Below are 57671 nucleotides of genomic sequence, written 5' to 3'. Positions count from 1 at the left end.
CGCAATCTGATCGAACTGCATACCCATTTCCTGCAGGGCTTTTATGACCCCCAGATGGGCAATACCACGAGCCCCTCCCCCTGATAATACCAACCCTATTTTCATATATTTCAGACTATGGGTTAAATAACGGTCTGTACCTTTTTTAGTTTTTGCCGTAGCGTGATGATGCGGCATTCCGCCCTCTGGTCGGCGCTATATCAATGCCGCCAGCGTCCCTGTCTCCTTAGCCCGGACGCCCTTTTCGGTGCGCTCCAGGGTGGCGGCTTCAACGGTTGGATCATGATCGAAGACAAGTAGCCAGTCTTCGGCAACCGCCCGGTTAAGAAACTCCGTTTTTTCATCGAGGGTAAGCAGCGGTCGTACGTCGTATCCCATTACATACGGCACGGGTATGTGGGCTACCGACGGTATAAGATCAGCGCAAAAAGCTACTGTACGCGGTTGCCCATGGCTACCCGTGATTTGAAACGTGGGCAACGTCATTTTCTCCGTGTGGCCATCCACATATAGCAAGTCGACGCCGGGTATGGCCAGGTCTTCGTGATCAATAAACCGAAGCTGGCCATTCTCATGTAGGGGCATAAAATTTTCACGCAGGTACGTAGCCCGTTCACGGGGATTAGGGTTCGTAGCCCAGTCCCACTGACCACTATGAATCCAGTAGCTTGCCTGCGGAAAGGTTGCGTCGAGCGCTGTCCGATGGGCATCCTGGTAACGCACGGCCCCGCCAGCATGATCGAAGTGCAGGTGAGTCAGCAGTACGTCGGTGACATCGTTGATGGAGTAACCCGCCTGTTCAACCGCGCCAACCAGTGTTTTACCATTGGGCAGGTCGTAATAGGCAAAGAACTTGGCATCCTGTTTATCGCCCGCCCCGGTATCGACCAGCATCAGCCGATTGCCTTCTTCGACAAGCAGGCAGCGCATGGCCCAGTTGCACAGGTTTCGCTCATCGGCGGGACTTTGTTTCTGCCAGATCGACTTCGGAACCACGCCGAACATAGCGCCACCGTCGAGTTTAAAAAGGCCGGTATCCAGGGGTTTAATGTGCATACGAACGAAATAAAGTTACCGGACAAATATAAATGCATTCCCTGATAACCCAGGCGGTGCTACCTGCTGGCCATTGGCTGGACTAAGGTAATCTTTACGAAGAAGCCACCTCCCTTCCCCGCGTTTTTTTCCTCAATCAACGGAGATTTGTGAAATTTGACTCATTAACCCCAACTTTAACGAACGGATGTCAGGCAAATCCGTAAAAGCCGCTATCGACGCGGCCATCTATCCAATCTTTTGCCGGTTGAACGTTGTTATAAAGCTGACCACCGATGAACTCTGGCAAACCCATTCTCTTAATTACTCCTACCGTATGAAACGCATCATTCACAAACACCCGCTGGCGATCCGGTGGTTTCACTGGATCAACTTCCCGGTTCTGTTCGTCATGATCTGGAGTGGGTTGCTGATTTACTGGGCGTATGATCCGTATAAGATCACAATCGGCGGTTACACCCTTCTTTCCTTTTTTCCGGATGGATTTTATGCATTCCTGAACGTTCCGCGTCGGCTGGCCGAGGGCATGGCCTGGCATTGGGTATTTATGTGGGTGTTCATACTGAACGGACTGGCCTATGTCGTCTACACGTTTGCTTCGGGCGAATGGCGGCATCTGGTACCCGACCGGCGTTCGTTCCGTGAAGCCATTCAGGTAACGTTGTATGATCTGGGGCTTCGCAAAACGCAACCGCCGTTTATTAAATACAATGGAGCCCAGAAAATAGCCTACTTCGCCATTATGCTTATGGGCGTGGGGTCGGTCCTGACCGGCTTTGCCATCTACAAACCCACTCAGTTTTCGTGGCTGACCCGGTTGCTGGGTGGCTATGAGGCCGCCCGACTGGAACATTTCATACTGACGGTTGGCTATGTGTTGTTTTTCTTCGTTCATATCGGACAGGTGATTCGCGCAGGCTGGCAAAATTTCCAGTCAATGGTTACGGGATTCGAAGTTGTCGAGCCCGTTTCTGCGTCCGGCAAACCCGTAATACCCGAGCCGCCCGCAACGCCAGTCCAACCAACGCCCGAACCAAATGGATCGCCAGCCGTTGTCCCATCGGAATCATCATTAACCACTAAACCAGCCCTGCCGTGAGCCTCTCAAACGAACCTAACTTACCCGAAAGCGATGTGCCGGAATCGGCCGTTCGTCGGCGGATGCTGAAAGCATTTGGCTGGTTTGCGCTGGCCGCTGCCGTGCCCGTTGGTCTATACGAATGGATTTCCCACAGCCCTAAACTACTGGGGGCCAGGAAGCCGTTTCGGCGGGTGCTCGACGCTAATGAACAGGTTGCCCGAACGTATTTCAGCAATACACATCTGGTTCGCACCTACCCCGTAAATCAGGCGGCAAAAAAAGCGCGGGTCAATGGCTATGATGGCATTAAGACGCCGGTTCCCGACGACTGGACATTACAGATCGACCGAAAAGCGGGCGTTCCGGTCGAGCAAAATCAGCCGCTCATGCTGACCATCGACGACGTCAAGGCCTTGCCAAAGCATGACATGGCGTATGAGTTCAAGTGCATCGAAGGCTGGAGCCAGATACAACACTGGGGTGGGGCACGCCTGTCCGATTTTCTGGTGGCCCACAAACTCGGCACGAAAAGTGGCAATGCCCCCAGCCCGGACAACCCAGCGGATTTGTACAAATACATCGGCATGGAAACGCCTGACAAAGGCTATTATGTCGGAATCGATATGGAGAGCGCCATGCATCCGCAAACGTTGCTGGCTTATGAGCTAAACGGTGAACCGATTACAGCGCCCCACGGTGCCCCGCTACGGCTGATTATTCCGGTGAAATACGGCGTCAAAAATCTCAAGCGTATTGGCCGGATATTTTTCTCCGATGAACGCCCCCGCGATTTCTGGGCCGAACGGGGCTACGACTATTATGTAGGGCTTTAGGTTTACCCAGTTGAACAACGTACAGACCATTACCTGATGCCGCGTGGCACAGTGCTTATCGGCATAGGACACATTCCGTATGGGCAGTCTATGGATGCGTACCAGAAAGCGGTTTCAGGCTTTCTGGTACGCATAAATTTCTGGCAAAGCAAACTTCCTCATAAGTTTACGGTTTGCTTTCCTGCCTTGAGCGGCAACGATTTTCCTTTCCAGCGCAGCGTGCCGGTCAGGCTGTCGGGTAGGGTTACGGTGCCGGTTAAGCCACCCGTCGGCGTTTTCTGAAACTGCACGGCTATATCGCCCGATGGATGCGGCATTCGCCCGTCAACCGTTGTCAAATCGCCCAGATACGGCTCGATACGTACCGATCGGAACCCTGGCTCAGCGGGTCGGATACCACAGGTGGTTGACATAAATTCGTACAGCGGTGATGCACTCCAGGCGTGACAATCAGACCTGGTTGGCTCCGGGTTTTCCGCGAATGTAGTCAAACCCATGCTCAGCATATCGCGCCAGGGCTTTAGCTGGGCAACGAACTGATCGCCAAGGCCGGTTTTCTTGAGGGCTTCGAACAGATAAAATTTAAAGTAAAATGTCGCCTGCGTCAGCGACGTATCCGCCATGGTTTTCTGAACCAAAGCCGCTTGTTGGGCTGCCGGTACAGCATCGGTCAGAACAGCCAGAATATTGGCATGCTGACTAAAGGACGTTTTGTCGGGGGTATCGGCAAATAACCCACGACCGGCATCCCAGCATTGTGCCAATACGGCTTTATTTAACCGACGCCCTAGTTCACGGTAATGTTCGGCGAGCTGATTCTGGCCGTAGTACGCCAGCAAATCCCCCGCCCGGAAATAAGTATAGGCCTGCTGCAGGGACAAAATACTTGAACCGCCCTTGCGCGCACCGGCCGGAACGCCACCCGCAATTTCGTCTTTCGCGTTTTTCCAGGCCGACCAGTCCACAAAATTCCACCATTCGAGCGGTCCGTTCAGCCCTGTTTTGGCGATTCGTTGCTCATGCCAGGTCAAGACGCTCAGAATTCCCGGCAACATCGACTTCACGAAGGCATCGTCCTGCCGATGCATCCAGTAATCATGGACCATGCAAACCCAGAACAGCGAAAAGGTCGGAATCACCTGAAAATCGGCCGACGGGTAACGACTCTGCGTCAGACCATCATTGAACCGGCTATGATCGTAATCGAGAATGGCTTTGCGCATCAGTCGGTCATCGCCCGCCACGTAGAGCGAAATCAGCGATTGAATGCGGGTGTCGCCGGTGTATTGCAATTGCTCATAGTAGGGACAATCGTAATACGTTTCGCCCGCACACAACCGGGCCGTTCGCCAGCCCACATTCCAGATGGCTTTCAACGTGGTATCGTTCGTAGCAAACTGCCCCTTTTGCTGGAAAGGATAGCCCGTAAACTGCCCGGCTAAATCCTCCAGAACAAGCGGCTCTCCCTTGGTCTCGACCGTTAGCTGCAGGTAGCGATACGTACGGAACCAGAGCGGCCGGAACGTTCGCTTACTGCTCCCGTCGGGAATAAATTGATCCTCAAATCCAAGTAATGTTCTACCGTCTACTTCGTTCCGGTTGCCCTTTTTGTTTTTGGCATCCACCAGCGCTTCGGCATACGCTACCGTGACGGTAGCGTCTTTTCCCTGGCTCACCGTTAATTCGGGATAGGCATTGGTCAACTGGCCCTGATCGAGCAAAAACACAGCTTTTGTATTGGCCGGAACCGTGACGGGTGATTTACCCTGCAGGAAAGCGGCATCCATTTTCCCGTTTTCGCTCCGCCGAACACTCGCCAGCCGAACACTACTTTCCTCCATCATGGGAATGGTTCGTGGCACGAGCCCCCAGTTACCATCGGTACCCAGGCCGCGGGGTTTAGTCGGAAAGCCCAGCGGTTTGGCGGCTACCCAGGCTTTGTCGTCAAAAGTCGGCAGCTCCCAGCCCCAGGGATATTGAGCGGCATTGACCCGGTCACCATCACCCGCAACGATGTACGTCTTCAGTTTCGGAATATCGTTCTTAACGGGTGAATAGGCCGGATTATGGAAAATTTTCCAACTGGCATCGGTATTAACAATTTTTTCGGCGTCACTGGCGCCCTGTAGCAGAAACCCGAGCTGATAGCTCATCTGGGCAAAAGGTGCCCCCTCCCCCATATACCACACCTGAGCGGCCAGCACATTGCGACCCGCCTGCAGGTAAGGAGCCAGATCAATCGTTTCGTAATTCCAGTTCTGGGTGTCGCTGCGAGCGGGTCCCATCGCGACGGCTTTTCCATTCACAAACAGCCGATACCGATTGTCGGCCGAGACATGCACCACGAAACGAGCCGGTTTTTGCGGCAATTCAACCGCCTTACGAAAATGATAGATACCATACTGGCGAGCGGGCGCCGTCGGATGCAAAATCCAGCGGGCGGGCCAATATTGATTCGTCCAGTCGGGCGTGGTTGTTTGGGCAACGATCGTTGCGGGTAGCGTTAGCAGACAAAGGACAATGAGCAGAAGCCGTTTCATAGGGGCATAATAATAGGCAAAATAAGGTACATTTTTTCTGTACTTACTGATTATCCTCTTCTGGTTGTACTTTCGCAGTAGATTTCCTAACTCCGGTAACCACATGTATCTTCTTGGATTTGACCTCGGCAGTTCGTCCGTCAAAGCGTGCTTAGTTGATGCCGATAGCGGCAAGGCTGTTGCATCGGCCTTTTTTCCGGAAACGGAAATGATTATTGAATCTCCCCAAACCGGTTTTGCGGAACAACAACCGGAGAACTGGTGGAAAAATGCCTGTCTGGCCAGCAAAGCCGTCATGCACAAAGCGAATGTGCAACCAGCCGATGTAAAGGCGATCGGTATATCGTACCAAATGCATGGCCTGGTCGTTGTCGATAAAGCCTTCAATGTGTTACGGCCTTCCATCATCTGGTGCGACAGCCGGGCGGTGCCGTATGGCAACCGGGCATTCGATGACCTTGGTCACGACCGTACTCTGCATCATCTTCTTAATTCGCCGGGTAATTTCACCGCGGCCAAACTTGCCTGGGTAAAAGCCAATGAGCCGGATGTGTATGCCCAGGTAGACAAGTTCATGCTCCCCGGCGACTACCTGGCGGCTCGCATGACGGGCGATATCGTCACCACAGCATCAGGCTTATCGGAAGGTGCTTTCTGGGACTTTCAAACCAACCAGCCTGCCCAATTCCTGCTCGATTACTTTGGCTTCGATGCATCCTTGATTCCAACCATCAAACCAACGTTTGCTCCCCAGGGCGAATTAACGGATTCGGCAGCCAACGAACTAGGCCTTGCCGCCGGAACGCCCGTTACCTACCGGGCGGGTGATCAACCCAATAACGCGCTATCCCTCAATGTGTTGGAACCCGGCCAGATTGCGGCTACGGCGGGCACATCGGGAGTCGTATATGGCGTTAGCGACCAGGCCAGCTACGACCCGAAATCACGGGTAAATACCTTCCTGCACGTAAGCCACACCGACGAAGCACCCCGCTACGGGGTTCTGTTGTGCGTAAACGGGACCGGTATTTTAAATAGCTGGTTGCGAAATCAGATGCTGCAACGGTCGATTAGCTACCCCGACATGAATACGCTGGCGCACGAAGCTCCGGTTGGGGCCGATGGGTTAATCTGCCTTCCGTTCGGCAATGGTGCCGAGCGCATGCTCGAAAACGCCGATTTGGGTGCCTCATTCCACGGATTACAATTAACCCGTCATGGCCTGCCACACATGATTCGGGCGGCTCAGGAAGGCATCGTTTTTGCGTTGTATTACGGTATTCAGATTATGGAACGTGTGGGCGTAGGCCTGCAAACGATCCGTGCTGGCGAGGCTAACATGTTCCTTAGTCCGCTCTTCCGCGATACGCTGGCCAACCTGACAGGTGCCACCATCGAGCTGTATAACACCGATGGGGCTCAGGGAGCGGCTCGCGGTGCCGGTCTGGGATTAGGCCATTATAAGAATGCCCAGGAAGCCTTCAGCGGATTACACGTTACGAAAACCATCGAACCCGACATGCGAGCACAGGAAGGCTACCGTGACGCGTACGAACGGTGGCTAACGATGTTACAATCCGGTAACACGAGTAAATAAAGGCCGTAGACGTCCCTTTAAAAGCGAGGCTACGAACTGAAAATTTTCGGTTTGTAGCCTCGCTTTTTTTTAAGTAATAAATAAAATAGGTAGCCCTCATGAATTCAGTACAATACGTAAAAATACGCATCCCCTATAAACATTTCGCTTACTCATTTATAGTAAATTTCGTCTTTAATAAATTTCCAAGCGCCAGCAATTATACATCATAACTAATTGCAAACCAACACCTTGAAAAAAGTTTTGATTAAATTAAATCCAAGTGACACCGTAGTACCGTAAGTCTTCCCGTTGTCGACAAACAGAGTAATAACAGTCAGTACACATTCCAACTTTTTAAAAAGAATAACAACATGAAGACGCTTAAATTATTATTTTCTATAGTCGCCTTGTCGGCAATTAGTCAGGTTTCGTTTGCGCAGGAAAAGACAGTAACGGTTGGCGGTGCGCCCATGTACCCATCGAAAAATATCATCGAGAATGCCGTGAACTCGAAAGATCATACCACCCTGGTTACGGCTGTTAAAGCGGCTGGTCTGGTTGAGACACTATCAGGTCCTGGCCCGTTTACGGTGTTTGCTCCAACAAACAAAGCCTTCGACAAACTGCCAAAAGGCACCGTTGAAACGCTGGTAAAACCAGAAAATAAATCAACACTGACAGGTATTCTTACCTACCATGTTGTACCCGGTAAAATGAGTTCGGCTGATCTGGCGAAAGCCATTGCCGATGGTGGTGGAAAAGCCAATCTGAAAACAGCTTCGGGGGGTACATTGACCGCCAAAATGAAGGGCAAGAAAATTGAACTGGTGGACGAAAAGGGGGGCACAGCCACGGTTACGATTGCCGATGTCAACCAGTCGAACGGTGTTATTCACGTTATCGACTCGGTATTGATGCCTTAAACAGACATTACTCTTTATCCAACTGAATAGAAAATGCCCGGCCAACTGGTCGGGCATTTCGCGTTTATACTTGCCTTCGTATCAGAAACCTACGCGTCATAACTCAGCACGGGACTGAGCCATTTTTCGATTTCCTCGACGGGTTTATTTTTCCGTTGCGCGTAGTCCAGCACCTGGTCTTTATTGATTTTACCAACGGCGAAATACTTCGATTCGGGATTCGAGAAGTAGAAGCCGCTCACCGATGAAGCCGGATACATAGCATAGCTTTCCGTTAACTCAATGTCAATTTTGTTGGCATCCAGCAAGTCAAATAACGTCTGTTTCTCCGTATGATCCGGACAAGCCGGGTAGCCCGGTGCGGGCCGGATTCCCTGATACGCTTCTTTGATCAATTGCTCGTTAACCAGATTTTCGTCCGTCGCATACGGCCAGAACTCTTTCCGAACGCGCTCGTGCATCCGTTCGGCAAAGGCCTCGGCCAGCCGGTCGGCAATGGCTTTCACCATGATGCTGTTGTAATCGTCATGATCTTGCTCGTATTTATCGAGCAGCGCTTCGATACCAATCCCCGCCGTTACGGCAAAGCCACCGATGTAATCTTCCCGACCACTCTCCAGCGGAGCAATAAAGTCCGACAGGCAGAAGTTTGGTAAGCCCGGTGCTTTTTGATTCTGCTGACGCAGGAAATGGAGTACCGTTTTTGTATCGTAAATCAGCTCGCCAGCCGGGGTCACCGCCGTTTGCGACTGCGCCTTGCTGATTTTATATTCGATATGCTGGTGGGAACCATGCCGTTCACAGGGAATATCACGTACGTATTCTTCGAAGTCGTGCAAGAGCACGTCGTCGTCGGCGGAGTTAGCGGGATAGAACCCGACTACGGCTTTCGCTTTCAGCAATTTCTTATCGACAATTTCCTGTAAAAGCTGATTGGCATCGTCGAATAACTGTTTGGCTTCTTTACCAACGATAGCATCGTCGAAAATAGCGGGGTATTTTCCGTGCAACTGCCATGTTTGGAAAAACGGGGTCCAGTCGATGTAGTCGACTAATTCGGCAATGTCGTAATCCTCAAAATACCGGTTACCCAGGAACGTTGGCTTGGTTGGCTCGAAAGTAGTCCAGTCGATTTGCGTACGGTTCTCGCGCGCCTTGGAAATAGTCAGACTAGCTTTTTCCTTTTGCCGCTTGGCATGGTCTGCACGCAGTTTGACGTACTCGGCCTTAATCTCAGTAAAGATTTTTTCCTTCGTACCATCCGTTTCACTAACGAGCTTCCCGGCAACGGGTACGCTCCGGCTGGCATCCAGTACGTGAACAACGGGACCCGAGTAGTGTGGGTCAATTTTAACGGCCGTGTGAATACGAGACGTAGTAGCGCCACCAATCAGTAACGGCATCGTAAAGCCCTGCCGCTCCATTTCCTTGGCAACGCCGACCATCTCGTCCAGAGAGGGTGTAATCAGCCCACTCAGACCAATAATATCGACATTGTGCTCGCGGGCCGCATCCAGAATTTTCTGGGTAGGCACCATGACGCCAAGGTCAATAATTTCGTAATTGTTACACCCCAGCACCACACCGACGATGTTTTTACCGATGTCATGTACATCGCCCTTGACGGTGGCCAGCAGGATTTTCCCGGCCGAAGATGACCCCTCTCCCGACTTCTCCGCTTCGATGAATGGGGTCAGGTACGCTACGGCTTTTTTCATAACCCGTGCGGATTTAACAACCTGCGGCAGGAACATTTTACCCGCCCCAAACAGATCACCAACGATGCTCATGCCATCCATGAGCGGGCCCTCAATGACATGCAGCGGCCGCTCGACCTGCAGGCGAACCTCTTCCACATCCTGATCGATGTAGTCCGTAATACCTTTGATGAGCGCGTGTTTCAGGCGTTCCCGGACGGGTTCGAGCCGCCAGCTTTCGTCCTGTACAATAGCTTTTCCTTTGGCTTTTACCGTTTCGGCAAAATCAACCAGGCGTTCGGTGGCATCGTCCCGACGATTGAGCAGGACATCTTCACAACGCTCCAGCAGTTCTTTTGGAATGCTGTCGTACACTTCCAGTTGACCGGCGTTCACGATACCCATATCCATACCCGCCCGGATGGCGTGGTACAAAAAGGCCGAGTGCATGGCTTCCCGAACGACATCGTTGCCCCGGAAACTAAACGAAATATTGGATACGCCACCGCTTACTTTGGCCAGCGGCAGGTTCTGCTTGATCCAGCGGGTGGCGTTAATAAAATCGACCGCGTAGTTATTGTGTTCTTCGATACCCGTGGCAACGGTCAGAATGTTCGGATCGAAAATAATGTCCTGCGGGGCAAAATGAACCTTATCGACCAGAATCCGGTAAGCGCGTTCGCAAATCTGGATACGCCGTTCGTAGGAGTCGGCCTGGCCACTCTCATCGAAGGCCATCACCACGGCAGCCGCACCGTAGCGTTTTACCAGTTGGGCGCGTTCGATGAAGGCGTCTTCGCCTTCTTTAAGCGAGATCGAATTGACAATCGCCTTGCCCTGCACGCACTTTAGACCAGCCTCAATGACTTCCCACTTCGACGAATCGACCATGATGGGAACCCGGGCAATATCCGGTTCGGCAGCAATCAGGTTCAGAAACGTAGTCATGGCTTCTACCGAATCCAACATGCCTTCGTCCATGTTGATGTCGATCACCTGGGCGCCCCCTTCTACCTGTCCGCGAGCAATGCTGAGGGCTTCATCGAAGTTTCCTTCTTTGATAAGCCGGGCAAACTTTTTGGAACCCGTTACGTTAGTCCGTTCACCAACGTTCAGAAAGTTGGTTTGCTCTGTAATCTTGAGCGGCTCCAACCCGCTCAATTTCTGGTAGGGTTCCGGCTCCGGTAACTGCCGGGGTGGGTATTTGGCGGCTACATCGGCAATGGCCCGGATGTGATCGGGTGTTGAGCCGCAGCAACCGCCAACGATATTGACAAAGCTGCTTTTGATGAAATCCTCCATCTGCAACGCCATCATATCCGGCGTTTCGTCGTATTCCCCAAATTCATTGGGTAAACCCGCGTTCGGATAGGCCGACGTGAAGAAAGGCGCTTCCTGCGAGAGTGTTTGTATATATGGCCGCATCAGGGCAGCTCCCAGCGCACAGTTAAGCCCCACACTCAGTAAAGGCAAGTGCGAAACAGAATACAAGAACGCTTCCGTTGTCTGCCCCGATAAGGTTCGACCACTGGCATCCGTAATAGTGCCCGAAATCATGATCGGCAGGGCGGTCTTCTGAGGATTTAAATTAAAATACTTGTCGATGGCGAACATAGCTGCTTTCGCGTTGAGCGTATCGAAGATGGTTTCGACGAGCAGCAGATCCGATCCGCCATCCACCAAACCGCTTACTTGCTCATAATACGCATTAACCAGATCATCGAACGTAACCGCCCGGTAAGCCGGGTTATTTACATCGGGCGAGAGCGAAGCCGTCCGGTTGGTCGGTCCCATCGCTCCGGCCACAAATCTTGGTTTGTCGGGTTGCTGGCGAGTCATCTCAACCGCCACTTCCTTAGCAATCCGGGCCGACTCATAGTTGAGTTCGTACGCCAGTTCCTCCATGTGGTAATCGGCCATGGCAATGGACGTAGCACTGAAGGTGTTGGTTTCAATAATATCAGCCCCAGCTTCGAGATATTGCTTGTGAATGGCCTGAATAATGTCGGGCCGGGTCAGCGACAGCAAATCGTTGTTTCCTTTCAGGTCATGCGGCCATTCCTGGAATCGCTCGCCCCGATAGTCCCCATCCGTCAGGTTATACCGTTGAATCATCGTTCCCATGGCCCCATCGAGGACCAGGATACGTTCGTGAAGAAGTTCGTGTATCGTTTTCAAAGGCAGTAATAGAAGGCGTGATCAGTAGTGTACCAACAACGGGTCCACTAAAAAAAATCCAATAAATAGAACCGCTTGGATACAGAAAGACAGATAGCTCGGGGCTAACTTATCTATCCCGCCATAAGACGGGAGGAAATTGGCACCATTTCCGGGGAGTGGTTGGTTGCCAAGACATCATCGGGTCCGTTCCCTCCGTCTTTCTGGATAAGCGTTTACAAAACTAAGCAAAAAAATCGGGCGCCCCGACAATCGAGACGCCCGAAATCAACATGCGTTTTTCGGCGCCTACCAGGCGTCTTCCATGTCCTGTTTCGTATACAGGTGATTTCGCTCGGTATAGAACGATGCGTTATCGGTACGCTTGATGGCCAGCGGATTCTTGGCCGTCATGCGATACAGCAGCGCGATGGGAAACAGGAAAACAAAGAACAGAATAGACAGAATGACTTTGCCGTTGATGTTCCCCAACACCTCAGCCAGTTTGAACCACGCCTTTACAATAAGATCACCGACGGCCGGAATGGCCAGACTCAGCACCCCTACAGCCACGGCTCCGTACAGAAACCAGGGCGATTTGGTGATAAAATACAGGACGACCAGCCCCGTTACGATAACAAGCTGGGCTTTTACTTTTTCGGTAATATCCATGTGTTTAGAACAGTGTGTAGATAAACGGAGCTACCGCCGAACCACCGCCAATGACGATCAGAACCCCAATGAGCAGCAATAGAATGATCATGGGGGCCAACCACCACTTTTTGCGCTGCTTCATGAATTTGAAAATATCCTCTAAGAATTCCATACTTTGATTTGAGTTTACTTATTTACTGTTAGATATCATCTGACCATTTCCCGGATTCGTCTGTACCAGCTTAAACAGTGCATCACCTACCCGTTGATTCACAATCGAACTGGCATGTCCATCGTTCCGGCCCACCACCCGATCCTTGGGCTCAATGTCGACCATTAGTTTTCCTGCGTCCAGAATCGGTACGTTGTTGATCTGGAAAAGAGTCACAACCGGCTTCACATACTCAGCTGTCTTCTCGATGTTGTGCGAAAATGGAAACATTACCACGTAGAAGCGGCAGTTGTGTTCTTTGGCGTAGGTGATAAACTTGGTAAGGTCGCTCAGGTGATCGTTGATGATAGCCGGTGTTCCGTAAGCCGTCCGCGCATAGACATCGAAGGGCGAGAAGTTGCCGTGCGGAAACTGCCAGTACAGGTAGTTGAGCAGGTACGACCGCTGAAACAACGATTGAATGGGGCGGGGCAGATCGGAGTAAGGCCGGAATCCCTGTGGAACCAGGCCATGCTCCAGCGCCACTTTTTCAATATCATTGGGAAAGTACTGTAGAATCAGAATGTCGGGCGTCTTGCCAAACTTCAACAGCCGGGCATACTCATCACGGGTATCCGAACCAGATATGCCAAGGTTGTAGGTCACGTATTGGCTGGTCCCCAGTTTCTCACCCAGAATATTGCCGTAACGTTCCTCGGCGGTTTTCAGGCCGTGGCCCGCGCTAAACGAATCGCCAACGATAAATACTTTCTTTTTACCCAGCGTATCGGTTTTGGGTGCATCGCGGTAATCGCCCGTCATGGGTGGCCAGTAGCGTTCAAACCAAATGTGTGACGCCAGCGTGAGTCCGCCTTCCTGGCTTTGCGCGATAAACATAAATGCCATCTCGACAAAAAACATCAAGACAATCAGGGGCACCAACAAAGTAGCCACGTTACCGAGCAGTTTGGGCGGATTCGGGTTTTTAACGACGCCGTAGTAATACACACGCAAAAGCTCAATAGTGAGCAACAGGAACAGACAACACTTGATCAGCCGGACGTATATGTTGTCGAACAGACCTTTGTGAGGATAGTCGAAACTAACCCCGAAATGGTCGCCGTAAAAAACGAATAAGGTTAAAAATCCCAGCAGCAACAGGCGAACAACACTGGAAACAAGTTTTGATTGCATTAAAACAGATCGTTCGTTAGTCTAAAACAAATTCTTCTTTCCAGTTATCTTTTTCCTGCCATTCGGGCTGTTTGCGCTTGTCAAAGAGGTAATTACCAACGGCCAGGTAGTCCATTTCGGTACGCATGAAGCAACGATACGCATCGTCGGGGGTGCAGACGATCGGTTCTCCACGGACGTTGAAGCTGGTATTGACGATGACGCCGAAACCCGTTAGTTTCTTAAACGATTCGATCAGCTCGTAATACCGGGGGTTGGTATCTTTATGGACCGTCTGGATACGCGCCGAATAGTCAATGTGCGTGATTGAGGGTAGATCCGACCGCTGGTAGTAGAGCTTTTCACGCAGGGGGAAACTGGCATAATCGGCCGGAACCGGCGTCCGGCGCTTCTGCGCAACCGGATGAACAAGCAGCATATACGGCGATATACCATCATAGTCGAAATACTCAGCGCAATCCTCAGCTAATACCGACGGCGCAAACGGCCGGAACGATTCGCGGTACTTGATCTTGAGGTTCAGCTTCTTCTGCATCTCAGCGTTGCGCGGATCGCCCAGGATACTGCGTCCGCCCAGAGCGCGTGGCCCAAACTCCATCTGTCCCTGAACCCAGCCCAGCACATTCCCATCGGCCAGCAGTTTGGCCGCATCCTGGGTCAAGTCCGAGAAGTTGGTGTAGTGCGTAGCAACGGCTTTATATTTTTTGGCCATCAACTCCACATCCAGATCCGAGAAGGTTGGCCCCAGATAAGAGCCCCGCATGGCATCGCGTTCGGTCGTAACAATCCGTTCCTTTCCAAAGTAGATATGATACGCAGCCAGTGCGGCTCCTAACGCCCCCCCGGCATCGCCCGCGGCTGGCTGAATGAATATATCCTTGAACAGACCCGATGCCTGAAGCTTTCCGTTCGATACGCAGTTGAGGGCAACCCCACCCGCCAGTACCAGGGCATCGGCATTGGTCAGGCGCTTGGCCTCTTTTCCCATGTTCAGCACCACCTCTTCGGTCAGATACTGAATAGCCAGTCCAAGGTTACAGTGCTGGGGCAATAGCTCGTCTTCTGGCTGCCGCTTGGGGAAACCAAACAGTTCGGCCCATTTAGCCTCGTTCACCATTTTCAGGCCGGTAGCGTAATCGAAGTATTCCTGATTCAGCCAGACGGAGCCGTCGGGTTTAAGGTCGGCCAGTTTGTCTTTAATAATGGCCATGTACCGAGCGACATCGGGCGAATTGGGATCGCCGTAAGGGGCGAGCCCCATCAGCTTATATTCGCCGGAGTTGACCCGGAAGCCCAGGAAATATGTAAAAGCGGAGTACAAAAGGCCCAGGGAATGCGGGAACCGCATTTCTTTGAGAATGGAAATGTTTTTCCCCTCTCCCAGACCAATTGAAGCCGTTGCCCACTCGCCTACGCCGTCGATGGTCAGGATAGCCGCCCGCTCAAAAGGCGACGGGTAAAAGGCACTGGCTCCGTGCGAGAGATGGTGTTCGGGGAATAGCAGTTTTATTTTACGCGATGGGTCATAGCCCAGCTTCTCCAATTCCTGCCGGATGAGCCGTTTGAGGAACAGCTTTTCTTTAAGCCAGACCGGAATCGACATCAGAAAGGAGCGTAATCCCTGAGGAGCAAACGCGTAATACGTTTCCAGTAGCCGCTCGAATTTGAGCAATGGCTTGTCGTAAAAGACAATGGCATCTAACTTGTTGAGGTCGGCCCCACTATACTGAAGACAGTATTTGATGGCTTCAGCCGGGAAACCGGGATCGTGCTTTTTACGGGTAAACCGCTCCTCCTGAGCAGCGGCAATGATACGTCCGTCTTCAATTATTGCGGCTGCTGAATCGTGGTAAAAAGCAGAAATGCCTAATATGGTCATGAACTATGTTACTGGTCAAACAAGGCCAAAAGTAAAGGTTTTTTTTCGCAAACGAACCATCTAACTCAGTACCAATTACTTTCCGGCCCACTAACAAAATATATTGAATTGGCGCTTTAGTAACTTAATAGAAACTAAATCAATTCATCAATACCTAGTTCTACGGGTAAGTAAAATAAGGTGAAATCCTTAAATGGACTTGATATGAAGGTCATTGGCTAGCTTTTCGGCTAGGCGTTTATAGGCATCACCATCGGGATGCATCCCGTCATACGCTGTTTTCCAGGAAAACAGAGCCGAATAATCGATTACCTTCAGGTGAGCACGCTCAAAAAGCTGACGCAGCTCGGGGGCCATAGGGTAGGCCGGAAAAATAACCACGTAGAACTTGTCATTCCCGAACTGGTTGCGATACAGTTGCTCCGATTTTTTCACAATCGTAACAAATTGTTCATACTGCTCCGTACTGTACCGGCGGGGAAAGTTGATATTGAACAGATTGACGATATTGCTTTTGTACATTCCATTAATCAGTTGCAGACTGATGGGATGTTTTTGGCCGTACGTCCCCTCTACCGTTACCGTTTTTGGGTTGACATACGGCCAATAGCCGTTCGAATTATAAATCCATTTGGTACTGGGCGCAACTCGGGCCAGATGATCTTCGATATACGTATAAATGGCGATTCCATCGGTTTCGGCAATCTGGTTTCGCATATTGACCGATTGCTGAAGAGCAATCATGTGGGCAGGTGAGTAGCCCGATACTCCGTAATTATAAGGTCGGAAACCGGTGGCCTGACCAAAATAATAAGGCAGCGTACTCGAATCGGAGACCGACTCCCCATAGGTAAACGAGCACCCAAGGAATAAAGCGTACTTACCAACGGCCCGTCGATTGTCGAACGGCGTAATCCGGCGAGACAAGCTGTCTATATGGTAGGTGATGGAAGCTTGTTTCTGCGCCTGAGGCAACTGGGCACCGCCTGTCGTCGGCTGCTTTATAACATAACTCACCTCATACGGACCGGGCGCTGGCCGGACGATACCCAGCGCGTCGTTTCGGATTAACACGAGTGAGTTTTTTAATGGCTCAGTCTTACCCGTTTTTGTCTCACACTGGCCCGCTGGCCTGTGGTATCCTTGTTTCCAGTGCAGCAAAAGACTGGATATTCCTTCCAGAGCTAACCAACTAAAGATGAACGTTAGAAATGATACTGCAATTCCCTTAACCCATACTTTACCGTAGCGCATAACAGATTACCAACGGAGCCTCCTATATCAATATTTTGGGACACACCCTGTGCCTTACCACTGTGCTAACGCTATTTTGTACCGTCTATCGGCAAAGCCCAACACAAATCAGTCGGTGTTTGCCCACAGCCAGTCGAATAGTGAGGCAATGACCCCGTTAGTAGACTAATGGTTTAAAGGTTTGCCTGAAATAGGCCGATAAGTAGCTTGTCTAAGCTATTCATCGACCCAAATATACTCATACAGGCTACCGTTTAAATTAAAAAGAAACATCAGGCAGTCCGGTATAACGTCGAAAATAAAGGATAGCGTTTCGCTCATACACGCAAAAAAATTACCTTTGGCCCATTCACAAAGCTCTATAGATATTGAAACTAGCAGCTATTGATATCGGCTCAAACGCAGCCCGTCTGCAAATCTCGACGGTATTGCACAATGATGACCTGGTTAGCTTTAAACGCGTCGAATACGTGCGATTTCCGCTTCGGCTTGGTCACGACGTATTTAATTACGGGGCCCTGACACCCGAAAGCGAAGCCCGGACAACCAAGCTCATGCAGGCTTATAAACTTCTGATGGAACTGCACGAGGTGGACGGCTACATGGCCTGTGCTACCTCAGCCATGCGGGAATCCTCTAACGGTCAGGAGGTCGCCAAACGAATTGAAGACGTAACGGGCATCAAAATCCATATAATTGACGGCCGTAAAGAGGCCGAGTTGATCAATGACGTCGTTGTGCATGCGCTGGACGACCGGCAGTACTTACACATTGATGTTGGTGGCGGCAGCACTGAGTTGAACGTGTACGTAAACCGGGAAAAAATCAATTCAAAATCCTTCAAAATTGGGTCCGTGCGTTTACTGGAGGGTAAAGAACACAAAGGAGCCTGGCGAAAAATAGAGGACTGGGTTGAAGACAATGTGGACTCCTTTCAGGAAGTAACAGCCGTTGGTACGGGCGGCAACATCAGCAAACTGTTTAACCTGGCCTCTAAAATTTCGGAGACCGAGACCACCCGATCTGAAATCGAGCGCATTCGGGATTTCATTGCGGGATTCAGCCAGGAGGATCGGATCAACAAACTTCGCCTGAATGCCGACCGGGCCGATGTAATCGTGCCAGCCGCCGACATCTATATTTCAGTAATGAAGTGGGCGGGAGCCAACAAAATTATCGTTCCCGATCTGGGTCTGAAAGACGGCATTATTCAGCAGGTCTACGCTCAGGTGAAGAAACGTAAGTAAGGGCATTGCCCCTCAAAATAAACCCCAGCCTGCGTTCGTCAGGCTGGGGTTTTCAATAAAAAATAAGCGTTTATTTCGACGTTCGACCGGTTTTCACTTTCACAATGACCAGGGGCACACAATGGGTAGTGTCGCATGTACACACCGCGTTTGTCATGGTTATAGAACGATCGGAAAAGCAGCCCAATGAATTGTAGATCCGAACGCTATACGTTTTCGGTATTCCCGTCCGGCTAATACCGCCGACGATTACGCCATCGGCGGGTATGGCGCTCCCCCGTCCCGAAAAACGGCCATCGACGGCCATTTCATACGTATCCGTTGGTTGATAGCCGGTTATTGACACCTGCCCGTCGCGTTGCGTTTCTGTATTGTAACAGGTTGCCTCTCTCACCACGACCGAAGCCATCGGATTTGCCCGGATGAATACAGTGATCGGGGCAAAGGGTATGCAATTGAGATCCTTAGATGCCGTTTTCAGACGGGCGTATACGTAATAAATCCGGTCGGGCAGGTCGAAGTGGGCGGGAAAAATCACATTTGATAACGTAGCCTTCCCCTGGCTGGGCCTGACTTCGCCTATCGGCACACCGCCCCGTTCAGCATAGGGGTTTGTCTGGTATGTATCGAACCGCACAAACTCAATCGTATCCGATGGCAGAACGGTTGTGCTGACCTCTAGTTTTTCGATCGTAGCCCCGGTACACACCGTCAGGGATGCAGGGCTTGCGTTGGTAATAGTGGGGCAATAACTACCCTGCGCCTTTATTCCCGACGCCATCAACAAAGCGGGTAGGCCCAGGCAACCAATCCGAAGCCACATCGGCCAGAACCTTTGCCGATATTTCTGTACTACAAGTGCTATTCCCATATAATTTTTTACAGAATACTCATTTTATGTAGCCGATTGATACGAACAATAACTGTCGAGTTATCCTGTACTGGCGTGTATATATACGTTGTTTCGACTTCATAACAAATAGTATGTCACGTTGGCGGAAAATATCCCCGTTACTTTTAGTCTATTGGGATCGTCTGTACACACCTAACCCCTGTGTGGTATGGCAGAATACATCTTTTTACATCAACAGAACCCGGACTTTTCTAGTACCCCACCGTTTTGCCAGCCAGGGTTTTTCTTTAATGATTACGCCCATATAAAGCAGCAGGGTAAAAATTTCATTTTGTTGTCAGCCGTAAATCAGGAAACCCAGCAAGCCGAAGCTCGTTGCGCTTTTTTTATTTGTTCGAACAAAGCTTACAGTCCCGTCGCTGCTCCCTTTGGCTCCATTGAGTTTTCGGAAACATTGCCCGATTCGATTCTGGACAAATTTCTCCTCCAACTAACGGCAGCCGCCCGTAGCGGAGGAGCCAAAAAGCTACGAATCGTCAGTTATCCACATTGTTATGCACAACAACAGGCCGAACGCCTTACAAACCGACTCTTCGCCCACAACTTCGATCAACAATCCGTTCATCCTACGTACTACTTACCCGTTAGTGACCGTTCGTTTGCCGATCAGATTGTGCCAGCCGAGCGCCGACGACTGCGAAAATGCCGGAGCGTGGGTCTCCAATTTAACCAATGGACATCGCTGGACCTGACTGAACTTATTTACTTCATCCAGGACACCCGGCAACAGAAAAACTATCCATTGTCCGTAAGCAGTAGTCACCTGACGGAGTTATGTCAGCAGTTTCCCAATCAATTCGTGGCCTTTACGGTGACGGATGGATTACGCCTGGCAGCGGTGACGATAACCGTACGCGTCCGGCACGACATTTTATACAATTTTCTGCCTGCATCGCATCCCGACTACCAAACGTTAAGCCCAATGGTTATGCTCACCGACGGGCTTTTCACGTACTGCCAGAAACAGGCGATCCGGCTGCTCGATTTAGGCGTATCGCTCGATGCTACTAAGCAGCCAAAACCAGGCCTGATGCGGTTTAAACGCAATCTGGGCGCGCAGGAATCACCAAAGTCCACCTTCGAAAAAGTACTGTGAGCGAGTCAACAGGATTTTACCGGCAATCCGGGACGTCTGTCCCGTAGTCCAGATCTGCTGATTTTTTCGTTGTTTTGTAGAAAAAAGGCACGCGGGTAAGTGCTGACGGCATGGTCGAAGCTGGTTTTAATCGCATTAGTCAATTTCTGAGCGACTTGTTCGCATCGTTGGTATCATTGCTAAAAGTGGCAATTCGTGGCCGACATGCTACTCGCTTACCGGATCGACAACTTCCCACTTGTTCCGTCTTGGGCAATGGCCCATCGCTCAACGAGTCGTTGGCCGATCAGTTCGATTTTATCCGACAAACCGAAATCGTGTGCGTCAATAACTTTGCTCACGCGGAGGTTTTCCTGCGGCTTCGGCCCCAGGATTATGTTATCTCGGATCCTAACTATTTCGTTTTCACCGAACAGACCACCGACCGCGACGACATCCGGAAAACCCTGTCTATTTTTCAGGAACAGGTTACCTGGCCCATGTTCCTCTACGTGCCTCATTTTGCCAAAGGTTCTTACTTGCTGAACGTTATTGAGCAAAGCAATCCTCAAATCAAGGTCGTCTACTTTAATTACACAGTTGTTCGCGGCTTTAAAAAGTTAACTTACTGGCTCTATTCGAAGGGCTTAGGCATGCCACAGGCGCAAACGGTTATTATTGCCGCCCTGACGCTGATGATCAACCGAAAGTTCGACACCATTTACCTCTTCGGGGCCGATACATCCTGGCATGAGCAAATCCGCCTGAACGATCAGAATCAGCTATTGATCAAGCAGATTCATTTTTACGATAAACCTAAAGATTTAACGCACCAGCCGGTCTATTCGGATGCGCAGCGGCAGCGCACGTTTTCAATGGCCTCGCAGTTTTTATCCCTGCACAAAGTCTTCCGGGGCTACGAAGTGTTGCGCAACTATGCCGACTATCGGGGTGTTCACGTTATAAATGCCAGCGCCAAGAGCTATATCGATGCGTTTGAGCGAACAACTGTAAACCAACCGATTAGCCACTAAAAAGCTGACGATTTGGCGTTTAAGTCCATGTAATTATTGACGCCGAACCATCCAACTTGACTTACTCATTATCAACTCATGCTTGACCTGACCAATAAATCCATTTTAATCACCGGTGGTACCGGCTCTTTCGGCAAGAAGTTCGTGGAGATGGTGTACCAGCGTCACCCGAACCTCAAACGCCTGGTTATCTACTCCCGCGATGAACTGAAGCAGTTTGAGATGTCGCAGCACTATCCTCAGGCGAAATACAAATCCATTCGGTTTTTTATCGGTGATGTTCGGGATGGCGAGCGACTTAAGCGTGCCTGCGAAGGCGTCGACATTATTGTTCATGCAGCCGCACTGAAACAGGTCCCTGCCGCCGAGTACAACCCGATGGAGTGCATCAAAACCAACGTTTTTGGGGCAGAAAACGTCATTAACGCAGCCCTGGATAATGGCGTCCAGCGCGTAGTGGCTCTTTCGACGGACAAAGCCGCAGCACCGATCAATTTATACGGCGCGACCAAACTTTGCTCCGACAAGCTATTTGTCGCGGCCAATAACATGAAAGGCAGCCGCGATTTACGGTTCTCAGTCGTTCGCTACGGCAACGTAATCGGGTCGCGGGGGTCGGTCGTACCTTTCTTTCTCGAGAAACGTAAGGACGGTGTCTTACCCATTACACACCCCGACATGACACGTTTCAACATTTCGCTCGAAGAAGGCGTTGAAATGGTTTTTCATGCACTCGAACACGCCTGGGGTGGCGAGATTTTTGTTCCGAAGATTCCTTCCTACCGCATTACCGATGTGGCTACGGCTATCGGCCCTGACTGCGAACAAAAACTGGTTGGCATTCGCCCAGGCGAGAAACTTCATGAGGAAATGATCACCGAAACGGACTCGCTCAATACGGTCGAGACGGACAAATACTATGTTATTACCCCCTCAACCCCAACCTGGAGCGTTGACGACTACATGAAAGCCTTCGACGGTCGTCAGGTTGAGATGGGCTTTAAATACAATTCCGGCACCAACACCGAGTGGCTCAATGTAGATCAGTTACGGGAGCAAATCCGGGAACATGTCGATCCAGCCTTTTCGGTTTAATTAATCGACGGCCGGTCCATAGTCCGGCTAATATCCCATGAATCAACCCATTCCCTACGGGCGGCAACACATTACGGACGAAGATATTGCCGCCGTTGCTAACGTTTTGCGTGGTCCATTTTTGACCCAGGGCCCGCACATCGGTGCGTTCGAGACTGCTTTTGCTCAATACATCGGTTGTCAGCACGCAGTGGCCGTAGCCAATGGTACGGCTGCACTGCACTTATGCTGCATGGCCTTGGGCGTAACAACAGGCACTCGGGTGATTACCACACCCATTACCTTTTCAGCCTCAGCCAACTGTGTTCGGTACTGTGGCGGAGACGTGTTCTTTGCCGACGTTGATCCGGCAACCGCTTTGCTCGACATAAATTCCGTTCGTACGCTGCTCGAACAGCATCCGAAAGGCTATTTTTCAGGCATTATTCCCGTTGATTTTGCGGGGTATCCAGTCGATATGGCCGCTTTCCGTGAACTGGCTGATGCCTATGGCTTGTGGTTGCTGGAAGACAGCTGCCATGCGCCGGGTGGGTCGTTTACGGATAATCAGGGCAAAGAGCACCGGTGTGGCGATGGTTCACTGGCGGATCTTGCTATTTTCAGCTTTCACCCGGTTAAGCACATTGCCGCTGGTGAAGGGGGCATGATTACGACAAACGACGAAACTTTGTACAAGCACCTCCTCCGGCTTCGAACGCACGGCATCACCAATAAACCCACTGAGCTTACGGAGCCTTACCCCGATGAACCCGAGCGCGGTGGCTGGTATATGGAGTTGCAGGAATTGGGGTATAACTACCGCCTGACCGACATGCAGGCGGCTCTGGGAAACAGTCAACTAACCCGGGTTGACGCCATGCTGGCCCGTCGGCAGGAAATTGCCAGACGGTACGACGACGCCTTTGCGGAAACCGCCCTGACTGCCCTTGTTCCACCCGCGGGTATTGGTCATGCGTATCACCTGTATGTCATTCAGGTCGACGACCGAAAAGGGCTTTATGATTTTCTGAGAACCCGAAATATCATGGCCCAGGTACATTACATTCCGGTGCATCTGATGCCGTATTACAGGCAGTTCGGCTGGAAACCCGGCGATTTTCCGAATGCCGAGCGGTACTACGCCCGGTGCCTGAGCCTGCCCATGTTTCCAACTCTTACGGATGAGGAGCAGGACTATGTTATTGAATCAGTTAAGGAATTTGCTGGCGTATGAGCAACGTAGCCATCATCACGGCGCGGGGCGGCAGCAAACGCATTCCCCGCAAGAACATTCGTCCTTTTCTGGGCAAGCCTATTCTTGCGTACGGCATTGACGCGGCTTTGCAGTCCGGCCTGTTCGATGATGTGATGGTGTCTACAGACGACGATGAAATTGCCGATATCGCCCGGCAGTATGGCGCTTCGGTTCCATTCCTGCGTAATGCGCAAACCGCCGATGATCATTCCACAACCGCCGATGTTCTAACCGAGGTTTTACTACAATACGCACAACAGGGAAAGACTTTCGACTATGCTTGCTGCCTTTACCCGACTGCCCCATTCGTAACGCCTACCCTACTGCAACAGGCATTCGCAACCCTTACCGAAAAGCAGTTCGATACCGTATATCCGGTTCAGCCGTTTAGCTTTCCCATTCAGCGGGCGGTGTTTCTGCGCGATTCAAACGTGCAATGGTATCAACCAGAATACGCGCTCACCCGCTCTCAGGATCTGGAACCCGCGTATCATGACGCCGGGCAGTTTTACTTCTTTCGGGTAGCGTCCTTTCAGGAAAAACAACGTTTGATTACCAACAACTCGGGTGGTCTTGTTATCTCAGAGTTGCAGGCGCAGGACATTGATTCTGAAGCAGACTGGCAGTTAGCCGAATTAAAACTTAAATTAAGAATGAGTAGCGAACGCTGAATAATAGACAGTTACGCTATGCTTCACGGCTCACTACTCATTCTTCACTCAACATGATTCAACTTCTTTTTCGGGCAGATGGAAACGCGCAGATTGGCCTGGGACACGTCATGCGCTGCCTGGCGCTGGCCGATATGCTAACTGGTGATTATATCATGCGGTTTGCCCTCGTTGAACCGGCCACAAACGTTCGCTCAATGATTGAGCAAGCTGGACTCTCCGTTATTTCTTTACCTGAAGCCGATCAGCGGGATGCTTTTTTGGCGTTAATCAAGCCGGACGATATTGTGGTGCTGGACGGTTATTCATTCGATGAAGCGTTTCAGCAGTCCGTACAGGTCCGAGCGAAAAAGTTGGTTTTTATTGACGACTTACTTACCGGCCATCAAGTAGCCGATGTACTGATCAATCACACGGGTGGCGTTACTGCGGCCGAATATGATGCCTCGCCCGATACGCGGTTTTGCCTGGGACCACACTACGCCCTTCTCCGACCCGCTTTTTTGAATCCGGCAGGTTTTGGATCAGCACCAGCCGACGGCCCCATCTTCGTTAGTCTGGGTGGGGCCGATCCGCAAAACATATCGCTGACGGTTCTGGAGGCTGTTCGGCAAGTTGACGCCACCCTACCCGTTCATCTTGTTCTGGGGCCGTTTCACCCGAACCGGACGACTATCGAAGCCTTCCAGAACAAGCTTCCTAACCTGAAAATTCTATACAATCGGACGGCTCCGCAAATGGTCGAGGCACTAACGGCCTGTCGTTTGGCCATCACGGCCTGCAGCACAATTGCTTACGAAGTGTGCGCTATCAACCGTCCCCTGATCACCGTCGTGACAGCCGATAATCAGGCGCGGCTGGCGCAGTTTTTATCGGAAGAAAAATTAGCCTTATCGGTCAATTTCCCAACGTTACTGACACGTCTGACACCAGTCATCGCATTGGATCAAATGCTGAAACTCGCGATTCAATCTTTCGAGTTTTCGCCTGGAATCGTAGCTGATTCGCTAGCCAATCAACGTCGTTTCTTCGATGGTCGCTCCCCCGAGCGATTCCGTGAGCTATTTCAAACTTTACAGGGAAACTAAGACGTTGCGCCAATTAAATACGTAATTCGATACGTCAAGACGTTCTGGCTAAGACTATGCTTACTTATCGAACTGCTCAACCTGCTGATGCCCGGCTCTATTTTGACTGGGCCAACGACCCCGATACCCGTCGGCAGTCGTTCCATTCTGCGCCTATTTCGCTGGAAACGCATACGTCCTGGTTTTCCCGCAAACTAGTCGACCCCAATGCATTGCTGCTCGTCTTTAGCGATGAAACAAAGCAGCCTGTGGGGCAGGTACGTTTTGAGCGGACGCCCGTTGCTGATATGCCCGACGAAATCATCATCGGATTATCGGTCGATGCCCGTTATAGAGGCAAAGGGCTGGCCGCTCAACTCATTACGCAAGGGTGTCAGGTATGTCGGAAACAGTGGGGAGCCGTTACGATTCATGCCTATATCAAACCCGAAAATCAGGCATCGGTACGCGCCTTCGAACGGGCTGGTTTCAGATTGTCGGGCGAAAGCGGTAAATTTGACATTTCCGGTCGGGCCACGTCGGGCCAGGCCAATCCAGGCCGGACCAATCCAGGCCGGGCCGCGTCTGACAAGCCGTGTTTGCTTTACGTAAATAGTCAATGAGTAGTAATCAACCCATTCAGGTTGCCCAATATACCATCAGCCCAGGGCATCGGCCGTTTGTCATTGCCGAGATGTCGGGCAACCACAACCAGTCGCTGGAGCGAGCGCTGGAAATTGTCGATGCCGTGGCCGATGCCGGGGCACACGCGCTCAAACTTCAGACCTACACGCCCGATACCATTACGTTCAACGGCGCATCGGAGGAATTTTACATCCGGGATGCCAAGTCGCTTTGGGCCGACAAGAATCTGTACAAACTCTATCAGGAGGCTTACACGCCCTGGGAATGGCACAAACCCATTTTCGATCATGCCAAAAAGCGCGGTATGATTGCCTTCAGCTCACCCTTCGACACCACGGCGGTTGATTTTCTGGAGTCACTCGACGTGCCGCTGTACAAGATTGCTTCTTTTGAGAATACGGACCATATCCTGCTCAAAAAAGTGGCTCAAACGGGTAAGCCGGTCATTATGAGTACAGGCGTGGCCTCCGTTGCTGACCTCGACGAGTCGGTCAACGTTTTGCGGGCAAACGGGTGTAAAGACCTGATCCTGCTCAAGTGCACCAGCACCTACCCTGCCACGCCCGAAACAACCAACTTGCAGACCATTCCGCACATGCGGCAGTTGTTTGATGTACCCGTTGGCCTGTCAGACCACACGATGGGCATTGGTGCGGCTGTCGCGGCTGTCGCTTTGGGAGCCGTCGTGCTTGAAAAACACGTGACGCTGCGTCGGGCCGACGGTGGCGTCGACTCCGCATTCTCTCTGGAGCCAGACGAGTTAAAAAACCTCGTCATCGAAACCGAGCGGGCGCACCTCGCTATGGGGCAGGTCAGCTACACACTCACGCCAAAGGAAGAAAAGAGCCTCCAGTTCAAACGGTCACTGTATGTTGTGCAGACGGTGAAAGCAGGAGAACTATTCACCCCCGAAAACGTCCGCAGTATACGCCCGGCCAATGGTCTGCACACGCGCTACTACAACGAAATCCTGGGCAAAACGGCTACCATCGACATCTCCGCAGGCACAGCGCTGACGTGGAATCTAATTGCGAATGAGTGAATGATTGAGTGATTGAATAGAAGCGTGCGGCAACTATTCAATCACTCAATCATTCACTCATTCGCTCATTCTCACCAATGGGTATTATAAAACGGCAAACCATTCAGAGTTCGATTTACACCTACGCGGGTGTGGCGGTTGGCTTTTTTACGCAGGGGCTTTGGTTTCCGAATTTATTTGAAGGGACTCAGGTAGTCGGGTTGCTGACGTTGCTGATTTCGCTGGCCCAGGTACTGGCTCAGGCATCGAACCTGGGCGTGAATGGCGCAGGCGGACGGTATTTTCCGTTTTTCCGAAATGCCGAGAAGCAGCATAATGGGTATTTGTTCATTGCTTGCTTAACGACGCTTGTTGGTTTCAGCCTGTGCGTATTGGGTCTATGGCTGGCGCGCCCCTGGATTGTTGAGTGGTATCAGAAAGACTCGGCCCTGTTCGTCGACTATTATTATCTGCTCATCCCACTCACCTTATTTACAGTCTATTTTACCGTTTTCGATAACTACGCCCGGTTGCTCTACGACCCCGTTACAGGAACGCTCCTGCAACAGTTTGTACAACGCATTCTAATCCTATTAGCGGGGGGACTGTACTGGCTGGGCTGGGTTACGCTGCCGCAATTTCTGGGCGTTTGGCTAATAGCCTTTTTTGTTCCGTTGGTATTGATGGTCATTAGTGTTGCCCAGGATGAGGCTCTGTTTCTCAATCGCAAGTTTGTATCCATCGGGGCGGATTTACGCCGGAACATGACACGTTATGCCGGATTAACCTTTACCTCAGCCCTGTCAACGCAGATTGTCTGGACAATTGACAAATTTATGATTAACAGTAAACAGGGCCTTGGCGATACCGGCATTTACGGTACAGCCTCTTACTTTGCCACGGTCATTGCCATTCCTGCAACAACTCTGTATAAGGTTTCAGGTACACTGATTGCCGAATCGTGGAAAACGAACGACCTGGAAAACATTGCCAGTATTTACCGAAAAAGCTGCCTGAATCAGTTGATTGCCGGCTGTCTGGTATTTGTCGGTGTGGCCGCTAATTTGCCCAGCGTATTTCGCTTTCTCCCCCCCAGTTACGAAGCGGGTTATTATGTGATTTTATGGCTTGGGCTGGGGAAACTGATCGATATGGCAACCGGCGTAAACGGTGTTATTCTAAACACATCCCGCTATTACACTTACGACTCGTTGTTTTTTGTGGTACTCGTTTTCATTACCATTGCGGCCAACTTATACCTGATACCTCGTTTCGGCATCAACGGAGCGGCAATAGGAGCCGCGCTGGCAACAACGTTATTTAACCTCGCCCGGACGCTGTTCGTGGGTATTGCCTTTAAAATGCAGCCATTTACCTGGCGAAATCTGATTGTCATTTTACTGGGTCTCGCTGTTTGGTGGGTTTCGGTACAAATTCCATATCCTGATTCTGAAGCGCCGAAATGGCGATTCATTCTGGACATCGGCTGGCGTTCAGCGTTAATTGCGGGGCTGTTCGGTGGATCAGTTGTCGCCCTCAGACTATCATCGGATATTAATCAGACAGTGGCCGGGTTGAAAAAACGTTTTCTTTAATTTTTGTCGGGTTCCTGCCTCAGCCTGACAGAACCATTCAGTTTTATATATGTGGGTCTTTCGCTTTTTATTTACGGAAACAGCCCGGCTTCTGCGCTCAGCGGAAGGGCGTCGGTTGCTGGGGTTAGCCCTGCGGTACGGCAGTAAGCCGCGCAACCAGGCTACGGATGTTACGTTTGGAAAGTACCGATTTCGGGTGCCCGATGCGCTGTCGTTTGTCTGGCAATTCCGGGAGATCTTCGTGGATGAGTTTTACCGATTCTACACGACGAGTGCCACGCCCGTCATTTTCGATTGTGGTACCAACATTGGCACGAGCGTCGTTTATTTTCATCAGACGTACCCCAACGCCCGAATTGTGGCCTTCGAAGCCGATGAGCAAATCAGCGCCATTCTGCAGGATAACCTTCGGAAAAATCAGATTTCGGGTGTCGATGTCGTCACCAAAGCCGTCTGGACAAATGCCGAAGGCATCTGGTTCGGGAGTGATCAGGCCGACTCGGCGTCAATTTTCTCGCCAACTGACCGCAAACTCGTTCCTTCCGTCCGATTACGCGATGTTTTACTGCGCGAAACCCGAATCGATATGCTCAAAATGGACATTGAAGGGGCCGAAACAGCGGTGCTGACGGACTGCCATGATGCGCTCGCCCACGTGCAAAATCTTTTCGTCGAATTTCATGCGTACCTCGATCACCCGCAAACCCTGGCGGAGGTCATTCAGGTGCTTGAAGCCAGTGGTTTTCGGTACTACATCAACACCAGTCAGTACCGCCATGCTCCGTTGGTCAACCATCGCTACAAAGGCAACGACAGCATGGATTTACAATTGAATATCTTTGCGTACAGAAAATAAGTTTGTGGTTTGTTGGTAGCGGATCATACCCGCGAAAGAAACTAGCCCATTAGCGAACCAACAACAGACTACACATAACAAACCAAATGATCGACAAAATACTTTCTCGTCCTGAGTTTCAGACTGAACCACCGGTGCTGGTAGACATCGGGGCATCGGGGCAATTGCATGGCCGCTGGAAAGCGTTTGCCAAGTATGCCGTGTGCATTGCCTTCGATGCTGACGACCGCGACTTTGGTTATGTAGAAAGTGAGTCCGGGCATTTTCGGAAGCTGTACACGTTCAATAATATTGTTACTGGACCAATGGCGGGCGAGGACGGCAAAGAAATGGAAAGTCCGAATCAATCAGACTTCTACCTGACTGTCTCACCCCACTGTTCCAGCTTGTTACGCCCCAGGCCCGATCTGATTCAGGAATACGCGTTTGCGCCCAAGTTTGAACCAACTAAAGTGGTTCAATTGAAAACGCGGAGTCTTCGGTCAACGCTCGATAGCCTGAGCATAAAGCAGGTCGACTGGTTTAAAACCGACTCGCAGGGAACCGATCTCCGGCTATTTCGCAACCTTGGTTCAGAACGGGCCAAACAGGTTATCACCGCCGAATTTGAGCCGGGCATTGCGTCAATTTACGACGGCGAAGACAAGCTTTATCAGGTCCTGCAATTTATGGAAGAAACGGGCAGTCACTGGCTCGCCGAACTGATTCCCAAAGGCTCACCCCGTATCACGCCCGCTTTGTTAGATAGCTTCACCAGCCAGCCATTGCTGAAGAAGTTTGTTTTGTTTTCGTTGAAAAACAGCGCTGTTTGGGGCGAAATGACCTACCTGAACCGCTTTGCCGACGAAACGACGCTTACGCAACGCAATTTGTTACTGGGCTGGGTTTTTGCGACAACGCTGAAGCAGCATGGCTTTGCCTTGATTTTAACCCAGAAAGCCAAAAGTCTTTTTACGGATCCAATTTTCGCCGAGATGGAAGCCTATTCCCGTCGGCGGATTTGGGGGCGCGTAGTTGGGCTGGGCTTTTGGCCCGAGGTCGTTAAAAAATTCGATAAACTAGTAGGGCGGTGAGAGTTACGCACCTGAGCAACTACCACTTATTTGGCGGGGCAGCCGTGGCGGCCAACCGGCTTCACCGGGCCTTGCAGAAACAGGTGTGGACAAATCACAGCATTGAGAGTACGATGCTCGTAGGCGTACCCAATCGACTCGAAAAACACCGACCCGAGCCGGGTGTGCTTTACCTGGCAAACAATTTTCTGGCCGAGCAAACGGCTTTCGGGCGATTTGTGGCCGAACGATTGTATTTTCTGCCTCACGAGCGCGACCCTTCGGTGCGGTTTCAGTTTTCTCCCGCCAGGTTTGGCGCTAACCTTAATTTCCACCCCGCCATTCAACAGGCCGATGTATTGCATCTGCACTGGATCAACTTCGGTTTTTTATCGCTCAACGGGCTTCGGTCCCTGTTTGCCCTGCAAAAACCCATCGTCTGGACATTACATGATCAATGGGCCTTTACGGGTGGCTGCCATTACTCGCGCGGCTGCGATCATTTTCTAAGCCATTGCCGAAACTGCCCTTATCTGAAAAAGCCCGGTGAGCATGATTTGTCGGACAACGTCTTCAGGCAGAAACAGACGCTTTTCCGTAACGCGAATGTCCATTTCACCCCACCCAGCCACTGGCTCGCCAATGAGGCCCAACGTAGCGCGTTACTTCATAAATTTCCGTTTACGGTGATTCCCTATGCTATTGATCAGATGGCTTTCCGGCCAATGGATCGAGCGGAGGCTAACGCGCAGCTTAACCTGCCTACTCTAGACCAGCAGTCAACCACTCGCCCCGCCCGGCTTTTGTTTGGTAGTGCCAACGTGACGGATGTTCGCAAAGGATTCAGGCAATTTGCCGAAGCCCTGACGTTACTCAACCAGCAATACCCCGACCTGACCCCCGAAATCATCCTATTCGGCAAGGGCCGCTCTTACCTGTTCAACGAGTTGCCCTATACCGTTCGGCACCTTGGTTTATTGACAGCAGAAGAAGACATTGTGGCCGCCTACAACGCAGCCGACGCGATGGTTGTCCCTTCGTTGGAAGACAACCTTCCCAACACGGTCATTGAGGCCCTGGCCTGCGGCACGCCCGTAGTGGGTTTCCGAACGGGTGGGATTCCCGAAATGATCGATCACGAGCAAAATGGCTATCTGGCTGATATTGGGTCGGCACAGCAACTCGCCGATGGGCTGGCGTTCATTTTAATGCATCCTGATCCCGAGGAGTTACGGCAGAATGCCCGTCAGTCGGCCGAAGCGCGTTTTTCAGAAGATGTCGTAGCCCGGAAACATATTGATTTGTACAAAAAAATGTTGACTGATAGATTGAGTGAATGATTGAATAGGTGCGCCAGTTATTCAATCATTCACTCAATCTATCAGTCAATCATTCATCTATGTCGCCAACCATCTCCATCATCACCATTACCTACAATGCCGAGCGGTTTCTGGAACGCACGATCAGGAGTCTTATTGACCAGCAGGCAACGGATATCGAGTATATTGTGATTGATGGAGCCTCTACGGACGGGACGTTAGGCATTATTAAGCACTACCAATCAACCATCACACACTGGCATTCTGAACCTGATCGGGGGCTGTACGATGCCATGAACAAAGGGCTTCACCAGGCCACCGGGCAGTACGTCTGGTTTATGAATGCAGGCGACGAAATTCACGATTCCAGCACATTGGCAAAGCTTCTGGCCCGCATCAATGCAACCCATGCCGATGTGTATTATAGTGACGCGCTCTTTGTGCGCGACGTCTTTGAGCAGGGGGCTGTTCACACGGTTCCGGTTGGCTTACGCAGCCAGGTAACCCCCCATGCTTTGCCCAAAAATTTGACCTGGCACGATATGGCGCTCGGTATGAAAGTATGTCATCAAGCCTTTGTTGTAAAACGGGTCCTGGCCCCCGACTATCTGCTCAATAACCTGAGTGCCGATTTAGACTGGGAAATTCGCTGCCTGAAGAAGGCCCAAATGATTGAATATGTGCCTTTTGTCTTGTGTAAGTATTTGATTGGTGGGTTATCGGTACAGCAACATCGCCAGTCGCTCACGGATCGATTCAAGGTTCTCGTCCGGCATTTTGGTCTACTGACTACGCTACTCAATCACATTCAGATTGTTCGACGAGCTAGGCGGTTCAAAAGCAGTACATAATTTGCAGCAAGTTGATGGCGGAAAAACAATATTTCGTGGGACGATGAAAAGAGATAGAGCAAAATAGAAAAGCAAAAACCAGTATGTTTCAGCCTTTTTGTGAAATTTGTGTGAAAACAATGGGATAATTCCCAGGTCAGTGCCCATAGATTGATAAATGCGGATAAATTTGCGGGGTTTAAAACGATACCCTCGTAACCGTTTGTGAAATTTCCTTAAATAATTGATTTAACCTATGAAACGAGTAGCTGTTTTTACCTCGGGTGGGGATGCACCGGGTATGAACGCCTGTATCCGGGCTGTGGTTCGGGGGGCGGTCTATCACGGGCTGGAAGTTTTCGGTATCCGCCGGGGGTACAGCGGAATGATAAATGGCGACATTTTTCAGATGTCTTCGCACTCGGTAAGCAATATCGTACAACGCGGAGGTACCATTCTGAAATCGGCCCGCAGCAAAGAATTCATGACTCCCGAAGGCCGTGCCAAAGCATACGATCAACTTAAGAAATTTGATATTGAGGGCTTAGTGGCCATTGGCGGAAACGGTACCTTTACGGGGGCCACACTTTTTTTCGATGAGTACGGTATTCCAACGGTTGGTGCACCCGGCACCATCGATAATGACCTTTACGGAACTGACCATACCATCGGCTTCGATACAGCCGTTAATACGGCGCTTGAAGCCATTGACAAAATCCGCGATACCGCCGATTCACACGACCGGATTTTCTTTATTGAAGTTATGGGCCGCGACTCCGGCTACATTGCTATTCAGTCGGGAATTGCGGGTGGCGCCGAAATGGTGATGGTACCCGAAGTTCTGACGCCCATCTCGGAAGTCATCGAAACGCTGAAATCGGGTTGGAGCCGTCAGAAATCCTCTTCCATTGTGGTCATCGCGGAAGGGGAAGAAGCCGGAAACGCTACGGAGATCGCCGAAAAAATACGTCAGCAAATCCAGTCCGACATCGACATGCGGGTTACCACCCTGGGGCACATTCAGCGGGGCGGTATACCAACTGCCTACGACCGGATTCTGGCCAGCCGCCTGGGGCTTGGCGCACTGGAAGGCTTAATGAATGGCGAACAGAATGTAATGGCGGGTATAATTAACAACGAACTGGTCTACACACCATTCCGCGATACCATTCGGCTACCCAAGCCAATTAGTGAAGATCTACTAAGAATGGTGAAGATTCTGTCTGTTTAACAGGCGTTTATGAATAGCCCTACAAGGTTTTGGCTACCTTGTAGGGCTATATATACCCGGCGATTTTGTACGTTAGATAGCCAACCATCTCCCGAACCAGATAATACGAGTCAAAAAAAGCGGACTCGTGCGGCAGCAGCCATTCACCGGGCAGAAATGACCGTTCTCTGCTAAAAAAGCTACCGGCAAAAGGCGTTACCTGAACACCCTCTTTCCGAAAGCAGCCTACCGCCCGACGCATGTGCCAGGCCGAGGTAACCAATACACATCGGTTTGTATTGAACCGTTTTCGGAGCACTTGAGCGGTGAAGAGCGCATTTTCGTGCGTATTTCGCGAGGCATGCTCCAGAATAATGTCGGCCGGATGGACACCCGCCACCACCAGAAACTGAGCGGTCATTTCTCCTTCGTCACTTGCCTGCTTGGCCTGTATGGGTAAATCGCCGTTACCGCCACTGATCAGAATTTTTTGCACGGCCCCCGTTTTGTACAGAAACAAAGCCTGCCCAGCCCGGTCGACTTCCCGGCCCAGCAAAAAACGAGACGTACCATATTTTGTGGGTACCGATACTGGTACTTGTTTCAGCGTGTTTATCAAACTGCCCGTCAGAACAACGGCAATCCGCTTCGTAGAATCAGTCGAAGCTGCCAGATTAGATTGAATCGGATACTCCCACCACAAGGCCAGCTCATTCATCAAAAACGAATTACCGAATACCCAGAAAATCACGAGTCCTATACCAAGCCATCGGCGCCGGGAGTGCGCCTTTTTCGCAAAAAACGCCAGTAACAGGGTGCTAATGAGCCATCCAGCGGGCGTGAGCAGGTACGTAATCGTTTTAGAAAAGAAATAAAACATAGACTATAGCGGACATGGCAAGCGTTTTGATAGATGACAAACGTACCAGTAAAATACCGTAAATTTGGCTCTATTCTGCTGCGAAGATACGTACCACCCTATATGAAAAAACTCCTCATAGCCACCCTGCTTGGGTTAGCGTTATTACCCCAGGCCTGGGCCCAATCAACTCCGTCAACCACCAGTGAAGGCTTTCGAATTACGGGGCGCATCAAGGGTCTGAAAGACACAACCTGTGTGCTGGCCCACTATTATGGCGCAACCCAGTACATCACTAAAGACACAGCCCGGGTGGATGGCGGAGGAAACATGGTTTTTGAAGGCAAAAAAACATTACCCGAAGGACTCTATCTTGTCGTAATGCCGAAGAAGGGATATATCGAGTTGTTAATGACCAACGATCAGCAGTTTGCCTTTGAAACCGATACCGCCGACGTTATCAAAAATATGAAGATAACGGGGTCTAAGGAAAACGAAGCCTTTTATGGCTACCAGCAGCAACTCGGTAAGCTGTCGGAGGAAGCGCAGGCACTGAATGCACAGAAGAAACTACGCAATGATGCAGCGTCGGTGGCCTCGGTCAATAAGCAGTTAGGCGATTTGCAAAAAAAGGCAAACGAATATCGAACAAAGTTTCTTCAGGATAACACAGGCACGTTCGCGGTTAAACTCCTCAAAGCAACGGCCGAACCCGACGTACCAGCCGCTCCCAAAGCGGCCAATGGCCGCCCTGACTCGGTCTGGGTATTCAACTATTTCAAGCAACATTTTTGGGATGATTTCGACTTCTCTGACGACCGATTTGTCAGAACCCCTATCCTGCAGCGCAAAATCGAGCGGTATATCAAAGAGCTAACCGTGCAGGTGCCCGATTCGCTTATTAAAGAAGCAGACTTTTTAGTCAACAAAGCCGTAGCCGGGAAAAACAAGGATGTCAAATACCAGACGATTTATTACATCACCAGTCAATATGAGCAACCCAAAGTGATGGGTACCGACGGCCTGTTTGTGCACATGTTTGAGAAGTATTACAAGACGGGCGTGATGACGGTTTCGGACTCGTCGACGCTAAAAAGTATTGGCGAACGGGTGGCCACCATGAAGCCTAATTTAATTGGAAAAACGTTGATTTCGCCGGTCATCAGCGATACCCTGCGCCGGCCCATTGCGTTTCAGAACATCAAAGCTGACTATACAATTGTTTTCTTTTATTCGCCAACGTGTGGGCATTGCCGCGAGAGCGCGCCCAAGCTGAAGAAATTTGTGGATGATTACAAAGGCAAAGGCGTTGAGGTCGTAGCGATTGCCATCGATCAGAACCCGGAAGACTGGAAGAAGTTCATTAGAGAATTTAAACTGGGCAATGCCATCAATGGCTACGATTATTCTGCCCGCACCGACTATCGGCATCAGTATGACGTCTGGACTACGCCGACGGTCTATGTCCTCGATAAAGACAAGAAAATAATTGCCCGCAAGCTACCGGCCGAGCAGATTGAAGATTTCATGCTGTTCCATAAACGGCAGCAGGCTACGAAAAAGCCGGTTACTGCCTCGGTCAAAGCGAGTGTAAACAAATAACTCAGATCGCACGGGCGTCCGTGCGATCTGAGTCACTTACCTCATTTTAGTACGTTTCACCAGATAAGCCTGCAGAATCTGATCGAAGCCCTGAGCAATATCGGCCTCGATGAAGTCAATTTTATATTGGCCGCAACGCATTTTTAATTCCTGAAAATAGGTTTTCACGGCTTGCTGGTAGGTTTCGCGTACTTGCCCTGGCTGGACTTTGACCTTCTCCCCCGTTTCAAGGTCGATAAACTCATAGGGGCGTTCATCAAATGCGAAATCCTCCTCCGTTTTTTTGTCCGTCACGTGAAATAGCAGCACCTCATGCAGATTATGACGCAAGTGTTGTAAGGCAGAAAACAGCGCGTCTGCCTTTTCACTATTGTCGAACATATCGCTGAAAATAACGACCAGCGATCGTTTATTAATCTTTTCGGCTACCTGGTGAATTACATCGGCGGCTGAGGTTTTACGTAGCGGCTTAGGTTGCTGCATAAGCAGATCCAACTGAGTGAATAGCTTGTGTACATGCGAAGGCGTTGACTTTACCTGCGTCTGCAAGTCAATCTGATCGGCAAAGGTTGTCAGGCTGACGGCGTCCTTTTGCCGTTGAAGCATATAAGCCAGACAGGCCGATGCCATGACACTGAACGTCATCTTGCCGTAGTTGGCTTCTGGATAATACATCGACGACGAGGTATCAATCAGCAAGTGACAGCGCAGATTTGTTTCCTCTTCATAGCGTTTGACAAATAGCTTTTCGGTTTTCCCAAACACTTTCCAGTCGATATACCGCGTGGTTTCGCCGGTGTTGTAGAGCCGGTGTTCAGCGAATTCTACCGAGAAGCCATGAAAGGGCGATTTATGGAGCCCTGTAATAAATCCTTCGACCAATTGACGAGCCAGAAATTCGACGTTTCCGAACGAACGTACCTGGCCAAGATTAAGGGGTTGTTTCATACAAGGGGTTTGAAGGTAGTAGTCTGAGGTTCGACGTTGGCCATCCGTGCAGCCGGCTATTTTTGCGGAAGTCAACTACAATCTAATTTATAGAACGCAAAAAACGAACCGTTCGACATTTCTGGCAGGAATTGCACAAAGAAATATCGAACGGCTCTGATAAAAGGGCCAAACCGGATTACATAACGGGTTCCAGCATCGGCTGAAAAGCAACCGGTGTCGTAAAAGCAGAAGGTGTCATGGCCATAGCCTGACCTTTGCCAACAACCCGGAGCGATACATTAGCAATGCCTTTCGAAACCATGCCAAGTGCATGCGCTGCGGCAAGGGTAAGATCAATGACACGCCCTTTTGAAAAAGGCCCCCGATCATTGATTCGTACAATTACTGACCGTTGGTTATCGAGGTTCGTAACTTCTACCAACGTGTTTAAGGGCAGGTGAAGGTGGGCACCTTCAAGGGATTCTGAGCTGACGCGCTCACCATATGCGGTCTTACGACCATTGAACTTCTTGGAATAAAAAGACGCTTTGCCTTTCTGTATGAGGCTCGGGAGAGCCTCCGCCGGGTTTATGTTGCTAAAAAACAACATAAGGGACATGATCAAACTCATACAGCTCTTGGTTACGTGAAAAAAATAGGCGTAAGGCATGTCAAAAAACTTTCTACATACCGTCCGCCCCCAAAAAGTGCAATTCCTGCAAAACAAAGATAGGTTACAGAAGCTTTATAACCAAGCCTTTAGCCAAAAAACTGTGGAATGGCCTCCACAAAGTCGCCCGTTTTTGAGGTGAAATAGCCCCAAAATATATTTAAGTGTATTCTTTTTGTTCTATCCTGATAGAATGTACTTTAGCATCTGTTAATTGACTAAACCGACTAGATTGTGGACGAAAAAGACCGGGAGAAAATTTATTCGAAGCGGGTTCGGGCGGGGAAACGAACGTATTTTTTTGACGTTAAGTCAACCCGCACAAACGACTATTATTTAACCATCACCGAAAGCCGCCGACACCCACAGGGCGAGGGATTTGTGTACGAAAAACATAAGATGTTTCTCTACAAAGAAGATTTCGATAAGTTTGTCGAAGCCCTCCAGGAAACGGTCGGCCACGTCAAAACCGAACTCATGCCCGAAGTTGATTTTTCTCAATTCGTTCAGCGGGAGCGGGACGAACAGGATGATTTCGCCAGCGAATTAAAGTGGGAATAACTAAATCAATCTAGACGGGATGGCCGCGAGCGACTCCCTAACCAATTGCGAATGAACTAGACTTTACTATCCGATTTCTCATATAACAAACCTGATTCTTTACCCACCGTTCACGTAGCCATCGGCCTGTCAATGCCGAAGGCTTTTTTTGTGGTCCGCCATTACGGTTGTATTTTTGCAAAAAATAATAAAGAGCGAACGGGTGCAAGAGCGAATTGTCGCTCTACTCTCACGCTGGAACGCCAGCTCGGTCTTTCGCTCTTTCGCTCTTTTACTTTCTTATGGGACTTCAATGTGGAATCGTGGGTTTGCCCAATGTTGGGAAATCAACGCTGTTTAATGCCATTTCGAGCGGTAAGGCCGAAGCCGCCAATTACCCGTTCTGTACAATAGAACCCAATGTGGGGGTTGTAACCGTACCCGATGAACGCCTGGACGCGCTCGAAGGGCTCGTAAAACCCCAGCGTGTTGTGCCAACCATTATTGAATTCGTTGACATTGCCGGATTGGTAAAAGGCGCCAGCCAGGGTGCCGGGTTGGGCAATAAGTTTTTGGCCAACATCCGGGAAGTTGATGCCATCGTGCACGTTGTTCGGTGCTTCGAAGACGATAACATCGTTCACGTCGAAGGAAAAGTGGATCCCGTATCCGACAAGGAAGTCATTGACGCCGAATTGCAATTGAAAGATCTGGACTCGGTCGATAAAAAGATTCAGCGAATCGACAAAGCCGCTCGTGTGGGCGATGCCAAGGCGAAAGCCGAACTGGAAATCCTGAAACTTTACAAAACAGCGCTCGAAGCGGGTAAAAGTGCCCGTACGGTTCAGATAGCGCCCGAAGAAGCCGAAGCGGCCATCGGTGACATCTCATTGATGACGGTGAAACCCGTCATTTACGTAGCCAACGTAGACGAAGGGTCGCTGCCAAACGGAAATAAATACTCAGATGCTCTTCGGGAAGCCGTAAAAGATGAAGGCGCCGAAGTGATCGTGATCAGCGCTGGAATTGAAGCGCAGATTGCCGAAATGGAGGACCCTGAAGAGCGTGAACTCTTTTTGGGCGAATATGGCCTGACCGAATCAGGGTTGAGTAAACTGATTAAAGCCTCCTATAAACTGCTGGGCCTGATTACCTACTTCACGGCGGGCGTTAAAGAGGTTCGCGCCTGGACGATTCACCGGGGCTGGAAAGCGCCCCAGGCAGCTGGCGTGATCCACTCCGATTTCGAGAAAAAATTCATTCGGGCACAGGTAATGAAACTGCCCGACTTCGCCCAGTTTAAAACCGAAGCGGGTGTTCGGGAAGCGGGTAAGCTAGCCGTGGAAGGCAAAGAATACGTTGTGCAGGACGGCGATATTATGGAATTCCTCCATAGCGCCTAACTGTAATGCGGATCGCAGGGCGGTCCCGATCCGCGTCACTTGCGTTTGTTCACCCCTACCCGACGATAGGCGATCAGTTGATCGGCGCGGGAGGCTGGCGGACGATGGTAAACAAATATTTCGTAATCGTTTTCGGTGGATGAGAAACTTCCTTCAATGAAGTTCTCATCCACTTTTGGTTGCGGCCCGTTTGTGGCAACCACATAGTCGTAATTGTAAACGCCTTGTTTCAGCATCATCGTAGCCCGGTAAGCACCTAACAAGGGGTCATACGCCATCCGGTTTCGGTCGGTGAGCTGCCAGAAGTTAAAGGCCCCATTTACGTACACATCGAAGCCGGACACTTCCGGTGTTTTGAGCGTAAAAACCGTTTCAATATAATCGGCATTGGTCGCGCCGTTGCCCGTTTCCCGATGGTCGATTACGAACTGGCCGTTGAAATCGTCGCTTTGAATATACACGCCCCGGTTGCGCGGCTGATCGACCTGTATATAGGCAATATTCCGGTCGGCAGGGCGGTCGATGCGGTCGATGTAATTGGCACGGGACAGGATCGTGCGGGTATCGAAAAACCGAAACTCGTTGCCGCCCGGCATGGTATTGCTTAAATCAATGAGCCGGTAGTCCAATACCTGTTCAAACGCCTGCACATTGGTTGGTCGCAGCCCCCGAATTTCCCGGTCGTCGCGGTAGTTCTGGCGAATAACGACTTTGAAGTCATCCTGGGGAGAAATAACCTGATAGCCTCTGTAATTCAGGCTCATATCTATTTGCTGATCACTAAACTGGCGGGCTGGGTTCGACGAAAAACGGACGTCGGCTGCCACCGTTACCCGATTCTGGTAGGTACAGAACCGGCGCGTAAACAGGATATTGTTCCGATTTCGCTCGTCATACACGACCAGCACGTAATTACCGGGCAACTTCACCCGTGGCAGGGTAAACCGGTAATGATAATACGGAATCTTGGTATTGATCGAAATCTGGTAATCGGTTATGGGGTTGTCGTTGTATTCGTACGTGAACTCGATATCGTTCAGTATCGATCGTTGCCAATCGGCATTGCAATGCACGAGCCGCGCCCGAAAAGAGCGGTAGTTGGCCGTCAGGTCGTCGAATTCGAGTTGCAGGGCCACAGCCTCATCCAGCGAAATAACGGGCGGATTGAGCGTTAAAGCAGGGTCCAGTTGGTTGGCGCTGACTTGCGGAAACAGCAGTACGGTCTCAATTTTGGGGTCATAGATGTGGTCAATGGTTTGAAGCTGTTGCGCCCGTGAAGGCACTACCCGCAGCAGGCAAAACAAAACGGTAAAAATTCTAAAGGAATTACGCATCAATCTGTTTTTATTGTACTCCATTTAATAAATGAACGCCATGACGCTGTCAGGATTATACAGCCTTATCAACATTCGTTGGCAACACCTGTTGATAAGGTCAGCAAAAGGGCATAGGCTTCATTCAACCCAGCACATGTATGGTCAATTATAATCCAAAAGATTGGTTTCGATTTATTATCACGTTCAACCGGGCGGATACGGTTCGCAAGCTATTACCTATCTTGGTAGCTGTCGGCGTTTATTCGTTTACTGTCGTCTACATCATTGAGTTCATGGGGCTGAGTGACAACGCTCACCTTAAGAACTTTTCGCTCATGCACACCCTGCTGAGCTTCGTTATCTCGATGCTGCTGGTGTTCCGCACCAACACCGCTTACGACCGCTGGTGGGAAGGGCGAAAATTATGGGGTTCTCTGGTGAACAACAGCCGGAATATGGCGCTCAAGATGGATCAGCTTCTGGAGCCTTCGCAAACCGAAGCCCGTCAGTTTTTCCGGGCTATGATTCCTAATTTTGCCTATTCGCTGAAAAATCATTTGCGTCAACACGCCATTGAACACGAGTTTACGGAAAGCCCATCATTTGGGGTTCATAACCTGCGCTTGACGGAACACGTTCCTCAACAAATTGCCATGTCGATTTTTGGCAAGATGAATGATTTGCAACGCCAGGGAATACTGCTGCCCGAACACCTGCTGTTGCTCAATCCGGAAATTCAATCCCTGATGGATGTTTGTGGCGCCTGCGAGCGGATTAAAAACACACCCATCCCATTTTCATACAGTTCCTTTATCAAGAAGTTTATCTTCACATATTGCCTTACCCTACCCTTTGGCTATGTATCGAACCTTCATTTTCTGGTTGTGCCGCTCGTGGTATTCGTTTTCTATGTGCTCGCCAGCCTCGAAGTTATTGCCGAAGAGATAGAGAATCCGTTCGGCACTGATGATAATGATCTCCCGTTAGACACGATCTGCAAGGGCATTCACAAGACTATTACACAGACATTTGACCATACCGAACAATTAGCGCAGGCGGATCAGCTAAGCAAAACGCCGAAGGGTTTTTCGGTTGAGAAATAAGTACTCAGGCAGCTTTTCAAACTTCCGGTAGATCTATAGTTCCTGATCATGTGTGAGTGGGCCGCTGGTATATTGCTTTTCAATAAGGACCACAGACGGTCCTAATGGTCGTCGCCCCACTGCCCTAGACCTCTGACAATGAGAAAATTAACTGGTTTAGCGTTGCTGTCTAAGACAGTTATACCTCAAACAAACCTAACTGTCCGGCGGGCCTGAACAAAGCGGTACTTAGCTCCGGGAGCTGACGCCCAGCCAGGTATTTCTGACTGGCAATTCGGTGTAATTGTGCGATGCGCTGGGCGTACGGTCCCTCGCCTGCCATGCGGGTTTTAAAACGAGAATCATTCAGTTGCCCGCCATGGCAATCGGCAATCTGATGCAAAATACGGTCGGCGCGGTCGGGAAAGGACTGCCGAAGCCAGTCGGTAAATAAGGGGCCAAGCGCTCCATTCAGCCGAACCACGGTATAAGCCGCCCAACAAGCCCCCGCTTCGGCAGCCTGTTCGATTAACTTTGGAATCTCATGATCGGTCAAACCAGGAATAATGGGTGCCGTCATAACGCCCACCGGCACACCCGCCCCGTGCAGGATACGCATTGTTTTTAATCGTTGTGCCGCCGTAACCGTACGGGGCTCCATGAGTAACCGCAGCGATTCGTTGAGCGTAGTAATCGAGATAGCAACGCTCACCAGGTTGCGTTCAGCCAGCGGTTTCAAAATGTCCAGATCGCGAAGAATGAGCGCATTTTTGGTGATAATAGACACTGGATTTTGGTAGCGGAGGCACAACGCCAGAAGTTGCCGCGTAAGCCGGTAGGTTCGTTCGGCGGGTTGATAGCAATCCGTATTCCCCGAAAAATGAATAACGGCGGGCTTGTAAGAACGCGCCTGAAACTGTTTTTCGAGCAGGGCGGGCGCGTTTTTTTTAACCATTATTTTACTCTCGAAATCCAGTCCGGCCGAAAAACCCCAGTATTCGTGTGAGGGGCGGGCGTAACAGTAAATACAGCCATGTTCGCAGCCCTGGTATGGGTTAATGGAGGCCGAAAACCCAATATCAGGGCTCGCGGATCGACTAATTATTTGTTTGGGTGTTTCTTCGAAGAACTGGGTTTTTAGCAATGGTTCAGGAAAGTCATCGTCCGACAACGCGTCCGGATCGTCTGGCTCGTATCGATGCATCGAGAATGAGTTGGCTGAATTAAACTGTGCGCCCCGCCCTTTTTTGTAATCTCCCATAACCGTACAAATAAAACATAATTATATTTTACATGTACGATAAGATACTAAATAAAAGTGGCTGGCACACATGTTTTTCTGCGCACCAGCCACTTATCAATTTCCTGCACTGTTGTTAACTCAACTTCTTCTCCCACTCTTCGGCTTCGAGCAGAGCGTTCTCCCACTCGTCCTGCAACTGGTTGATTTGGGCCATTACGTGTCTATACTCGTCATTTTTGGCCTGCATTAATTTATCGTCGCCGTATGTAGCTGGATCAGCCAGTTCGACTTCGAGCTTCTTTTTACGGCTTTCCAACTGCCCAATCTTTGTTTCAGCTTCTTCAGCCTGACGGGTCAGACTCTTGTGCGTTTTCTGCCATTCTCTACGCTCGTCGTCCGATGCCCGGCCGTTGGTTGCCTTTTGCCCATTTCCGTTCGACGACTGGCCATTGGTGGCTGGTGCATGACTCGTCACATGCTGCGTCTTTGGGTTTTCAACGGGCTGCTTGCCCGTGCCAATACCCTGCGCTTTGCGCTCTTCCTGCCACCACTCGTATTCATCGTACGTACCAGGATACTCCTTGATCTGTTCGTCTTCTATATACCAGATTTTATTGGCGATCTGCGAGACAAAATAGCGGTCGTGGGAAACAACCACGTACGTACCTTCATACTGTTGCAACGCCTGAATCAGGATATTCACCGACTGCATGTCCAGGTGGTTGGTCGGTTCGTCCAACAGCAGAAAGTTCGCCTGGGAGAGCAATACCTTCGCCAGCGCTACGCGCGATTTTTCGCCCCCCGACAGTACTTTGATTTTTTTGAACACATCGTCGCCCGAAAACAAAAAGCAGCCGAGTACACCCCGCAGTTCGCCATCCGACTTCGTCGGGTTGGCCTGCTTCAGTTCTTCCAGCATCGAATCCTCTACCCGAAGCGACTCCAGCTGGTGCTGGGCGTAGAAGCTAAACGAGACGTTATAGCCCAGAACGCGTTCGCCATCGATGGGTTCGGAGCCTGAAATAATACGAAGCAGCGTCGACTTCCCGCGCCCGTTAGCACCAATCAGGGCGACTTTATCACCCCGTTCGAGCCGGGCCGTAGAGTGTGTTAGGATCCGCTTCTCGCCGTAAGCCTTCGAAATATCATCTAAATGCAGGATGTGCCGACCGGGCTGCTGCGAGAAGTTGAACTTAAAATTAACCCGTGCACTGCTGTCGATCACATCATCGACAAGCTCCATTCGTTCGAGCTGCTTGACGCGGCTCTGAGCCTGTTTGGCCTTGGAAGCCTTAGCCTTGAAGCGCTCAATAAAGCGTTCGGTTTGCCGAATTTTAGCCTGCTGATTTTCAAATGCCCCCTTCTGAATCTCGTTACGCAGCGCCTTTTCCTCCATATAATATGAGTAATCACCGGCGTAATAGTTCAGCTTGGCACCCGATACTTCAACGATGGTATCGACCACGTTGTCAACGAATTCGCGGTCGTGGGAAACGACAATAACGGACCCTTCGTAGTTCTGAACGTATTTTTCAACCCACTGAATAGACGGCAAGTCCAGGTGGTTGGTTGGTTCGTCGAGCATCAGCAGGGATGGCTTTTCTAGTAGCAGTTTGGCAAGCATTACCCGCATGCGCCATCCCCCGGAAAACAACTTGAGTGGTTTACTCAAATCATCCGTCGAGAAACCCAGCCCTTCCAGAATTTCTTCGGCTCTGGACTGGATTGTATATCCGTCGAGCGCATCAAATTCTTCCTGTGCCTTGCCTAATTTATCAACCAGATCATCTGTATAATCGGTTTCCATTTTATGGAGCAACTCCTCAATCTTGATCTGCAACTCGTTTTGCCGGGCAAATGCCTGCATGGCCACGGAGAGGATGGAATCGTCGGTCTGGTAAGACAGCAAATCCTGATTCAGGAAGCCGATTGATACGTCACCCGCTTTGGAAATGATGCCCCCATCGGGTTGATATTCACCATTGATGATACGGAGTAGTGTTGATTTGCCCGTACCATTGAGGCCAATCAGGCCGATTTTCTGGTTTGGCTTAATATGTAGCGAGGCATTTTCGTATAAAGCCCGGCTACCGAGGTAGTACGATAGGTTCGTAATGGAAATCATGGGTGCAAATTTACCAAAAATAGAACGGATACTTGCGTTCTTAAATTCCACTCTATTATATTTGCATTCCCAAAAGCTGCTGCAGAGCAGTAAAAAGCCTCCTTAGCTCAGCTGGTAGAGCACTTCATTCGTAATGAAGGGGTCGTAGGTTCAAGTCCTATAGGAGGCTCTTAATGACCGAGCGCTTAACAAAGTTGTTAAGCGCTTTTTTTGTGCCTGCTGTTTTGAAACTTATTTGCATTGCTGCGAATGATAGGGAAAAGCATACCTATGGACTGTAGAGCTACTCGTCAGCATAAATACCACCCTTTTTCTACCATAGACTCACTGCCAACAGGTTTTTCTACACTTGCTTCGTGCCGTTCTGGTAAAAAATAGGCAGATGAATCGGAACGAGGTTATACCCGGATTTGCCACAGTGACCTGGCGGGTGGCTCCTTTAGGGTTTACACGACTGATGGCAAGGTCAGGTGCATTCCGGCTGTAGACAGCGCACCGTTGCATTTTCAAATTTTGTCGATCCCTAACCTTTTACGGATTTCACGCGTTATTTTGTTTATTCTTTTTCTGGTTTATTCGCTTGGACTCTTTTTCAACTATCCATCCATACCCTTTTCTGGCCGGGGGAGGCCAATCGGGTGAGATGATTCGTCGATTCGACTGGGCAACCACCTCACTGGGTACTCCTGACACCTGGCCCTCTAGCCTGCGCACAGCCGTCAGCAATCTCTTACAGGTTCCTATACCTGCACTGGTTCTTTGGGGAGATGAGCAGATCTGCTTTTACAATGACACAGCCAGGGCTAGTTTGAAGCCGACTACTCATCCGGCAGTTGGCCAGTCCGTTCAGGCGCTATGGACCCCAGCCTGGAACCCTATACGTCCGCTGCTGGATCAGGTTCTCGAGACAGGGCAGCCGGCAACCAGTCCTGATACGCCCCTGACGATTTACCAGAACGACACAACGCAAACGGTCTACTGGACGCTTTCCTTAAGCCGGTTGCTCGATGACCAGAGCCAACCCAGTGGGGTACTCATCCTCGCGGTGGATGTGACGCAGTCGGTACTCGACCGCCAACGGCTGGAATCGGAAAAACAACAAGCTGATCGGCAACTGAGGCTCTACAAAACCATAGCTTCCAGCACACCCGATCTGATGTATGTTTTTGACTTGAACTACCGGTTCACCTACGCCAATAAAGCACTGCTGGATATGTGGGGCAGCAGTTGGGAAAAATCAATTGGAAAAGGACTCCTGGAAAATGGCTACGAGCCCTGGCACGCCCAAATGCACGAACGGGAAATCGACCAGGTGGTCGTTACCAGGCAGCCGATTCGGGGTGAGGTTTCCTTTCCCCACGCCACCTTAGGCAGACGAGTTTATGACTACGTGTTTGCCCCGGTGTTCAACGAGCAGGGGGAGGTAGAGGCCATAGCGGGTACTACCCGAGACATTACCGACAGTAAGCAGGTGCTGCTACGAACCGAAGAAAGTAAGCGTCAGCTGCTGACCCTGTTCGAGCAGTCTCCCGTAGGCCTGGCCACCATCAGCGCCAATGATAAGCTGGTATTTCAATGGGCCAACACGTTTTATGGAGAGCTGGTGGCTCGTCCGCCCCAGGACATTGTGGGCAAACCGTTGCTGGAAGCCTTGCCCGAGCTGAAAGGCCAGGGATTCGATGAACTCCTCAAAAACGTCATTGCGACGGGAACTCCCTATGTTGCACCTGAGGTAGCGGTCGGTATTCTTCGCGATGGACACTTGACAACCATCTATGTAAATCTAACCTACCAGCCTCAAAAGGGAAGTCAGGGCGATATAGAGGCTATCCTGGTGGTGGCTACCGACGTGACCCAGCAGGTCATGACTCGCAAACAGATTGAAGAAAGTGAAAGTAAGCTGCGGGCTATTCTGGCTACGGCTCCGGCGGGTATCGGCGTGTTTGTAGGGCGGGATCTGGTGATTGAAAATCCCAATCAAACCTTTATTGATATTGTGGGCAAAGGGCCTCACATTGACGGGCTGCCTTTGCGGGAGGCCATGCCCGAACTGATTACGGAAGGCCAGGCTTTCCTTCAAATCCTGGACGATGTCTATACAACTGGCAAACCCTTTATTTCACCGAGTTCCCTGGTAAAGATTGTGCAGAATGGAGTGCTGACCGATAATTACTACAATATTTCGTATAGTCCCATTCGCAATGCTGCTGGAGAGATTTACGCCATCCTTGATATTGCCATTGATGTTACTCAGGAAGTTAAACACCGCCAGCAGCTGGAAGAAACCGAAGTTAGCCTGCGGGAAGCCGTCGAACTGGCCCAGTTAGGCACCTGGAGCATAGATGTGGCCAGCCAGGGGCTTATTTTTTCGGATCGGTTGATCGAATGGTTTGGTTATGATCCAAAAGACCGGTCTTACCAGGAAATAATTCACCTTTTGGACGTGGACGATCAGCAGCGGGTTGACCAGGCCATCGCCTGGGCGCTGAATCCTGAGTCAGACGGGATATACAACGAAATATATACCGTTATCCATCCCCATAAGGGGCAGAAACGCATTCTGCACATGCGGGGTAGAACCGTCTTTGATGCTGCCCGTAAAGCCGTTCGGCTCAATGGTACGGCTCAGGATATTACCCTCCAGCGAGAGATGCAGCTGGCGCTGGAGCAACAGATTCAGCTTCGTACGGAGGAGCTAGCCGCCATCAACGAGGAATTAAGCTCTACCAACGAAGAACTGGCCGCCAATAATGAGGAATATGCGGCCATCAATGAAGAACTGGAAGAAGCGAACACCCTGCTCGCTCGCTCGAACGACAACCTCCAGCAGTTTGCTTATGTAGCCAGCCACGATTTGCAGGAACCTCTGCGCAAGATTCAACAGTTTGGTGATCTGTTGAAGACACGCTACACCGAGGCCAGTGGTCAGGAGTTGCTCTACCTGGATCGGATGCAATCGGCGGCTGCTCGCATGTCGGCACTCATCAAAGACTTGCTGAACTACTCACGCATTACCACCCAACGGGATACGAGTTCTCGTGTGGCGCTCAGCCAGGTAGTCGATGAGGTTCTAATCGACTTAGACCTGCTTCGGGAGGAGACCAAAGCCCGGGTTGAGATAGACCCCTTACCGGTTATAGAAGGCGATGCGGGCCAGTTAGGGCAGTTATTTCAGAACTTGCTGTCGAACGCCCTTAAGTTTCGCCGTCCTGATGTGCACCCCCATATTCAAATCAAAGTAGACCAGGTATCCTCTGATCAGCTACCACCCTGGGTGAAGCCTTCCCGGGCGGCCCAATCCTATTATAAGATCGATGTGGTTGATAATGGCATTGGTTTCGATGAGAAGTACCTGGACCGCATCTTTCAGGTCTTTCAGCGTTTGCATGGCAAGAGTGAGTTTTCCGGAACAGGGATTGGCCTGGCCATTTGTGAAAAAGTAGCGGCCAATCATGGGGGAGCCATCACGGCCACCAGCCAGTTGGGTCAGGGAGCTACGTTCAGTGTATATCTGCCAGCCTAGCCTAAGTAACTGGGTGGCTAAGCCGAACGCTTTCAGGATGTACTAGCAGGGTAACTGGAGCCATCGATTTGAGCCTTGGCTTGAGAGATGAAGACGTCCAGATCTTTCAATGCTATTGAGAGCCTGGTTCAATAAAACGGGAGCAGCGGTTTTCTGGCGAGTCGCTATTCGGGAATAGACCAGTCAATCGTTCACAAGGGTAGACATTCGTTTGCCTGCCTGCTGCACGCAGGTGAGCAGATCGATAAATGCATGAAACTGCCGCCCTACCGGCAGTTTCATGCGTGTGTAAACGCTTACTCGGCTACTGGCTTGCCCTCAAACAGGGGCGCATAATCATCCGACAGCGTGACTTTCAGCTTGTGCAGTTCACCCTCGGTGATTATCGATGTCAACACCGACATGAATTGCTTCGTGTAGCGTTCGCCGACGGCCGACTCTACGCCAAGTTTATTCGCCACGCGCTGGTAGAATTCGGTCAGCTTGAATCGCTCCCCCTGGTCGCGGTCTTCGGGCGGCACCTCGCGGATGATTTCCAGAAGGGGGGCGGGAAGTTGCGCACCCAAGTTGTCAGCCGCGTTACCCGCCAGATGAGCCGTCAGTGTGTGTAAAAATGCACGGGTGATGTTGAGCACTTCGTCTTCCGACTGGACGGCGAGGGCCTCTTTAGCCTGGTGGATAAATTCTGGGTATTGCATACCGTTGAGTTGAGTTAGTTGTGGCTGGTCAACTCAACGTTTGGGCAATATGTTGGGGCGACGTCATAAATCCACCGTTACGCACTTTGGATTCGAACCCGTTCTGTCGCCAGCTTTTCAGCCTTACTCTAATCGAGCTGATAAATTTCTTTTATGTGCTCCAGTAGTTTTATGAAGTCAATTTTCAGGTCGATCAATTTCCCGGAATGTACGTCAAAAACCCATCCGTGCACGGTAAGGTCCCGATCCCGACGGGCCTTTTGCACTTCTGCCGTTTTAAGAACATTTATGCATTGCTCTTCCACGTTCAACTCTACCAATCGTTTATAACGTGACTCTTCATCTGCAATAGCATTCAATTCGTCCCTGTGCATCCGATACACGTCACGGATATTTCTTAACCAGGGATTCAATATACCCAGGTCCTCTGATTTCATAGCTGCCTGAACCCCACCACAATAGTAATGACCACAAACCACTATGTGATTTACTTTAAGGTGTAACACCGCATAATTAATAACTGACATGACCCCCAGATCCGTATTGGGAACCATATTGGCAATGTTTCTGAGCACAAACACTTCGCCGGGTGATACACCCATAAGTTCTTCGGCTGATACACGGCTATCCGAACAACCGATGTAGAGGATATCTGGCGTTTGTCCTTTAGAGAGGTCACTAAAGTAATCGGGTTCAACGTTTAGCTTCTTTTGAACCCAATCCTGATTGTTCCTGAAGATTTGTGTAATATCCATTTCGCTTATCTCGTGTTTATTGTTGGTCAATTAAGCAGCTCTTATTTAAACGAATCCGCTTGCGGTCTGTTTACATTTAACTGGCGGCTTCACCCCATAGCAGTCGTAAGCAAAGGAACTTCGACGCGTATACCAGATAGAAATTTAGGCGGAGTTAGCCAGCCGTTCACCGTCGAAATGTATACCTGGTGAAAAAATCATTTGATCCCTGCGCCCGCAAATCTATGACAATCGGCTTACAACTCGTTAAACAGGGATGCATATACTCGTTGACTGTTGCCCTGCCATCCCGGTCAGTAGGTTTGCTAACGCACTCAGGGCTCATCGTAGTGAATAGCCATGGCACGCACCCGACTACTTGCCTGGGCTTTCCCACTCAGGCCGATACCGGCACGGGGAGCCCGGTCCCAGCGAGGCAGAAAAGAGCCATCTAACGGAGCTTCCGTTAGTTGCCTGTACGTACCTTCTTTCGTGCGCCAGCCAAACGCGTAAACCTGCTTTCCCTTACTTTGTATCTGTAGCGTAACCGAAGGGTTACCTTCCGGAATGGGCTGTGTCTGTATAACGCTGCGCGTGCCCGCTTTAATCTGCCAGAGTTCAAGCGATCCCGGCCGAATACCGATGCCTACCTGGTTTTGAGCGTCCCCATACACACACAAACTTTGTAGCAAATCGGCTTGGGGAACAATATCGGCCGACAGGGTATAAATTCCTTTGTTGATGACAAGCCCCAGGAAGGTACCCGCCTGGCCTGAGCCTTGATTGACGAGCTGCAATTGGCCCTTATGAACCCGATACGCTGGCTTGGAAAGGCTTACATCCCAGACCCAGGGAACAGGGCTGAAGGCCTGACTGAAATTAACCGATAGGTTCGGCGAACGTTGCTGCGTAACCTGGAGCGGTGATTCGGCCTGGGTAGGCGTTGAACGTCCGTAGCGAAAAGCAGGCCACTGGTTTTTGTCATCCCAAATCAACTCACTCAGCACGCCCTGACGGCCGGTCATGGTAAAATCGATACCGCTGTAGGCGTGGTGCAAGTAGAAATACCGCTGATCGGGCGTTACCACAACGGTTCCGTGGCCAGGGCATTTCCAGGCTTGATCACTGACCAATACGGGATTCCTGTCGTATTTCTCCCAGGGACCCCGTAGGGTTTCGGCCCGGGCCAGACCAACCTGGTAATTACACTGCTCCCCGCAACAGGCATTACCCGAATAGAGCATGTAATAGTAACGACCTCGCTTGACAATAGCTTGCCCCTCGGCTCCGCCCTTTTCCCAATTGGTCGGCTCTGCCTTGATGAGCGGAAACGCTTGCCCAGTAACGCGGAGTCCGTCGGGTGAGAGTTCGGCACCCAGGATTTCGATAGCCTTACCTTTGTCTAACCCGTAAGCCTTCCAGGTCATAAAGAGTTTACCGGCATCCTCAATGATAAAGGGATCGATCGCTTCGGTCGTCCATTCCAGTAACAAGCCATGATCCGTGAACCCCTTCGTCAGATCGCGCGTCGTCGCTACGCCAATAAACGAACGCTGGTCGGTTTTTCGCCGGGCGGTATAATACACGTAATACGTACCCTGGCGATAGAAAAGCTCCGGAGCCCAGTAGCTGCCCATTGTCCACTGGGGTAATTCGTTAAACACCGGACCGACGTACGCCCAATTCACCAGGTCTTTTGAGGTATAAATGGGGTAAGCGGGCCCCCACTCCGATGATGTACCGACGGCGTAATAGGTGTTACCAACCCGAATGAGCGAAGGGTCAGCAAAGTCACCGGCAATAACCGGATTTGTATAAGTGCTCCTGATAGACGAATGTGTCGGTTGGGCGAATGCCTGTAAGGCTACAGCCAGCGTAATAATAAGGGTAGAAAAATATTCTCTCATTCGATGTCACGTGATAATGGACGGGTCGCCAGGGATAGCAAGCAGGCATTAGCCAGCGAGCCGAAGATAGTTGGCTAACGTTACCGTTCCGCGTAGATTGGCGAATTATTATCCTGAAGCGAAAGTAACCCGTAGCCATCGCTTCGTCCTTGGACTTAGTTTCGATGGCAGGCCGCCGATCTAACCAGAATTCTGAAAAACGAAAGAGACTGATTTACAAAGCCTTGCTAATAAGCAACGAAAGCCGGATTTTATGCATCTTTAAGTCAACTAGCCCCCATTCTATCATTCCTATGCGCCAACTTGTTCCGTATCTCACCGTTCTTACGTTACTGAGCCTTGTTTCTGAAAGCCGTGCTGATGAACTCGATGAGTTCATTCGAAAGCAAATGCAGAAACGCCACATTCCGGGCCTGTCTATTGCCATTATTCAGGACGGTAAAATCAGTAAGGCTAAAGGGTATGGTTTTATCGACAAAAACAGGTCGGCACCGGTCACACCGGCTACCCTGTTTCAGGCGGGTTCCGTCAGTAAATCGGTGGCGGCTGTTGGGGCATTGCACTTAACAGAAGCAGGCAAGGTATCGCTCGATGAGGATGTCAATACCAAATTGAAGACCTGGAAAGTTCCGGAGAACGAATTCACCAAAGACAAGAAAGTCACCTTGCGGGGGCTACTCAGCCATACCACGGGCCTCACCGTACATGGCTTCCCCGGCTACCGGGTCGGCACTCCGCTCCCAACGGTGAGCCAGATTCTCGACGGTTCCCCACCTGCCAACACGGCCGCCGTTCGGGTAGATTTCGTGCCGGGAACCCGCTGGCGGTATTCAGGCGGTGGGTACACAGTCATGCAGCAACTTATGATGGATGTAACGGGTCAGCCCTTTCCGCAGTTTATGCAGGCCACCGTGCTGGAGCCATTGGCAATGGCAGCAAGCACCTATCAGCAACCGCTTCCTGCTGACAAAGCCAAAGCAACGGCCACGGGTCATTCTATAGAACGCGATTTAGTTGAAGGGCGCTGGCATATTTACCCGGAAATGGCCGCTGCCGGGCTATGGACAACTCCATCTGATCTCGCCCGCTTTGCCATAGGTATTCAAAACGCCCTGGCGGGCAAACCCGGTGCCATTTTGTCGAAGAAAATGACCCAGCAAATGCTGACTAACCAAAAGGATAACGATGGGCTGGGCGTGTTTCTGATAGGCGAAGGCAAGACGATGCGCTTCGGGCACAACGGACGGGACGAAGGTTTCGACGCGCTGATGACGGCGGGTGCTGAAACCGGACAAGGTGTCGTTATTATGATCAACGCCAACGACAACTCTCGAATGATGAACCATATCGCCGATGAAGTTGCCAGGCAGTACCATTGGGTGGGATATTCGACAACAACACCGGCCAAACGCGTCGCGGTGGCTGTCGATGCCCAAAAACTCACCGCCTACGAAGGTCGCTACGAGCTTTATAACAATCAAATGATTACGCTGGTCGCGAACAAAGACCGGCTGTTCACTTTGGTCGATGGCTTCGAGGACGAGGAATTCGTGCCCGAAACGACTACCCGCTTTGCCTCGGCAGATCGGGACGCGTACCTGACATTCACACCCAATGCCAAGGGAGAGCTTACAGAATTGGTGTGGAAGAATGCGAAAGACGAACGGAAAATACCCCGCATTAGTCCTCTCTTCCACAAACCCAGGTCGGCAACAGATCCTGACCCGGCTCGCACCCGCCAAATTGAATCGGCCTTACGGGCGATGGCACAGGGAGGCAAAGCGGTGGCCGATGTGTCGGGTATTACACCGGGGGCCCGGAAGGATTTCGCCCAGGGGGCGGGGGTGCTTTCGGACATGAAGTCCCTTCGATTTGTCAGCGCTGAGGCCGTTAAAGGGCGCGGCATTGAGCGACACGAAGGCCAGGTAGATCAGGTGTTAACTTACCAATTTGGTCCCGGTACGGCTCCTCACTATGTGCTGGTCTATCTGACTTCCGACGGACTGGTGACGGATTACGATGTGGTGGAAAAATAAGCAACGGGCCAGAGTCCTACCCGGCAGGAAAACTCAATTCATCGGTCTAAGGACTGGGCCAACCAAATGGTGCAGGATGAGGTTGTATATACTCAGGAGTAGCATTGACAGCCAGAAAAGACCATGACAGCAGAAACCAACTTACAGCGGTTCTTAGACGCGCAAGCCACGGATTACGATCGGGCACTAGCCGAGATAAAGAGTGGCCGGAAACAAAGTCATTGGATGTGGTACATCTTTCCGCAAATCGCGGGGCTGGGCGTTAGTGACATGGCCCGCTTCTACGCCATCAAAAATCTGCAGGAAGCCCGTGACTATTTGGAGCATCCCGTATTGGGAAGCCGATTAATTAACATTAGCAAGGCGTTGCTCGGCATTGAGGGCAAAACGGCCAATCAAATTTTAGGCAGCATCGATGAGTTGAAATTACGCTCCAGTATGACCTTATTTAATGCGTTGACAAACACAGATCCGGTCTTTCAAGCTGTCATAGATAAATTCTTTGATGGTCAGGATGACCTAAAGACACGTTCGCTGCTTGGTCGCCACACCTAGCCCAGCGCTGCCGCAAATACATTCGCAAGATCCTTCATTATTAGTTGGCGTATCACAATTGGCCGATTGCGATCATAATCCTTGCCAGCCAAAATGAGGTTGGTTCAAGCAGGCTATTTAGGCCGCTTACCGCCTATTCTCCAGCCGATACACCGGATACCGGTTAAACGTTTTTTCGGAATAAGGCGTCCGTTCGTAAATGAACTCCAGTTGGGCGTTGCCGTTTTCGGCGAAAGCTTTATCGGTGGCTTGCTTGTCGGCTAGTTGCTGGCGAAGAACGGGGTCTTTGCGGAGCAGTTCAGCCGCCGTATCCTCAAAAATGTAGTTGGCGAAATACTCTTTCTGATCCAGAACACTATCGAAAAAATTCCAGGCAAAAAACGAATCGGCCCCCTGTGGTTCCAGCGTTTCGATCAGGTAGCGATTGGTCGGCTGATTGGTTGGGATAACGTAATCGCCCCGGTAAAACTGAATACGTTGGGTTTCCGTCCGCACCTTCACCCCCGTGTGAATATAATGGCCTTCATACGGACGAGTCCCGGTTTTATAGTCTGCCAGATAGTAGGCCGATACGGAAATCATAGTGTCTTTAGGAAGTGCCTGCATGATAACGCCGTTCCGTTTCAGCAAGGTGATAACCTCTCGCCATGCCTGCGGAATTACGTACCCGCCAGGTTTGGTCAGTTGAAGGTCGGCGACAAACGTGTTCTGATACGGAATGCGCCTGGTGAAGGGTTTGCTCCGGTCGTAGTAAAGCCGCTTCAGGCCCGACACCTCGCTGGGTTTGTAAACGGCTTCGTAGCCCATGAACGTGATCGAATCCGTCCGGCTGCGGTCGAGCCGATAATTGAGGGCAAAGGTCGTTTGCTGACTGACGGCGGCATCGGCGCGTTGTTTGTTGGCCAGAATTGTCCGGGCATCGCGTTCGCACAAGCGCATCACGGCTTCATCGAAGGCATAACTGCCCTTCACCCGTGCGGGATAGTCTTTCCACATGTGCGTTTCGAGCGTAAAACCAAAACAGTTGAACATGGCCGCATACCCGGTCGAATAGCGGGGCGAGTCGTTGTAGCCCAACAGGCCGCTTTCCGGCGTATCTTTAGGATGGTTCACATACGGCGCTGACGGAAACCCTTTATCGGTCAGTTGCTTATCCAGTTCCGGCTGAAACGTTTGCGTCATATAACCCGATACCGCCGGGTGAAGCTTGTCTTTCTGCGTAGCAAAATACGTAACGACGTGCTGGTAATCGGCCCCGTCGCTGGTGTGGTTGTCGATGAAGACCTGTGGCTTTAGCTGCTGAAAAATCACCTGAAACGACCGCGTGTTCTCAGCCTCCGCTTTAATGAAATCGCGGTTGAGGTTCAGGTTTCGGGCATTACCCCGAAAACCATACGTTGTCGGCCCATTCTGGTTTACCCGCGACACACCCCGGTTCAACGAGCCGCCCACGTTGAGTACAGGAATAATAGCCAGCAGCATATTTTTCGGCAGTTTATGCGCCAGCAGCAGATCGCGCGCCATCAGCATACAGGCATCAATACCTTCCGGCTCACCGGGATGAATGCCGTTATTGATCAGCAAGGTGACCCGGTCGGGCCGGGCCGTGAACACCTTATCGGCCGAGAGAAGGAATATATGCAGTGGTTTCCCCACGTCTGTTTTACCCACTTCGACCAGTTTCGCCTGATCGAATTGCTTGTCCAGTCGTTGGTAATAGTCGATGATTTCGGCATACGTGGCCGTTTCTTTTCCCTGGCTACGCTCGTAGGGCGTAACGAACGGGGGCTTAGGCTGCGCGACGGCCAAAGTGGTTACCAGACAAAGCAACGGATAGAGCGTTTTTTTCATGAGCAGGGTGTATTGCGGCTCTAAATTACCCCGAAACCCACAAAATCACCAGCCAGTGTTCCGGCTGTAAATTCTCCGACAAAACAGGGCTTCACCGTATCGATAAAACACGCCGGAAGGTAATGCCGATAATCCACTCGACCAGAGGTTCTTCGATCTGCTATCATCAAGATGAAAAACGTATCCCAGCTTGTCCGTGAAGATGAGTTGGTTGATGTTGTGGCTGCGCAGTAAGCGAGGGAGCTACAAATCAGAAACGGGTGAAGCCACATAGCTCTGCGTAAGTCGCCGTTTCTCCGACTGACATATATTCACAAAAGCGCAATCAGGAAACACTCTATATCCATTTATTAAATATGTGAAAATATTAACTTATCACATATCAATATATAGTAAATTTCCGACCAGAAGAATCATTCTTTTAAACGTTAGGTTTAGCCAATAAGGCATTGTCACCTGATTGCTCCATCGCATTCAGTACTAGTGCCCGATCGTCTTACCTGACGACTACTCATACAAAAACGACCTGGTATTTTTCTGACTCTATGAAACCCGAATACCCAATTGCCGAGCATGAATTTCAACGGCTTGTCGAGTTAGCCGACTTCGATCTGGATTATACGGCCCTCCAGGACAAATTTAAAGACCTGACGACGCTGGCGGCCAAAGTTACAGGAACGGACATCTCCCTGATCAATCTTATTGACTCATACACCCAGTGGACAATTACCAATC

47 protein-coding genes, 1 tRNA gene and 1 riboswitch (2 of these 49 cut by a window edge) are annotated in these 57671 nt (G+C 50.7%); of the genes, 28 read left to right on the top strand and 20 right to left on the bottom strand.

The features are described 5' to 3' along the window. Together ACYU8Y_RS12325 and ACYU8Y_RS12320 are read right to left on the bottom strand one after the other, a co-directional pair. Positions 1 to 105: the beginning of a patatin-like phospholipase family protein gene (locus tag ACYU8Y_RS12325; protein WP_460937540.1), read on the bottom strand. 675 nt of this gene lie to the left of the window's left edge; only the first 105 of its 780 coding nucleotides appear in the window; it begins with the start codon at positions 103 to 105; its stop codon lies off the left edge, out of view. A 90-nt stretch (positions 106 to 195) separates the two neighbouring features. Then, positions 196 to 1056, bottom strand: coding sequence for an MBL fold metallo-hydrolase (locus ACYU8Y_RS12320; protein ID WP_460937538.1), 861 nt, complete (start codon positions 1054 to 1056; stop codon positions 196 to 198). Between the two features lie 316 nt (positions 1057 to 1372). Between ACYU8Y_RS12320 and ACYU8Y_RS12315 the strand changes: the two genes are divergently transcribed. Continuing rightward, positions 1373 to 2155 (top strand): cytochrome b/b6 domain-containing protein, encoded by a 783-nt coding sequence (locus ACYU8Y_RS12315; protein ID WP_460939034.1) that lies wholly within the window; start codon positions 1373 to 1375, stop codon positions 2153 to 2155. Next, complete coding sequence (locus tag ACYU8Y_RS12310; protein ID WP_460937536.1) at positions 2152 to 2970, top strand: molybdopterin-dependent oxidoreductase; 819 nt, start codon at positions 2152 to 2154, stop codon at positions 2968 to 2970. Before ACYU8Y_RS12315 ends, ACYU8Y_RS12310 begins: the two co-directional genes overlap by 4 nt. Positions 2971 to 3128: 158 nt before the next feature. On the opposite strand, the gene ACYU8Y_RS12305 is transcribed toward ACYU8Y_RS12310, so the two are convergent. Then, positions 3129 to 5510 (bottom strand): family 78 glycoside hydrolase catalytic domain, encoded by a 2382-nt coding sequence (locus ACYU8Y_RS12305; RefSeq protein ID WP_460937534.1) that lies wholly within the window; start codon positions 5508 to 5510, stop codon positions 3129 to 3131. 103 nt (positions 5511 to 5613) lie between these two features. On the opposite strand from ACYU8Y_RS12305, the gene ACYU8Y_RS12300 reads away from it, so the two are divergent. Together ACYU8Y_RS12300 and ACYU8Y_RS12295 are read left to right on the top strand one after the other, a co-directional pair. After that, positions 5614 to 7107, top strand: a complete 1494-nt coding sequence (locus ACYU8Y_RS12300; RefSeq protein WP_460937532.1) for a xylulokinase — start codon at positions 5614 to 5616, stop codon at positions 7105 to 7107. A 353-nt stretch (positions 7108 to 7460) separates the two neighbouring features. Next, positions 7461 to 8012, top strand: coding sequence for a fasciclin domain-containing protein (locus ACYU8Y_RS12295; RefSeq protein WP_460937530.1), 552 nt, complete (start codon positions 7461 to 7463; stop codon positions 8010 to 8012). A gap of 89 nt (positions 8013 to 8101) precedes the next feature. Here ACYU8Y_RS12295 and metH read toward each other — a convergent pair whose 3' ends face one another. The 6 genes from metH to ACYU8Y_RS12265 all read right to left on the bottom strand — a co-directional run bounded on the left by metH (position 8102) and on the right by ACYU8Y_RS12265 (position 16818). After that, positions 8102 to 11887, bottom strand: coding sequence for a methionine synthase (gene metH / locus ACYU8Y_RS12290; protein ID WP_460937528.1), 3786 nt, complete (start codon positions 11885 to 11887; stop codon positions 8102 to 8104). Positions 11888 to 11993: 106 nt separating this feature from the next. Continuing rightward, positions 11994 to 12101, bottom strand: a riboswitch (SAM riboswitch). 74 nt (positions 12102 to 12175) lie between these two features. Then, entirely contained in the window at positions 12176 to 12538 is a 363-nt protein-coding gene (locus tag ACYU8Y_RS12285) for an SxtJ family membrane protein (RefSeq protein ID WP_460937526.1), read from the bottom strand. Positions 12539 to 12542: 4 nt separating this feature from the next. Continuing rightward, a complete protein-coding gene (locus tag ACYU8Y_RS12280) occupies positions 12543 to 12692 on the bottom strand; it encodes a DUF5989 family protein (protein ID WP_460937524.1) in 150 nt (49 codons plus the stop codon). A gap of 18 nt (positions 12693 to 12710) precedes the next feature. Beyond that, positions 12711 to 13865 carry an SGNH/GDSL hydrolase family protein gene (locus ACYU8Y_RS12275; protein WP_460937522.1) on the bottom strand — a complete coding sequence of 385 codons (1155 nt, stop codon included), beginning with the start codon at positions 13863 to 13865 and terminating at the stop codon, positions 12711 to 12713. Positions 13866 to 13881: 16 nt separating this feature from the next. Then, positions 13882 to 15744, bottom strand: a complete 1863-nt coding sequence (locus ACYU8Y_RS12270; RefSeq protein WP_460937520.1) for a carbamoyltransferase family protein — start codon at positions 15742 to 15744, stop codon at positions 13882 to 13884. 189 nt (positions 15745 to 15933) lie between these two features. Continuing rightward, on the bottom strand, positions 15934 to 16818 hold the full coding sequence (locus ACYU8Y_RS12265; RefSeq protein WP_460937518.1) for a hypothetical protein: 885 nt from the start codon (positions 16816 to 16818) through the stop codon (positions 15934 to 15936). A gap of 548 nt (positions 16819 to 17366) precedes the next feature. Between ACYU8Y_RS12265 and ACYU8Y_RS12260 the strand changes: the two genes are divergently transcribed. After that, positions 17367 to 18245 (top strand): Ppx/GppA phosphatase family protein, encoded by an 879-nt coding sequence (locus ACYU8Y_RS12260; protein ID WP_460937516.1) that lies wholly within the window; start codon positions 17367 to 17369, stop codon positions 18243 to 18245. A 70-nt stretch (positions 18246 to 18315) separates the two neighbouring features. On the opposite strand, the gene ACYU8Y_RS12255 is transcribed toward ACYU8Y_RS12260, so the two are convergent. Then, entirely contained in the window at positions 18316 to 19068 is a 753-nt protein-coding gene (locus ACYU8Y_RS12255; RefSeq protein WP_460937514.1) for a hypothetical protein, read from the bottom strand. Positions 19069 to 19306: 238 nt separating this feature from the next. Between ACYU8Y_RS12255 and ACYU8Y_RS12250 the strand changes: the two genes are divergently transcribed. From ACYU8Y_RS12250 to pfkA, 14 genes are all read left to right on the top strand, one after another. After that, positions 19307 to 20254 (top strand): GNAT family N-acetyltransferase, encoded by a 948-nt coding sequence (locus tag ACYU8Y_RS12250; RefSeq protein WP_460937512.1) that lies wholly within the window; start codon positions 19307 to 19309, stop codon positions 20252 to 20254. Between the two features lie 110 nt (positions 20255 to 20364). Next, positions 20365 to 21267, top strand: a complete 903-nt coding sequence (locus tag ACYU8Y_RS12245) for a hypothetical protein (RefSeq protein ID WP_460937510.1) — start codon at positions 20365 to 20367, stop codon at positions 21265 to 21267. A gap of 78 nt (positions 21268 to 21345) precedes the next feature. Next, complete coding sequence (gene pseB, locus ACYU8Y_RS12240; RefSeq protein ID WP_460937508.1) at positions 21346 to 22362, top strand: UDP-N-acetylglucosamine 4,6-dehydratase (inverting); 1017 nt, start codon at positions 21346 to 21348, stop codon at positions 22360 to 22362. 37 nt (positions 22363 to 22399) lie between these two features. Beyond that, positions 22400 to 23575 (top strand): UDP-4-amino-4,6-dideoxy-N-acetyl-beta-L-altrosamine transaminase, encoded by a 1176-nt coding sequence (gene pseC, locus ACYU8Y_RS12235; protein ID WP_460937506.1) that lies wholly within the window; start codon positions 22400 to 22402, stop codon positions 23573 to 23575. After that, a complete protein-coding gene (pseF, locus tag ACYU8Y_RS12230; RefSeq protein ID WP_460937504.1) occupies positions 23572 to 24267 on the top strand; it encodes a pseudaminic acid cytidylyltransferase in 696 nt (231 codons plus the stop codon). Before pseC ends, pseF begins: the two co-directional genes overlap by 4 nt. Before the next feature lie 53 nt (positions 24268 to 24320). Beyond that, complete coding sequence (gene pseG / locus ACYU8Y_RS12225) at positions 24321 to 25355, top strand: UDP-2,4-diacetamido-2,4,6-trideoxy-beta-L-altropyranose hydrolase (protein ID WP_460937502.1); 1035 nt, start codon at positions 24321 to 24323, stop codon at positions 25353 to 25355. Between the two features lie 56 nt (positions 25356 to 25411). Beyond that, entirely contained in the window at positions 25412 to 25957 is a 546-nt protein-coding gene (locus ACYU8Y_RS12220; RefSeq protein ID WP_460937500.1) for a GNAT family N-acetyltransferase, read from the top strand. After that, positions 25954 to 27021 (top strand): pseudaminic acid synthase, encoded by a 1068-nt coding sequence (pseI, locus tag ACYU8Y_RS12215; RefSeq protein ID WP_460937498.1) that lies wholly within the window; start codon positions 25954 to 25956, stop codon positions 27019 to 27021. Before ACYU8Y_RS12220 ends, pseI begins: the two co-directional genes overlap by 4 nt. Before the next feature lie 77 nt (positions 27022 to 27098). Further along, positions 27099 to 28595: a lipopolysaccharide biosynthesis protein gene (locus tag ACYU8Y_RS12210; protein ID WP_460937496.1), complete on the top strand. Its 1497-nt coding sequence runs from the start codon at positions 27099 to 27101 to the stop codon at positions 28593 to 28595. 49 nt (positions 28596 to 28644) lie between these two features. Next, the gene (locus ACYU8Y_RS12205; protein WP_460937494.1) at positions 28645 to 29451 is read left to right on the top strand and encodes an FkbM family methyltransferase; all 807 of its coding nucleotides are present in this window, start codon (positions 28645 to 28647) and stop codon (positions 29449 to 29451) included. 86 nt (positions 29452 to 29537) lie between these two features. Further along, positions 29538 to 30524, top strand: coding sequence for a hypothetical protein (locus tag ACYU8Y_RS12200; RefSeq protein WP_460937492.1), 987 nt, complete (start codon positions 29538 to 29540; stop codon positions 30522 to 30524). After that, the gene (locus tag ACYU8Y_RS12195) at positions 30521 to 31843 is read left to right on the top strand and encodes a glycosyltransferase family 4 protein (protein WP_460937490.1); all 1323 of its coding nucleotides are present in this window, start codon (positions 30521 to 30523) and stop codon (positions 31841 to 31843) included. The genes ACYU8Y_RS12200 and ACYU8Y_RS12195 overlap by 4 nt, the downstream gene beginning before the upstream one ends. Positions 31844 to 31902: 59 nt before the next feature. Then, positions 31903 to 32673, top strand: coding sequence for a glycosyltransferase family 2 protein (locus ACYU8Y_RS12190; protein ID WP_460937488.1), 771 nt, complete (start codon positions 31903 to 31905; stop codon positions 32671 to 32673). A gap of 235 nt (positions 32674 to 32908) precedes the next feature. Then, positions 32909 to 33883 carry a 6-phosphofructokinase gene (gene pfkA / locus ACYU8Y_RS12185; RefSeq protein WP_460937486.1) on the top strand — a complete coding sequence of 325 codons (975 nt, stop codon included), beginning with the start codon at positions 32909 to 32911 and terminating at the stop codon, positions 33881 to 33883. Between the two features lie 46 nt (positions 33884 to 33929). Here pfkA and ACYU8Y_RS12180 read toward each other — a convergent pair whose 3' ends face one another. Further along, positions 33930 to 34742, bottom strand: a complete 813-nt coding sequence (locus ACYU8Y_RS12180) for a YdcF family protein (RefSeq protein ID WP_460937484.1) — start codon at positions 34740 to 34742, stop codon at positions 33930 to 33932. A gap of 102 nt (positions 34743 to 34844) precedes the next feature. Here ACYU8Y_RS12180 and ACYU8Y_RS12175 point away from each other — a divergent pair, with 102 nt between their 5' ends. Beyond that, positions 34845 to 36323, top strand: coding sequence for a thioredoxin-like domain-containing protein (locus tag ACYU8Y_RS12175; RefSeq protein WP_460937483.1), 1479 nt, complete (start codon positions 34845 to 34847; stop codon positions 36321 to 36323). A 36-nt stretch (positions 36324 to 36359) separates the two neighbouring features. On the opposite strand, the gene ACYU8Y_RS12170 is transcribed toward ACYU8Y_RS12175, so the two are convergent. Continuing rightward, positions 36360 to 37271, bottom strand: coding sequence for a DUF58 domain-containing protein (locus ACYU8Y_RS12170; protein ID WP_460937481.1), 912 nt, complete (start codon positions 37269 to 37271; stop codon positions 36360 to 36362). A gap of 178 nt (positions 37272 to 37449) precedes the next feature. Continuing rightward, complete coding sequence (locus ACYU8Y_RS12165; RefSeq protein WP_460937479.1) at positions 37450 to 37884, bottom strand: septal ring lytic transglycosylase RlpA family protein; 435 nt, start codon at positions 37882 to 37884, stop codon at positions 37450 to 37452. 273 nt (positions 37885 to 38157) lie between these two features. On the opposite strand from ACYU8Y_RS12165, the gene ACYU8Y_RS12160 reads away from it, so the two are divergent. Next, on the top strand, positions 38158 to 38484 hold the full coding sequence (locus ACYU8Y_RS12160; RefSeq protein ID WP_460937477.1) for a DUF3276 family protein: 327 nt from the start codon (positions 38158 to 38160) through the stop codon (positions 38482 to 38484). 281 nt (positions 38485 to 38765) lie between these two features. Next, on the top strand, positions 38766 to 39866 hold the full coding sequence (gene ychF, locus ACYU8Y_RS12155) for a redox-regulated ATPase YchF (protein WP_460937475.1): 1101 nt from the start codon (positions 38766 to 38768) through the stop codon (positions 39864 to 39866). 35 nt (positions 39867 to 39901) lie between these two features. On the opposite strand, the gene ACYU8Y_RS12150 is transcribed toward ychF, so the two are convergent. After that, the gene (locus tag ACYU8Y_RS12150) at positions 39902 to 41200 is read right to left on the bottom strand and encodes a type IX secretion system plug protein (protein ID WP_460937473.1); all 1299 of its coding nucleotides are present in this window, start codon (positions 41198 to 41200) and stop codon (positions 39902 to 39904) included. Positions 41201 to 41340: 140 nt separating this feature from the next. Here ACYU8Y_RS12150 and ACYU8Y_RS12145 point away from each other — a divergent pair, with 140 nt between their 5' ends. Beyond that, complete coding sequence (locus tag ACYU8Y_RS12145) at positions 41341 to 42285, top strand: bestrophin family protein (RefSeq protein ID WP_460937472.1); 945 nt, start codon at positions 41341 to 41343, stop codon at positions 42283 to 42285. A gap of 178 nt (positions 42286 to 42463) precedes the next feature. On the opposite strand, the gene ACYU8Y_RS12140 is transcribed toward ACYU8Y_RS12145, so the two are convergent. After that, positions 42464 to 43525 carry a PA0069 family radical SAM protein gene (locus tag ACYU8Y_RS12140; protein WP_460937470.1) on the bottom strand — a complete coding sequence of 354 codons (1062 nt, stop codon included), beginning with the start codon at positions 43523 to 43525 and terminating at the stop codon, positions 42464 to 42466. Positions 43526 to 43640: 115 nt separating this feature from the next. Then, positions 43641 to 45632, bottom strand: coding sequence for an ABC-F family ATP-binding cassette domain-containing protein (locus ACYU8Y_RS12135; protein ID WP_460937468.1), 1992 nt, complete (start codon positions 45630 to 45632; stop codon positions 43641 to 43643). 96 nt (positions 45633 to 45728) lie between these two features. Here ACYU8Y_RS12135 and ACYU8Y_RS12130 point away from each other — a divergent pair. Next, positions 45729 to 45801, top strand: a tRNA-Thr gene (locus tag ACYU8Y_RS12130). A 411-nt stretch (positions 45802 to 46212) separates the two neighbouring features. After that, on the top strand, positions 46213 to 49155 hold the full coding sequence (locus ACYU8Y_RS12125; RefSeq protein WP_460937466.1) for a PAS domain-containing protein: 2943 nt from the start codon (positions 46213 to 46215) through the stop codon (positions 49153 to 49155). Between the two features lie 296 nt (positions 49156 to 49451). Here the strand turns inward: ACYU8Y_RS12125 and ACYU8Y_RS12120 are convergent, their stop codons facing one another. The 3 genes from ACYU8Y_RS12120 to ACYU8Y_RS12110 all read right to left on the bottom strand — a co-directional run bounded on the left by ACYU8Y_RS12120 (position 49452) and on the right by ACYU8Y_RS12110 (position 52494). Beyond that, positions 49452 to 49853, bottom strand: coding sequence for a DUF2267 domain-containing protein (locus ACYU8Y_RS12120; RefSeq protein ID WP_460937464.1), 402 nt, complete (start codon positions 49851 to 49853; stop codon positions 49452 to 49454). A gap of 128 nt (positions 49854 to 49981) precedes the next feature. Next, a complete protein-coding gene (locus tag ACYU8Y_RS12115) occupies positions 49982 to 50608 on the bottom strand; it encodes a carbonic anhydrase (RefSeq protein ID WP_460937462.1) in 627 nt (208 codons plus the stop codon). A gap of 314 nt (positions 50609 to 50922) precedes the next feature. Beyond that, a complete protein-coding gene (locus ACYU8Y_RS12110) occupies positions 50923 to 52494 on the bottom strand; it encodes a glycoside hydrolase family 43 protein (RefSeq protein WP_460937460.1) in 1572 nt (523 codons plus the stop codon). A gap of 293 nt (positions 52495 to 52787) precedes the next feature. Here ACYU8Y_RS12110 and ACYU8Y_RS12105 point away from each other — a divergent pair, with 293 nt between their 5' ends. Both ACYU8Y_RS12105 and ACYU8Y_RS12100 read left to right on the top strand, forming a co-directional pair. Continuing rightward, the gene (locus ACYU8Y_RS12105; RefSeq protein ID WP_460937458.1) at positions 52788 to 54530 is read left to right on the top strand and encodes a serine hydrolase; all 1743 of its coding nucleotides are present in this window, start codon (positions 52788 to 52790) and stop codon (positions 54528 to 54530) included. 123 nt (positions 54531 to 54653) lie between these two features. Beyond that, positions 54654 to 55085 carry a DUF1810 domain-containing protein gene (locus ACYU8Y_RS12100; protein WP_460937456.1) on the top strand — a complete coding sequence of 144 codons (432 nt, stop codon included), beginning with the start codon at positions 54654 to 54656 and terminating at the stop codon, positions 55083 to 55085. Positions 55086 to 55211: 126 nt separating this feature from the next. Here ACYU8Y_RS12100 and ACYU8Y_RS12095 read toward each other — a convergent pair whose 3' ends face one another. Next, positions 55212 to 56936, bottom strand: coding sequence for a M14 family zinc carboxypeptidase (locus tag ACYU8Y_RS12095; protein WP_460937454.1), 1725 nt, complete (start codon positions 56934 to 56936; stop codon positions 55212 to 55214). 545 nt (positions 56937 to 57481) lie between these two features. Between ACYU8Y_RS12095 and ACYU8Y_RS12090 the strand changes: the two genes are divergently transcribed. Further along, positions 57482 to 57671 carry the 5' end (the start) of a GAF domain-containing sensor histidine kinase gene (locus ACYU8Y_RS12090; protein WP_460937452.1) on the top strand. 1028 nt of this gene lie beyond the right edge of the window, so only the first 190 of its 1218 coding nucleotides appear in the window; its start codon is at positions 57482 to 57484; its stop codon lies off the right edge, out of view.

Source organism: Spirosoma humi (assembly GCF_054776575.1).
The sequence above is the reverse complement of the archived record's forward strand: the minus strand, read 5'-3'. Positions and strand labels throughout refer to the sequence as shown.

Coding starts and splice junctions, on each gene's coding strand:
- ACYU8Y_RS12320 (WP_460937538.1), bottom strand. CDS start 1,056: ATGCACATTAAACCCCTGGATACCGGCCTTTTTAAACTCGACGGTGGC.
- ACYU8Y_RS12315 (WP_460939034.1), top strand. CDS start 1,373: ATGAAACGCATCATTCACAAACACCCGCTGGCGATCCGGTGGTTTCAC.
- ACYU8Y_RS12305 (WP_460937534.1), bottom strand. CDS start 5,510: ATGAAACGGCTTCTGCTCATTGTCCTTTGTCTGCTAACGCTACCCGCA.
- ACYU8Y_RS12300 (WP_460937532.1), top strand. CDS start 5,614: ATGTATCTTCTTGGATTTGACCTCGGCAGTTCGTCCGTCAAAGCGTGC.
- ACYU8Y_RS12295 (WP_460937530.1), top strand. CDS start 7,461: ATGAAGACGCTTAAATTATTATTTTCTATAGTCGCCTTGTCGGCAATT.
- ACYU8Y_RS12285 (WP_460937526.1), bottom strand. CDS start 12,538: ATGGATATTACCGAAAAAGTAAAAGCCCAGCTTGTTATCGTAACGGGG.
- ACYU8Y_RS12280 (WP_460937524.1), bottom strand. CDS start 12,692: ATGGAATTCTTAGAGGATATTTTCAAATTCATGAAGCAGCGCAAAAAG.
- ACYU8Y_RS12275 (WP_460937522.1), bottom strand. CDS start 13,865: ATGCAATCAAAACTTGTTTCCAGTGTTGTTCGCCTGTTGCTGCTGGGA.
- ACYU8Y_RS12270 (WP_460937520.1), bottom strand. CDS start 15,744: ATGACCATATTAGGCATTTCTGCTTTTTACCACGATTCAGCAGCCGCA.
- ACYU8Y_RS12255 (WP_460937514.1), bottom strand. CDS start 19,068: ATGTGGCTTCGGATTGGTTGCCTGGGCCTACCCGCTTTGTTGATGGCG.
- ACYU8Y_RS12250 (WP_460937512.1), top strand. CDS start 19,307: ATGGCAGAATACATCTTTTTACATCAACAGAACCCGGACTTTTCTAGT.
- ACYU8Y_RS12245 (WP_460937510.1), top strand. CDS start 20,365: ATGGTCGAAGCTGGTTTTAATCGCATTAGTCAATTTCTGAGCGACTTG.
- pseB (WP_460937508.1), top strand. CDS start 21,346: ATGCTTGACCTGACCAATAAATCCATTTTAATCACCGGTGGTACCGGC.
- pseC (WP_460937506.1), top strand. CDS start 22,400: ATGAATCAACCCATTCCCTACGGGCGGCAACACATTACGGACGAAGAT.
- pseF (WP_460937504.1), top strand. CDS start 23,572: ATGAGCAACGTAGCCATCATCACGGCGCGGGGCGGCAGCAAACGCATT.
- pseG (WP_460937502.1), top strand. CDS start 24,321: ATGATTCAACTTCTTTTTCGGGCAGATGGAAACGCGCAGATTGGCCTG.
- ACYU8Y_RS12220 (WP_460937500.1), top strand. CDS start 25,412: ATGCTTACTTATCGAACTGCTCAACCTGCTGATGCCCGGCTCTATTTT.
- pseI (WP_460937498.1), top strand. CDS start 25,954: ATGAGTAGTAATCAACCCATTCAGGTTGCCCAATATACCATCAGCCCA.
- ACYU8Y_RS12210 (WP_460937496.1), top strand. CDS start 27,099: ATGGGTATTATAAAACGGCAAACCATTCAGAGTTCGATTTACACCTAC.
- ACYU8Y_RS12205 (WP_460937494.1), top strand. CDS start 28,645: ATGTGGGTCTTTCGCTTTTTATTTACGGAAACAGCCCGGCTTCTGCGC.
- ACYU8Y_RS12200 (WP_460937492.1), top strand. CDS start 29,538: ATGATCGACAAAATACTTTCTCGTCCTGAGTTTCAGACTGAACCACCG.
- ACYU8Y_RS12190 (WP_460937488.1), top strand. CDS start 31,903: ATGTCGCCAACCATCTCCATCATCACCATTACCTACAATGCCGAGCGG.
- pfkA (WP_460937486.1), top strand. CDS start 32,909: ATGAAACGAGTAGCTGTTTTTACCTCGGGTGGGGATGCACCGGGTATG.
- ACYU8Y_RS12180 (WP_460937484.1), bottom strand. CDS start 34,742: ATGTTTTATTTCTTTTCTAAAACGATTACGTACCTGCTCACGCCCGCT.
- ACYU8Y_RS12175 (WP_460937483.1), top strand. CDS start 34,845: ATGAAAAAACTCCTCATAGCCACCCTGCTTGGGTTAGCGTTATTACCC.
- ACYU8Y_RS12170 (WP_460937481.1), bottom strand. CDS start 37,271: ATGAAACAACCCCTTAATCTTGGCCAGGTACGTTCGTTCGGAAACGTC.
- ACYU8Y_RS12165 (WP_460937479.1), bottom strand. CDS start 37,884: ATGAGTTTGATCATGTCCCTTATGTTGTTTTTTAGCAACATAAACCCG.
- ychF (WP_460937475.1), top strand. CDS start 38,766: ATGGGACTTCAATGTGGAATCGTGGGTTTGCCCAATGTTGGGAAATCA.
- ACYU8Y_RS12150 (WP_460937473.1), bottom strand. CDS start 41,200: ATGCGTAATTCCTTTAGAATTTTTACCGTTTTGTTTTGCCTGCTGCGG.
- ACYU8Y_RS12145 (WP_460937472.1), top strand. CDS start 41,341: ATGGTCAATTATAATCCAAAAGATTGGTTTCGATTTATTATCACGTTC.
- ACYU8Y_RS12140 (WP_460937470.1), bottom strand. CDS start 43,525: ATGGGAGATTACAAAAAAGGGCGGGGCGCACAGTTTAATTCAGCCAAC.
- ACYU8Y_RS12135 (WP_460937468.1), bottom strand. CDS start 45,632: ATGATTTCCATTACGAACCTATCGTACTACCTCGGTAGCCGGGCTTTA.
- ACYU8Y_RS12120 (WP_460937464.1), bottom strand. CDS start 49,853: ATGCAATACCCAGAATTTATCCACCAGGCTAAAGAGGCCCTCGCCGTC.
- ACYU8Y_RS12115 (WP_460937462.1), bottom strand. CDS start 50,608: ATGGATATTACACAAATCTTCAGGAACAATCAGGATTGGGTTCAAAAG.
- ACYU8Y_RS12110 (WP_460937460.1), bottom strand. CDS start 52,494: ATGAGAGAATATTTTTCTACCCTTATTATTACGCTGGCTGTAGCCTTA.
- ACYU8Y_RS12105 (WP_460937458.1), top strand. CDS start 52,788: ATGCGCCAACTTGTTCCGTATCTCACCGTTCTTACGTTACTGAGCCTT.
- ACYU8Y_RS12100 (WP_460937456.1), top strand. CDS start 54,654: ATGACAGCAGAAACCAACTTACAGCGGTTCTTAGACGCGCAAGCCACG.
- ACYU8Y_RS12095 (WP_460937454.1), bottom strand. CDS start 56,936: ATGAAAAAAACGCTCTATCCGTTGCTTTGTCTGGTAACCACTTTGGCC.